This is a genomic window from Rhodococcus baikonurensis, from assembly GCF_040489275.1.
Classification (GTDB): domain Bacteria; phylum Actinomycetota; class Actinomycetes; order Mycobacteriales; family Mycobacteriaceae; genus Rhodococcus_F; species Rhodococcus_F baikonurensis.
This window is the reverse complement of sequence record NZ_JBEUOQ010000021.1, coordinates 1-57,671: the sequence shown is the minus strand read 5'-3', so window position 1 is coordinate 57,671 and position 57,671 is coordinate 1. Positions and strand designations below refer to the sequence as shown.

Here is a 57,671-nt window from a genome sequence, read left to right as displayed (position 1 = left end):
TCCTGCCGATCAAGACGACGACGGACGGCTCGCTCATTCCGCCCGAGGATGTCAGTGAGATCGGATGGTGGGCAGATTCGGCATTTCCCGGCTCCGGCGCGGGCACCGTGGTGATCACCGGACACATCAACGACATCTATCAGGGTGACGGTTTCGGAAAGAAGTTCTCGACACTGGAAATCGGCTCGGTCGTGACCGTGGCGGGCGCCGGGGGACAGACCTGGAACTACCGTATCGATGCGGTCGATCACTACGGCAAGGACGGAGAGCTGCCGGTCGAGCGATTGAACAGCCTCGACGGACCCGAAACCCTCGCGCTGATCACCTGCGGCGGCGAGTTCGTCGGTCCGCCGTTCGGATACGAGGACAACGACGTCGCGTGGGGAAGTCCGGTGCCCGCATAGCCGAAAACCAGACGTCGGAACGGTTGATAAACTGGGTCCCGCGTTCGTGGCCATCCACGCACGTTTCGAAAGTCCGAAGAAGGAGATTGTGCTGTGGTTGACCTCGCCTATGTCATCGCTGGGTCCGAAGCGACTGGCGGTGCCGGCCTGCAGGTCGACCTGAAGACGTTCCAGGCATTGGACGTCTACGGCGTAGCGACCACCACATGTATCGTCTCGTTCGATCCCAAGAACAACTGGGGTCATCGCTTCGTACCGATCGCTCCTGACGTGATCGCTGATCAGATCGAGGCTGCGACTGCGGCTCACGATCTGGACGTCGTCAAGATCGGCATGTTGGGCACGCCCGCCACCATCGAGGTTGTGGCAGAGGGCCTGCGTCGGCAGTCCTGGCGCCACGTCGTCCTCGACCCGGTCCTGATCTGCAAGGGCCAGGAGCCCGGCGCGGCTCTCGATACCGATACAGCACTTCGTGATTCGATCCTCCCGCTCGCCACAGTCGTCACACCCAACCTGTTCGAGGCACGCACCCTCGCCGGAATGGACAGCATCGAAAGCGTCGACGACCTCATCGAGGCCGCACGTCGTATCCACGACCTCGGACCCAAGTACGTGCTCGCAAAGGGCGGTGTCGAACTCGCCGGTGGCGACGCCGTCGACGTGTTGTTCGACGGGACCGACGTGACTGTTCTCTCCGCCCCCAAGGTCGGCGAAGAGCGCGTCTCGGGTGCCGGTTGCACGCTGGCCGCCGCAGTGACCGCGGAGCTGGCAAAAGGCGCCGACGTGGGAGAAGCCGTCGCTCTGGCAAAGAAGTTCGTCACGGCGGGCATCGAAGGCCGCGTCTCGGCACACACGCCGTTCGACACCGTCTGGCAGGGCGCGTTCAAGGGATAGGCGCACGGCGGCTCACATCGCCGCGCGCGGCCTGGCAGGATCGAGTGCGTGAGTACTGCGAACCTGAATCGAAGCGAAGTCGCCGAACGATCTCGAGCCATCTCCGTCGCCGGTTACCGGGTGGAGTTGGATCTGCGATCGGCGGTCGACTCCGCCGTGAAGACCTTTTCGACGGTCACGACAATTGATCTGACGTCCTCGGTGGAGTCCACGTGGCTCGATTTCATCGGTGCTGCAGTCGATTCCGTGGACGTCGACGGTGCGTCGATTCCGGTGGAGTACGACGGATCCCGGATCGGGCTGCGCGGACTCGGCGGATCGAACGTCGTTCGGGTGGCAGCTCACGGCAACTACAGCCGTTCCGGTGAAGGGCTGCACCGATTTGTCGACGACGCTGACGATCAGACGTATCTGTACACGCAATACGAGCCTGCCGATGCCAGGCGTGTTTTCGCCTGCTTCGAGCAGCCGGACCTCAAGGCGCCCTTCACATTCGAGGTGACAGCACCTGACGGCTGGGAAGTCCTGTCGAATCAGCCCGCGACCCAGACTCTCTCCGTGGACGGTGCACAACGCGTCACTTTCGCCCCGACGCTGCCGATCTCGACCTACATCACCGCGATCGCGGCCGGGCCGTATCACCGCGTGGCGTCGTCGTGGAGTCGCGGCGAACTCACTGTCGAGTTGGGTGCGCTGTGCCGGGCGTCGTTGGCTCCACACCTCGATGCGGACAACGTTTTCGACATCACCAGTCAGGGGTTGGACTTCTACGCCGAGTACTTCGACTACCCGTATCCGTTCGGCAAGTACGACCAGATCTTTGTCCCCGAGTACAACCTCGGCGCCATGGAGAACCCGGGACTGGTGACCTTCACCGAGGCATACGTGTTCCGCGGCTCCGCAACCGACGAGCAGCATCAGCGCCGCGCCAACACGATCCTGCACGAAATGGCGCACATGTGGTTCGGCGATCTCGTGACCATGGTCTGGTGGGACGACTTGTGGCTCAAGGAATCCTTCGCCGACTTCATGGGATCGCTGGTCAGCGCCGAAGCTACTCGCTTCACCGATGCCTGGGTAGCATTTGCCATCAAGCGAAAAGCGTGGGCGTACCTCCAAGATCAGCTGCCGACCACGCATCCTATCGTCGCCGACATCGTCGATCTCGAAGCTGCGAAGCTGAACTTCGACGGAATCACCTACGCCAAGGGCGCCAGTGTCCTCAAGCAACTCGTGGCGTTCGTCGGCCGTGACGCGTTCTTCGAAGCGGCACGACGGTACTTCAAGGCCCACGCCTTCGGGAACACCACGCTGGTTGATCTGCTCGACGTGCTCGCGGAGACTTCCGGACGTGATGTGCGCGAATGGGCCCGAATCTGGTTGCAGACCACCGGAGTGTCCACGCTGTCGCTCGACGGAACAGACCTGGTCCAGACGGACCCGAGGCCGCATCGGCTCGCAGTCGGAATCTACGACTACAACGAGTCCGGAGACCTTGTTCGCACCGAACGCGTCGAACTCGACATCACCGAATCACGCACGTCGGTCGACCTTCCGCCCGGAGCACTCACACTGCTCAACGACGAAGACCTCACCTACGCCAAGGTGCGATTGGACGCGGAATCTCTGTCCACTGTCGAGGCATCCCTGGACCGCGTGAGCGATCCGCTTGCGCGCGGGGTGATCTGGTCGTCGCTGTGGAACTCGGTGCGTGATGCGCAGCTCTCGGTGTTCCGGTACCTCGACATGGTGGAACGATTCGCTCCCGCGGAGACAGATCTTGCGATTCTCAGCTCGATCCTGACCGATGCCCAATACGCGGTTCTTCACTACGTTCCGAAAAGCTTGCGGCCCAATGTAAGTGCAGGCTGGTTGGAAACGACCTGGAAGGCGGTGTTCGAAGCCGAACCGGAGTCCGGAAGACAGCTGGCATGGGCACGGGCTCTGTCGGCCGCTGCAGCGGTCAACGATGCTCGCGCCGACGAGGTGCGGTCGATACTCGACGGCACCTGCCCGGGGCCGGTCGGACTGGCTCTCGATCCTGATCTGCGGTGGGCATTGTGGATCGCCCTGTCGGCGACCGGCCATGCGAGTGTGAGCGACTTCGACGGTGAGCTGAGCAAGGACAGCACGTCAGCGGGTCGAACGGCGTACGTCCGCGCCGCGGCGTCGATTCCCGATGCCGAGACCAAGGCGGCTGCCTGGGCGTCGGCGACCACTGACGGCTCACTCTCGAACGACCGCCTGGATGCGACGATCGCCGGATTCCGTTCGGGCACGGACCCGTCGTTGATCGAGGGATATGCGGCAGAGTACTTCTCGTCCCTGGGGAAGTGGTGGTCCGAACGCAGCATCGAGATCGCCCGACGGTTGGTGAACGGACTCTTCCCGGCAGCTGAAGACACCTCTGCTGTCGATTCCTGGATCCAGGCCAATGCGGAGGCGCCCGCGTCGCTGCGGAGGCTTGTTCTCGAGCGTCGGGATCACCTGGCCCGAGACCTACGTGCCCAGGCGTCGAACGCGGTGATCTGACGCCATCAGCTCCGAAATGTCCTGTTCTTGGATATTGTCTAAACAGGGCTGCGACGGGAGACGACGTGCACACGATCACGGATCTGTCGCTGGTCACGGGCCCGGTTCCGCCCGTGGTGACGGTGCTCGGAATTCTGGCACTTCTGTGGCTGATCTTCTCGAGATCGAGGCGTCACGTCCTGATCTCGATTCCGGTCTGCATCGTCGCGGCAATCGCGATCACTCTCGTGCTGTACTGGCTGATCGAGAAGGTGTGGCACCCGTTCCCCGATCCGATTGCCCGTCCGGTCTACGTGTGGATCGGGTTGGGCATTCTCGGCGTGCTGCTGGGTGTTTCGCGGGTATTTGCGGCGACGCGGATCGACGGTCGCGTGCTCACCGTGGTCTCCGTGCTCCTGGTGGTCGTGTCGAGCGCGGCTCACGTGAATCTGCAGTTCCAGTCGTATCCGACGTTGGGAACAGCGCTGGGACTCTCGGACGCGGAGAAGGTTTCACTCGCAGACCTGGACGACGGCAAGGACGGGGCGGTACCGGTTTCGCAATGGAAGGCTCCCACGGACATGCCGTCGGCGGGCAAGGTCAGCACGGTCACGATTGCGGGGACGGTCTCCGGATTCAGCGCCCGCGACGCCGAGATCTTACTACCGCCCGCGTATTTCACCAACCCACGACCGGAGTTGCCCGTGTTGGTCCTGCTAGCCGGCCAACCAGGCGCGCCCGAGGACTGGCTACAGGGCGGACGTCTCGTCCAGACCATGGACACCTACGCCGCTGCGCATTCGGGCTTGGCTCCCGTTGTCGTCGTTGCTGACGGGACCGGGTCGGAACTGGCGAATCCGCTCTGCGTCGATTCCCAACTCGGGAACGTCGCGACGTACCTTTCGCGCGATGTTCCCGACTGGGTGCGCGGGAACCTCCAGGTGGATCCCGACCCGAGGAAGTGGGCGATCGGGGGACTTTCCTACGGCGGCACCTGCGCGTTCCAGATGGCAACGAACTTCCCCGCGGTATATCCGACGTTCCTGGATCTGTCCGGTCAGATCGAACCCACACTCGGCGATCGCAAGCAGACGGTCGATGCAGCGTTCGGCGGCAATGACGCCGCGTTCGTGGCAGTGAATCCGCAGGATCTGCTCCGGGAGAAGAAGTTCCCCGACAGCGCCGGGGTGTTCGTGGTCGGCAAACAGGACAACGACTACCGCCCAGGTCTTCAAACGCTCTACGAAGCCGCAAAGGCCGCAGGGATGGACGTCCAGTACGCCGAGGTCGACGGAGGGCACAGCTTCCAGGTGTGGTCGGCTGGATTGGCGAGTCAATTAGGTTGGCTGGGAACGCGACTCGGTCTGCCCGGATGAACGATCGTCCGGAAGTTCCGAAGACCCGATGATCAGCGGGTGAATTCTTCCGGTCGCCCCGGCTTCGGAGCCCAATCCCTGCGGATCCGCCACACTCGCGAGCCGAAGGTCGAGTGCGCCGGTCCATTCTCGGGTCAATTGCGCATCGAGTGCGTCGACGCGCTCGAGTAGCGGAGGGTGCTGGTCCGGCGGGCAGGCTTCGAGCAAGGTCGCGAATACCGCGCGCAGACGACGCTGGACCTGCGCGGAATTGGTACTGAAGTGCCGGATCTCGTCGGTGGCGACGGACACGTAATCGGTCCAGGTGCGTTGCTGCCCTCGGATCAGCGTGAGATCCGAGGTTGACGTGTCGAAGCGGACCCGCGGGGCGAGAAGTACCAGAAGATCTTCGATGTGGTCGAGAGCCTGGACGGCTCGGCCCGGGTCGTTGATGGCGGGTGACAGTGCCTTGAGCGCGATGTCCACGATCGACTGAAGCGCTGCACCGGGGCTGACGACCGGGCTGTGCGTGTCACCGAAGATCAAGCACGACATCAAAGTGTCCGGGCGTACCTTCAGCGAGGGTCCGCGTACCTCGAAGAGGGGCGCGTTCTGGGCGACGAACTCGCCGATGCTGGGGACGACTTCGACCGAGACGTCCCAGCGGCCGGCCAACCGCTGCAGTCGTGCGAGGTCGATCGCCAGCAGAATCCGGCCGTCGGGTGAGAGGTGGCGCAGGCGAATCACCAGTGCGTCGGCGCTCTCGGAGTTCTCGGACTCGCGCGGTTGGGGTAGGGGGAGCGGCTGACTGGGTTTCGGTGCGCCAGAGGGCAGGTCCTCGTACAGCGGATAGGCACGAATCGTCGCGCTCCGGCCCTGGGCCGCTATCCAACGCAGCAACCGACTGGAATTGAGAATCGACCCGACCTTCGCCACCAACGCGATGAACAGGATCGCACTGGCCAATGCCAGAAGCAGTGCGATCGCCGTGGAGATGGTCGGTGAGGAATTCTCCGAATCGAGCGCCAGATCGAGCGCAATGATCAAGGAGAAGACGAACGTGGCCAGAAACATGCCGATCGACCACCGCATCACTCGCTGTTGCGCAAGCATCGGGACCACCCGCACCGAAATCTGCGAGGCGCCGAACTGCATTGCGAGGGTGATGGCGGTGAACACCAGACCGGTGAGAGTGATCATCCCGCCGGCGATGACGCTGAGCAGCGTCGCGGTGGCCCCGGCGTCGACGCCCTCGGAAATGGTACCGACGTCGCCGTCGCTGACCAGGTCTCCGTCGATCCCGACGAGGATGTTCGCGGTGACGACGGACAGGACGACGAGGATCACGGGGAGACGCCAGACCGGGACTGTTCGTAGTCGTCGGCGAGTTCGACGCCAGCGAATTCTGTCCGAGAGCCGCCGCGACAATCCGACCTTCGACGTGGGGGTTGCGGTGTCGACGACGGGGAGCGGTGGTGGGGGCGGGGGAGTGGAACCGAAACTTCCCGACACCGTTTCCTGAACGTAGATCTTCGCGTGGATCATCGGCTCGCGATAACGCTGTTCACGGGCCACTGCCCGGCTCATCTTCGCCGGCTTGTCGCGGTAACGCGAGCGCGCCCACGGCGCACCCGGGCGACTCAACCGAATTGCTCCGATCAACAGAAGTGGGGTGAAGAACAGCCCGATCAGGCCGGTCCAGAGTTTGCCCTTCATCAACGTGATCACGGCGAGTCCGAGTTGGATCACGATCGCGACGACAACGCCGATCAACGTCGCCAGGCTGCGGTCCTGCTCGTACGGGTCGAACTCTCCCGCGAACCCGATCGGGTGGACCCCGAGAAGGAAAAGGAACGAGATCGCGATGGCAACGAACACTGCGTCGATGGACGAGCGACCTTCCTCGGCCCAGTAGACATCGCGCAGATGCAACACGAGCGCGTACTCGTCGAGGACCAACGCGCTGCCGATGCCGAACACCGACGCGAGAACACAATTGGCGATCGGGGTGTGATAGTCGGCCAGAGCGATGAAGGCGAAGCCGGACACGAGCATCATCATCAAACCGAAAACCATGTGGTGGATGTGCATTCCACCGGGCGTGACATTGCCTGGCCACCACGAGACCTCGGCCCGGATCATCCGGACGCTGAAGCGGATGAACAGGAACGTCAGGACAAAGGCGAGTAGGAGGAAGAACAGCGGGAGCCTGCCGGTGTCGACGACCGTGTGCTCGAACCAGGACCGCACGGCGTCAACTCTTGCTGGTGGCGAGCTTGATCAGCTGAGGAGCCGTTGCGTCGGGCAGGTAGGCACGCGTCAGTGCGATTCCGATCCGAGGCAGGTCGGCCTCGTCGCGGAAACACAGGAAAACGGGTTCGTACCTCGGCTTGAACTTCTTCTTGAACGCGTGAAGAGACCGGAAGCCGTACAGCGGTTCCATCGCGGCTCCGAGCATGTCCAGCAGGCGGTCCATCGATGCGGCGTCGGCGCCGTCGTCGCTGCGGGCGAGTGGTGCTCCGGACAGTGAGACGAATTGGGCACCTTGTTCTTTGAATTCGAGAGCCGACGATGCGATGAGGAATTCGACCACGGGGCGGAACCCGTCCGGGCGTCGACGCATGACGTCGAGCGTCCAACCCCGGACGACGCCGCCCTCGCCGTACACCGGCAACCACGAGGTGACGCCGTGAATGCTTCCCGTCGGGTCGACGGCCAAGCCGACCCGGACGTCGCGATCGAGCGCCTCCTCGACGCTGCCGAGAGTGAACCCCATCTCGGGTAGTCCCTTGTCGCCCACCCATTCCTCCGAGATGGCGCGTACCTGAGCCAACACGGAGAACGGTTCGTCTGCCAGTGTTGTCATCCGGAAGGTGATGTCGTCCTTTTTCGCCTTGTTGAGCGCCGAGCGGATGTCCTGCCAGGACTTCCCGGTGAACTGCAATTCCGGCAGGTCGACGATCGTGTCCTCGGCGACCTGAACGGTGCGCCACCCGCGCCGTGTGGCGGCATCGGCCGTCTCCCTTCCTACGGAGAACAGGCAAGGAGTGAGGCCGTTGGCTTCGGACATCGTCGTGAATTCGTCGACCGCCGCGGCAAGCCTGTCGGGGCTCGCTATCGGATCGGCCAGAACGACGACGACACCGACATGTCGTTGGAATGCAACGACGCTCTCACCCGACTCACCGAAGTAGTAATTGTTGCCGTCCCACGTCGTCATCCACGACATGGTTCCGCCGCCGTGCTGTTTGAGCAGTTCCCGAGCAGCGGCGCGAGGATCGTTCCCGGACAGCGGCCCGCCTCGAATCTTGCGCCGCATCGGCACGTGAAAAGCGTGACGGCCCTTGATCAACAAGATGAGTTCGAGAAGCCAGAGCAGCGCGGTACCGACCGTGACGGCGCCGGCGCTTTCGTAGTCGAAGAAGATGACCGAACCGAGGACGAGGGCGGTGGCCAAAACCGTCAGAGAACCGAAGACCACAGCAACCCACCAGGCCCAGCGGCGACCTCGTCGCAACTGATCCGCGATCAGGGCAACGATGATCACGTCGACCAATGCGGTCCAGCCCGAACCGGTTTCGGCTTCCGTCGGCCCGAACGGTCCGCTTCCGGGGAACAACCAGACGGCGATCTCGACCACGCCGATCAGGAGCAGGCCGATGAATCCGAGCAGACGGATCTCACGTCGGGTTCGGGGGATGAACCCACGCTCTCCGTCGCCGAAGAACTTCTCGCCCACCGGGAGGAAGATCGCGACCGCGATGAGGTGCTGTACGTCGGCGAGGCGGCCTTCGAAGAGAAATGCGATGGCGATGTACGCACACAGGATGGCGCGCACTCGCATTCGCCAGGGTGAGCGCAGAGTTGCGGTGGTTGCGGCGAGTGCGGCGATGATGGCGGTGGTGACACCGACGTCGCGGTGGGTGGCGAGGTTGCGGGCCCAATCCCAGTCGGTGTGGCTGCCGGCCCAGAGGAGGAGCGATGCACCCAGTTCGCCCGCCAACTGACCGCTGATCGTGACGATGGCCGCGTTCTTGGTGCCCAGGCGCCACTCGCACCAGCCGACCGCGAAGGCGAAGACGACGATGATCGAAACATACTGACCTGGCGTCAATCCGAAGAACCACCCCGTGACGAGAGTCCACCACTTGCCTTCCTGCAAGGCAGGGACTCCGTAGGCGATGTCGTCGAACCACGAGTAGGTACGGACGTGATTCCACAACGCACCGGTGGCGATCCCGACGACGGTGATGGTGAGCACGACGATCGCGGTGAACGGCACGCGCCGCAGGACACTGAGCGCTTCGGAGGCGAAGTGGGAGGCCCGATTCGGCGCGCCCGGCGCGCTCTGGTCGGTCTGCGGGGTGGGGGTCTGGGACTGCTCAGCCATCGACGTTCTCTTCTCGCCATGCCGCTCGGTGGATTCTGCCTGTTCAGCATGACAGGAATACAGACCGATAATCAGGCGAAGCGGTCAAAATGGACCAGACTGGCTGGGGGTCTCAGTCTCGTGGCGCTAGTGTCGAGCCATGGTGAACGGAGATTTACTGAATCGGGACCACGTGGTCGCCTCACTAGCCGCCTTCGAACCTCGGTCGGTCGAACTGGACGGAAGGCGCTCGGCGTCGGTGGTCATCGTCGTCATGCGGACTGCGGACGGAACACCGGTGTTCCCGGTGACGAAGCGGCCGAGCAAGATGCGCGCCCACCCCGGTCAGTTCGCGTTGCCGGGCGGAAGCGTCGACCCGGGCGAGTCGTCCGAACAAGCAGCGGTTCGGGAACTGTCCGAAGAGTTGGGCGTCGACGTCCCTGAGTCGAACATCATCGGCCGGCTCGACGACTACGTCACCCGTTCGGGATTTGTGATCCGACCGTTCGTCGTCTGGTCCGGTGAGGACATCGGGGGACTGGTACCCAATCCCGACGAGGTGGCCCAGGTGTATGCCGTGACGTCGGAAGAGCTCGACGTGGACTCGCGATTCGTCACCATCGAGGAGTCACCGAACCCGGTGATTCAATGGCCGTTCCGAACGAGCTTGATCCATGCGCCGACCGGAGCCGTCATCTATCAGTTCCGCGAAGTTCTGAACGGACGGACCACGCGCATCGACAACCTCGAGCAACCGGTGTTCGCCTGGCGATAAGACCAGCTCGACACGCTCGGGACAGTTCGGGCTACGGCGCCTCGGCGAATAGTCCGTCGTGCTGTGGAAAGCTGGCCGCACGGCAATCGAACGACGCGAGGTGTGTGCAGTGAACTCTGGCGAACAAGAACTGGTCCCCACGGATCGGATTCTCACTGTTCCCAACGTGCTCAGTATCGTGCGTCTACTCGCTCTGCCGCTGTTCGCCTATCTTCTGCTCGTCACGCACTCGGACGGCTGGGCATTGGCACTGTTGATGCTCAGCGGGTTCACCGACTGGCTCGACGGCAAGTTGGCCAGAGTGCTCGGACAAACCTCCCGTCTGGGAGCGCTTCTCGACCCGCTCGTCGACCGTCTCTACGTCGTCACGACACTCGTCACCTTCGTCGCCCGCGATTTCATTCCATGGTGGGTCGCGGCGATATTGATCGGACGTGATCTTCTACTCGCGTTGACGTTGCCGATCTACCGGCGGCGTGGACTGCCGCCGCCCGAGGTCGTCTATCTCGGTAAGGCCGCGACCTTCCTGCTGATGTTCGCGCTGCCGTTGATTCTTGCCGGACACGGAGACTGGGCCATCGGACCGTTCACCCATGCCTTCGGTTTCGCTTTCCTGATCTGGGGAACCGTCCTGTACGTGTGGACTGCCGTGATCTACGTGCTCAAGGCCGTCGACGTGGCGCGAACACACGAGGTCGTGCCCCGATGAAGTCGACCGGGGAGGACGTCCGTCGTAACCCGGTACCGTCGCTGCTTCGGTCGCTCATGACCGAACATCTCGATCCGGGCTACGAAGCAACGGCATTCGAACGTCAACACGAGCACACCAAGAACAGATCCTCGAAAACCGGGCCGTGGCTGGCTCTCGGCGCACTGTTGATCGGGTTCATCGTCACGGTGTCCGCAGTGCAGGCCACCAAACAGGTGACCGGTACCGAGGAGGTTCGAAGCGAGTTGGTGGCCAAGGTCCGTGACGCCGAGGATCGTATCGATTCGCTGGCCGCGTCCCGCGATTCACTCGGCGGTGACGTGGATGCCGCGCGCGGCGTGGCGCTCGAAGGCGATGCACGCGGCAGCGCGGTCCTCGATCAACTGCGAGCGGTCGAATCCGGTGCAGGAGCCGAAGCTGTTCACGGGGAAGGTCTGGTCGTGACCCTGACGGACCCGGCCGGACGCCCGAACCTCACCGACGCGTCCCAGCGCAGCGTCGGCGGTAAGACCGTTGTCCTCGATCGCGATCTGCAGACCGTCGTCAACGCCCTGTGGGCGGGCGGAGCGGAGGCAATTGCCGTCGGCGGCGTGCGAATCGGGCCGACGGTGACCATCCGTCAGGCGGGCGGCGCGATGCTCGTCGACAACCAACCTGTCTTCTCGCCGTACCGCGTCGAGGCGATCGGCGACACGCGCGCGCTGCAGAGAGAGTTCGTCGTCAGCGACGCCTACGTGAGAATGTCGAGCGTCTCGCAATTGTACGGAGTCGGTTTCGCGGTGGCCGAGGACGATTCGTTGACACTGCCGCCTGCAACGCCTCGCGCGGTCCGGGTGGCAACAGAACCCACAGAGCCCAAGTGACAGAAGGAGTTCGATGAAGGCCGGTTCCGCCCTGTACGGACTCGCAGCACTGGTCGTCGGTATCGTCTTGGGCGTTGTTTTCAGCCCGCAGGTGCCCGACGTCATCCAGCCCTATCTTCCGATCGCTGTCGTTGCAGCGCTCGACGCCGTCTTCGGCGGACTTCGCGCGTATCTGGACGAGATCTTCGACGCGAAGGTGTTCGTGGTCTCCTTCGTCTTCAACGTGCTCGTCGCGTCGTTGATCGTCTGGCTCGGCGATCAGTTGGGTGTGGGTACTCAACTCTCGACGGCAATCGTCGTCGTACTGGGTATCCGGATCTTCGGGAACGCAGCGGCCTTGCGACGACGACTGTTCGGAGCGTGAGCCATGTCCGACCACGTCACGACTGACCCCGAAGAACCAACCGTCACGACCACGGGTGAAGGTCGTCACGAGTTGCGTTCACCGTCGAAACACCGCACCAACGTCGTCTTCGCCATCCTCGCGGCCGTGCTCCTGGGCGTGCTCGGCGTTGCGATTGCGACACAGGTACGCAGCACAGTGGCCGGAGATTCACTCGACGCCGCGCGCCCTGCAGACCTCTTGGTGGTTCTCGACAACCTGAATCGTCGCGAAGCCGCGCTGCGGCAGGAAGTCGCGAATCTTCAGGAATCGCTTGCCACTTTGGAAGCCGGCGGAAACACGGGAGCAGCGCTTGACGAGGCGCGGGCGCGGCTGACCTCGCTCTCCATTCAAGTGGGGACCGCTCCCGCTACCGGACCGGGTGTGACGATGACCCTGACAGATCCAGCAGGCGGCGTCGGATCGGAAGTGATTCTCGATCTCATCCAGGAACTGCGTGCTGCCGGTGCCGAGGCCATCTCGATTGCCGGTGCGAACGGCGAACCCATTCGTATCGGCGTGAACTCGTGGGTGAGTGGGCGCGGCGGCGAGATCGAATTGGACGGAACCCGGATCGAGCAGCCGTACACTGTGACCGCGATCGGGGATCCGCCGACATTGGCGGCAGCGTTGAACATTCCCGGAGGCGTCTTCGACAATGTCGCACGCAACGGCGGAACGTCGTCCGTCGAGCAATCGCAGCAGGTCACGATCTCCGTCTTGCGACAATTGAATCCGCGCCAATACGCTCAACCCGGAAATTGATCTTTTTGCGTCCGACTTTCGGACGGCCTGTGAAAGGAAGCCACTGTGAGTGAGCTCGATACACCTACCGATCTGCGCTACACCGCGGAGCACGAGTGGGTGAAGCGAACCGGCCCGACCTCAGTTCGAGTCGGTATCACCGACTTTGCTCAGTCGCAGCTCGGTGACGTCGTGTTCGTCCAGCTTCCCGCTGTCGACGAGGACGTGACCGCCGGTGAATCGCTCGGTGAGGTCGAGTCGACCAAGAGCGTCTCCGACATCTTTGCTCCGTTCACTGCGAAAGTTCTTGCAGCCAACGGTGAATTGGACGGACAGCCTGACCTCGTCAACACCGATCCGTACGACACGGGTTGGTTGGTCGAGCTCGAGGTTGCCGACGAGGCCACACTCGACGCCGCTCTGGCGGCAACTCTGGACGCGGAGGCATACAAGGGGCTCACGTCCGAGTAGAAAACCTGCGCGTGGACTGGCCAACTCGTGTTGTGTCGCGGCCTGTCTCGCTGCACACGGCGGTCTGCGCAGGGTACGGTCGTTAGGTACGCATGTGCCGAGTCGGGGCGCAGGGCCGTATCGAACGTGACTGTGAAAGATGCTCGTGAAGAAAGTGCACTGCGTAGTCCAGTGATTCATGATCTGGATGATTGACCCAGGAGGAGAAACAGTGAGCGAGAACGGTAACGACGCGGGCTATGGGGAGTCGCCGGCGGAGACCACTTCGGTTTTCCGTGCGGACTTCCTCAATGAGCTCGACAACACCTCCTCTGCAGCACCGGCCGCCGAGCAGCCGGTTTCGGGCGTGGAAGGCCTTCCCGCCGGAGCCGCACTTCTGGTGGTCAAGCGGGGACCGAATGCAGGATCCCGCTTCTTGCTCGATCAGCCGACGACGTCGGCAGGTCGACACCCGGACAGCGACATCTTCCTCGACGACGTGACCGTCAGCCGTCGTCACGCCGAGTTCCGTCAGGAAGATGCAGATTTCCACGTCGTCGACGTCGGAAGCCTCAACGGCACCTACGTCAACCGTGAGCCTGTCGATTCGGCAGTTCTCGCGAACGGTGACGAGGTTCAGATCGGCAAGTTCCGTCTGGTGTTCCTCACGGGCCCTCGTGCCGGTGGTTCGCAGGTCGGCGAGTCGTCAGCAGGTGCGGGTAGCTAATGACGGCAGTGCGGCAGCAGAGCCAGCCCGGAATGTCGATTGGTTCCGTGCTGGATCGGTTGCGTCCAGATTTTCCCGATGTGACGATTTCGAAGATCCGTTTCCTCGAGTCCGAGGGCTTGATCAGCCCACAACGGACACCGTCGGGATACCGCAGATTCTCTGTCGAGGACTGCGAGCGTCTTCGCTTCGTGCTGACCGCTCAACGCGATCAGTACCTGCCGCTCAAAGTGATCAAAGAACAACTCGAAGCGATCGACAGTGGCGCAGCGACGGTGAGTGCAGAAGTTCCTGCGCCTCGTCGTGCCCGCGTCCTGTCGATCGCTACGGGCGATGTCTCACCCGAGGCTTTTCGAGTCGATCGCGAAGTTCGGGTCGGTCGTCAGGATCTTCTCGCGCGCGCCGACATCGACGATCGGTTTCTGACCGATCTGATCCGCACCGGTTTGGTCGTTCCCGGCGCGGCAGGCTTCTTCGACGAGGACGCCGTGACATTGGCGCGCACCGCGAAGGCGATGTCCGAGTACGGCTTGGAGGTTCGCCATCTACGGGCGTTCAAGTTGGCTGCCGATCGCGAAGCGGGACTGGTGACCCAGATCGCCGGACCGGTTGCCAAGGGTCGTGACGCCGGAGCGCGTGATCGCGCCGAGGAAATGGTCCGGGAACTGGCCGCGCTGTCGTTGACTCTGCACACGTGTCTGGTCAAATCGGCGGTTCGGGGAAGTCTCGATCGCTGAGTTCCTCGATCAGCGGGGCACACTCGAATAGAATTTCAGTACGACCGCATCGGAGCCGGTCGGCTGGATCACGTCAGGTTGGAGGCAAGCTCGATGGGCGAAATGCGTGTGATCGGAGTTCGTGTCGAGCAGCCTCAGAATCAGCCGGTCCTGTTGCTGCGAGAGTCCGACGGCGATCGGTACCTGCCGATCTGGATCGGGCAAACCGAAGCTACCGCGATTGTTCTCGAACAACAGGGAGTCGAGCCGGCGCGGCCGCTGACTCACGACCTGATCAAGATCTTGATCGAGTCTTTCGGCCGGAGCCTCAAGGAAGTACGGATCGTGGACCTGCAAGAGGGCACGTTCTATGCGGATCTCGTCTTCGACGAGCAGACTACTGTCTCGGCACGTCCGTCGGACTCGATTGCATTGGCACTGCGCATCGGCGTTCCGATTTTCGCGTCGGAAGCCGTTCTCGCCGAAGCCGGCCTGGTCATTCCCGACGAGCGCGAAGACGAAGTCGAGAAGTTCAAGGAATTCCTCGACACCATCTCGCCGGACGACTTCAAGGCAACTGACGGTTAGTCCTGTTTGTCCGTAATCAGGCTTTAGTCTTCAACTCTCAAGTAGAGGTTGAGTCTCGGTCGGCGTGTTGCGTTGACCGAGCACCCTCGTGGTCTTACCGTTGCGTGCGGTGGAGATCTTCTCGCCTTGTCGATCGAGGCGTACTCTGGGTAAGTCCACTCATGGAATTACCTGCCTTGGATTCACATCTGAAAGTTCGGTCGGCACGGGATTCTCGTGACTGCTGATAGCACAGGTTGGTTACATGATGGCGAAGCGAGAGGGAGACGGCAGTGGAAGAACAGTCGAATGAGCGCGGAACGGGCATAGCCGATAGTGCCGAGCCGACTGCAGAAATGTCTTCCGAAGAGCTGCAGCCGGGCCTGTTCCCGGATGATTCCATCCCCGACGACCTCGTCGGATATCGAGTGCCCAGCGCGTGCCAGATCGCTGGGATCACGTACCGCCAACTCGACTACTGGGCACGAACGTCGTTGGTTGTTCCGTCCATCCGTGGCGCTGCCGGATCAGGTAGCCAGCGTCTGTACTCCTTCAAGGACATCCTCGTCCTGAAAATCGTCAAGCGTCTACTCGATACCGGCATCTCACTGCAGAACATCCGCGTTGCCGTCGACCACCTGCGCAAGCGCGGCGTGCGCGATCTCGCGAACATCACACTCTTCTCCGACGGCACCACCGTCTACGAATGCACGTCTCCCGAAGAGGTCGTCGACCTCCTCCAGGGTGGGCAGGGCGTATTCGGCATCGCAGTCAGTGGCGCGATGCGTGAACTCACCGGAACGATCGCCGACTTCCCCGCCGAGCGGGCTGACGGCGGCGAAAGTGATCCCAATCCGGAAGACGAGTTGGCTTCGCGACGCAAGAATCGCGCCAGCCGCAAAACCGGATAACGTACGTCACATCTCTTTGGAGGATGCCACGGTGCAGGTAGGCGTCTCGGTCAACTAGACTGGGCCTGCGTCGCCGGCGTACGGGAGAGCCTCGGATACCGATTCACCGAACTTGTCTTTGCTGCAGTCTTTGTTGCAGAGCCCAGTGGTGAGCGGGATCAGGGCGCCGAAGGAGCAATACCTCCCCGTCAATCTCTCAGGCACCAAGGACCGTACGGGCTCCGACGCCTCTGGAAAGCGGTGGGACAACCCACCCGCCGACGGGGAAAGGCTGTGGCTTCCGTCAATCGGCGGATCACTACCGAATCTCTCAGGCGCTCGGGAATCGAGCATGCGACAGAGGGGGAGGAACACACCGCAGTTCGGTGTGTGTCCTGATCCTCCGATCTGTCTGGGAGTTGTCGTGATCGACGCTGCAAGCCGTATATTTGCCGACCGCCATGTCGGTCCGAACGCCGCGGAACTCGCGCGCATCCTCGAACTTGTCGGGGTCGATTCTCTGGACGAACTGGCAACCAAGGCCGTTCCCTCCGTCATCCTCGACGCTGCCCCGAACGGCATCGCGGCCGGACTCGACGCTCTGCCGCTTCCGGTCGGAGAGCACGAGGCACTTGCCGAACTGACTGCACTCGCAGCCCAGAACACCGTCGCGACGTCGATGATCGGCCTCGGCTACTTCGACACGTTGACGCCGCCGGTCTTGTTGCGCAACATCATCGAAAACCCGGCCTGGTACACCGCGTACACCCCGTACCAGCCCGAGATCAGCCAGGGCCGCCTCGAAGCCCTCCTCAACTTCCAGACCATGGTTGCCGATCTCTCCGGCATGGAACTGGCCAACTCGTCGATGCTCGACGAGGCCACCGCCGCTGCCGAAGCCATGACGCTTCTGCGTCGCGCGAACCGCAGCAAGTCTCCGCGATTTGTCGTCGACGCGGATCTGTACCCGCAGACACTCGCCGTCATCGAGACACGCGCCGAGCCGCTCGGCATCGAGATCGTCTCCGCGGACCTCACTGCCGGTCTTCCGGAAGGCGACTTCTTCGGCGTCATCGCCCAGATCCCCGGAGCCTCGGGACGAGTCGTCGACTACACCGCGATCATCGCGGAAGCTCACGAGCGCGGCGCTTTGGTTGCCGTCGGCGCCGACCTTCTTGCGATGACGCTCATCACCTCGCCGGGTGAACTCGGTGCGGACGCGTGCTTCGGCACCACCCAGCGCTTCGGTGTTCCCATGGGTTACGGCGGACCGCACGCCGGTTACCTGGCGGTGCACTCGAAGCACGCGCGTCAGCTGCCCGGCCGCTTGGTCGGCGTCTCCATCGACGCCGACGGAGACAAGGCATACCGCCTGGCGCTGCAGACACGAGAGCAGCACATTCGCCGTGAAAAGGCGACGTCCAACATCTGTACCGCGCAGGTACTCCTCGCCATCCTCGCAGCGATGTACGCGAGCTACCACGGCGCCGAGGGACTCAAGGCGATTGCGTTGCGCGTCGCTGCCCGCGCACACGCATTGGCAAACGGCCTGCGCGAGGGTGGCGTGACCGTAGTCCACGATTCGTTCTTCGACACCGTGCTGGCTCAGGTTCCGGACAAGGCGGCCGACGTCGTCGCTGCGGCGAAGGAATCCGGGATCAACCTGCGCCTGGTCGACGCGGATCATGTCGGCATCTCGTGCGACGAGGCCACCACAGCCGATCACGTCCTCGCCGTGCTCGACGCGTTCGGTATCGAAGACGCAGTCGTCGCTATCGAAGCAGAGGGCAACGCGGTTCCCGCTGCTCAGGAGCGCACCTCCGACTACCTGCAGCACGAAGCCTTCACCCGTTACCGTACGGAAACAGCAATGCTCCGCTACCTGCGCGCGCTCTCCGACAAGGACATCGCGCTCGATCGCAGCATGATTCCGCTGGGTTCGTGCACCATGAAGCTCAACGCCACCGCCGAGATGGAATCCATCACCTGGCCTGCGTTCAACGCGATCCATCCGTTCGCGCCGACGTCGGATGCGCCCGGTCTGCTGAAGATCATCGAGGATCTCGAAGACTGGTTGGTTGCGGTCACCGGCTACGACAACGTCAGCCTCCAGCCCAACGCCGGCAGCCAGGGGGAGTACGCGGGCCTGCTCGCGATTCGTAATTACCACCTCAGTCGGGGCGACGACCACCGCGACACCTGCCTCATCCCGTCGAGTGCTCACGGCACCAACGCGGCGTCCGCCGTCATGGCCGGGATGCGCGTCGAGGTTGTCGCCTGCCGTCCCAACGGTGACGTCGACGTCGACGATCTGCGTGCGAAGATCGCCGATCACGCCGAGCGTCTCGCCGCGATCATGATCACCTACCCGTCCACCCACGGTGTCTACGAGCACGAGATCTCCGACATCTGCGCAGCGGTACACGACGCCGGCGGCCAGGTGTACGTTGACGGCGCCAACCTCAACGCGCTTGTCGGCCTTGCCCGTCCGGGACGATTCGGCGGCGACGTCAGCCACCTGAACCTGCACAAGACGTTCTGCATCCCGCACGGCGGCGGCGGACCCGGCGTCGGACCGATCGGTGTGCGCTCACACCTCGCGCCGTTCCTTCCCGGTCACCCGATGGCCCCCGAACTCGGTGGCAGAGGCACGATCTCGGCAGCGCCGTACGGCAGTGCATCCATCCTGCCCATCACCTGGACCTACATTCGGATGATGGGTGCGCAGGGTCTTCGCCGTGCCAGCCTGACCGCCATCGCGTCGGCAAACTACATCGCGCGTCGACTCGACGAGTACTTCCCGGTTCTCTACACCGGTGAGAACGGCATGGTCGCGCACGAGTGCATCCTCGACCTCCGTGGGTTGACCAAGGACACCGGAGTTACCGTCGACGACGTCGCAAAGCGTTTGGCGGACTACGGGTTCCACGCTCCGACCATGAGCTTCCCCGTGGTCGGGACACTGATGGTCGAGCCCACCGAGAGCGAGAACCTCGAAGAGATCGACGAGTTCTGCGAGGCGATGATTGCCATTCGCGGCGAAATCGATCGCGTCGGCGCCGGCGAGTGGACGGTGGAGGACAACCCGCTTCGGGGTGCTCCCCACACCGCCGGAAGCATTGCAGCGCAGTGGGATCACCCGTACTCGCGTGAGATCGCCGTCTTCCCGCGCGGCAAGGCTCGCCCGAAGGTGTGGCCGTCCGTGCGTCGTATCGACGGTGCACACGGCGACCGCAACCTGGTCTGCTCCTGCCCGCCGATCGAAGCGTTCGCAGGCAACTAGAGCGTGTGCCCGCCGGAGATCATCACCTCTCGCGCACGAGTTCGAGAACGGTGATCTCCGGTGGTGCGCCGACACGTACCGGCGGGCCCCACGCCCCGGCGCCACGCGTCGTGTACAGCACGGTGTTTCCGATCTTGTCCAAGCCCTGCACCGAAGGCTGCTGCAGCGGAACGAGGTAGCGCAGCGGCCACATCTGTCCGCCGTGAGTGTGCCCGGACAGTTGCAGATCGATACCCATCTCGGATGCCTCGATCGCTTGGCGCGGTTCGTGTGCGAGAAGCAAGGCGAAAGTATTCGGATCGCGGCCTGCGAGCGCGGCCGTCAGGTTCGGCTCGTACGGGGCCGGTGACGTGTAGTCGTGGATGCCCACGACGTCGATGGTGTCGCCGTCATGCTGGATCGAGGCGCGACTGTTGCGAAGCGTCGTGATCCCCAGTGATTCCCAGACATCGAGCCATTTGCCGCCGTCGTCGGCATAGAACTCGTGGTTTCCGCTGACTCCGAAGATTCCGTCCCGCGCCTTAAGATCGGCGAGCGGAGCAAGGTCGGGAGCAACTTTCGCGACGGTGCCGTCCACGAGGTCGCCGCCGATCGCGATCAGATCGACGTTCTGTGCGTTGACGATCTCGACCACCTTGCGGGTGAAGTCGACCCCTCGGGCCGGTCCCACGTGCAGGTCGGTGATCAAGGCGATCCGGTATCCGTTGAAGCCCTCAGGTATGCGAGCGAGCGGCACGCGGACGCGGGAAATCTTGGGGCCCGACGCCTCGTAGACGCCGTAGCCGGCGGTGCCGATCGCCGCGAGAGTGACTGCTGCTGTAGCCAACTGCAACGTACGACGCTTGGCTGGGTCGACTTCGGTCGTGGTATCCGTGTGGCGTGCACGTAGTCGACCGATCCCGGCGAACAGGCCGATCACGAGCAGTCCGGGAATCAGATACAGCCACGAAGCCAGCCAGACCCATCCGACGAATCCGATCGGTCGCGCCCACGACGTCGGAAAGACTTCGCCACTGCCGACCCCGATGAGCGTCGAGACCGCCAAGACGACAAGCACAGTATCGGCAAGACGAGCCCATCGCCTCGGGATGCCGGTGGCGCGAACGAGTCGGCGGTGCAGGAACCAGGTCAGAAGGGCGAGAAGGACTGCAAAAACCGCGACGCGCCCCATCAGGACAGCATCTTGGTCACTGCGGCCGCGAGAGCGGGGTCGGATGTCGAATCGACGCGAACCAAAGTTCCCCCCGTCCGATCCGAGACGTCTTGGAGAGTGGAGACGTCGTCACCCGTACCGACGACGATCACGTCGACCTGCACCGGACGCGACGGATTGCCCGCTGCCGCGATCGCGCTGAGCAGTTCGGCTCGCGTCGTGGTGGATTCGTCAGGTGTGCTCGAAGTGATCAGCAGCACCGAGTTGACTCGTCCCGCGTCGAAACCGTCCACCGCAGCTTTGTACGAGCTGGCAAGCGCCGGGTACTTGGACGTCTTTCCGCCGGCTCGGAGTCCGTTGAGGAAATCGGTGATGGTGGCACGCCGATTCGGTTCGGACAGTGAACCGCCCGGAACCAGGATGCGCTCGGACGGTTTTCCGTCGGTGCCCGTGCTGAACTCGCGGAGGCCGATGTCGGAAGCGTCAGGGCTGCGACCCAATTGAGTGTTCACTGCCGCAGCAACGTTCGCCAAGCGGGTAGTGCCACCGTCGTCGGTACCCATCGACGCCGACGTGTCCATCAGGATGGTGGCACTGCGCGGAGAGACCGGATTGGCGACGATGTCACCGAGCGCAGCTGCGGTTTCGGCCGACGCGGGAATCAACGTGGACGAGACCTTGGCCGGGGACACCGCACCGAGATCGGGAAGGTCTTGGCCCTCGACCCGGAAACCGGCGCCGACGAACAACTGTGACTGATTCGGCTCACGCATGAAATCGGCAAACTGAGCCGCTGCGCGCGAAGCGGTTTCGTCGATCCCGCTGCCCGAGATGATGACCGCCGGATAATCAGCAACTGGCGTTGCGCCGGCGGGGGAGTACGTCGTCATCGCAGCGTTCGCGCTCTGCGCTATCGACTGTTCCGTGGCCGGAACGGCTTTCACCGAATCCGGTGTTCCGGCGCTCAGTGCCCCGAGGGCTTCGGCAGTGGACGTGGGGGGAGTCGGCAAGGATTGGAACTGCAACGCCCGCGCACTGAGCGCAGCGTTGACCTGCGCGGACTTCGCCTGATCTGTCGTGACCGGACCGGCACCCGCATCGGCGACGTCGGCAGCGATTGCCTGTGCCGCCATGGAAGTTTCGGTACTTCCGACTGGCAGGGCAACCGTCAGATCCGAAGGCAACGACTTCCAACTCGATGCTGCGCCGGCTAATGCTGCCGCGGTCTCGGGGCCGACTGCCAGAACGATCGGAGAACTCGCGAGCGAGCGAGGATCACCGTTGATCACGGCCTTGCCCGCCAGCGGCGCGAGTTCGAAAGAACTCGTCGGGATCCACAGGGAGGGGCGCGGTCCCAATGCTGCGTCGTCCCAGGGCGCCGCCGGACCGGCTTCGAGTGCCGTCGACACTGCCGCGGACGGTGCACCGTGCACCGCGACGGCGATGCAGTGATCACGAACCACCGGCGAGGTCTGGGTGTACCGCTTGGCCAGTTCCTCCACCTGTGGGGCGATGGACGGATCAGCGGTGACGTCGAGTGTCTTGTTGCCTTCGACGCACGTGCCTGCCGCTTGTTGCCCCTGATCGTCGATGCGACTGCTGAGGGCTTTCCACCCGAAGAAGCCTGCCACGATCAAGGCGATCAGCACGACGACGAGAATCGGCCCCTTGCTGATACCTCTGGCGCCTGACCCGCCGCGATGTTCGCCCACGTACCTTGCCCTACCTCGGTCACTCGAAGAATGTCTGTCGAACGGACTGTGTCCTCGGCCAGTCTAGTGACGAATCTTCGGGGCCTACGCGAACAGCCTCGGCACCGGGAGCGGCGCCGAGGCTGTTCGGGTTCAGCTTCGAGTTCGAAGAAGGTGAAATCAGGCGTTGGCAGCCTTGTACTCGCGGCGGCGGCGATGCAGGATCGGCTCCGTGTACCCGCTGGGCTGCTTCGCGCCTTCGAGGATGAGTTCCTTGGCAGCCTGGAACGCGATGTTGGAATCGAAATCAGGTGCCATGTTGCGGTACTCGGCGTCGCCCTCGTTCTGACGGTCGACAACCGGGGCCATCCGCTCGAGCGCGCTCACGACGTCACTCTCGCTGACGATGCCGTGACGCAGCCAGTTGGCGAGCAACTGGCTCGAGATGCGGAGCGTGGCGCGGTCCTCCATGAGCGCGACATCGTGGATGTCGGGAACCTTGGAGCAGCCGACGCCTGCGTCGATCCAGCGGACGACGTATCCGAGGATGGACTGGCAGTTGTTGTCGAGCTCTTCCTTCTTCTCCGCGTCCGTCCAGTCTGTGCTGGGCGCGAGCGGGATGGTCAGGATGTCGTCGACGCTCGCGCGAGGCTTGCCCTTCAGACCATCCTGAACTGCGAACACGTCGACGCGATGGTAGTGCGTCGCGTGCAGCGTTGCGCCGGTCGGCGACGGAACCCACGCGGTGTTGGCACCGGCCTTGGGGTGGCCGATCTTCTGCTCGAGCATGTCCGCCATCAGCTCGGTCATGGCCCACATGCCCTTGCCGATCTGCGCCTTACCCTGCAGACCGCAGGCCAGTCCGGTGTCGACGTTCCAGTCTTCGTAGGCACCGATCCACTTCTGCTTCTTCATCTCGGCCTTGCGCACCATCGCGCCGGCCTCCATGGAGGTGTGGATTTCGTCGCCGGTGCGGTCGAGGAAGCCGGTGTTGATGAACACGACGCGGTCGCTGGCTTCCTTGATGCACGCAGCGAGGTTGACCGTCGTACGACGCTCCTCGTCCATGATGCCGACCTTGAGCGTGTTCTCCGGAAGGCCGAGGACCTGCTCGACACGGCCGAACAGTTCGGTCGTGAAGGCAACTTCCTCGGGGCCGTGCTGCTTGGGCTTGACGATGTAGATCGAGCCGGTGCGGCTGTTGTCGAGCGGGCCGTTCGCGTCACTGATCGAGAGGCCGTGCACAGCGCAGGCGCTGGTGATCAAGGCGTCGAGGATGCCCTCGGGGACCTCGTTGCCGTCGGCGTCGAGGATCGCGGGGTTGGTCATGAGGTGACCGACGTTGCGGACGAACAGGAGCGAACGACCGTGCAGGCTGAGTTCGCTGCCGTCGACGGCGGTGTACTTACGGTCGCCGTTGAGCGTGCGGGTGAAGGACTTGGCGCCCTTCTTGATCTCCTCGGACAGATCACCGCGGTTGAGACCCAACCAGTTTCGGTAACCGACAACCTTGTCGTCGGCGTCGACTGCGGCGACCGAGTCCTCGAAGTCCATGATCGTGGTGACGGCGGATTCGAGAACGACGTCCTTGACGCCGGCGGCGTCGGTGCTCCCGATCGGGGACGAGGCGTCGATCTGGATCTCGGCATGCAGGCCGTTGTTGAGCAGCAGGATGCTCGTCGGTGCGTCCTTCTCACCGAGGTAGCCGACGAACTTCTCCGGCTGGGCGAGCGTGGTGACCGTACCGTCTGCCAACGTGATCTTCAGTTCACTGCCGTCGACAACGTACTTGGTTGAATCGGCATGCGATCCCGACGCGAGAGGTGCTGCCGCATCGAGGAATTCACGCGCCCAGGCGATGACTTTGTCGCCGCGGACCTTGTTGTAGCCGGAACCCTTCTCGGCCCCGTTCTCCTCCGAGATGGCGTTCGTGCCGTACAGCGCGTCGTACAACGAACCCCAGCGGGCGTTGGACGCGTTGAGTGCGAAGCGCGCGTTGAGGATCGGCACGACCAACTGCGGGCCGGCCGTCGAGGTGATCTCCGTGTCGACGTTCGCGGTGGTGACCGAGAATTCGGCAGGCGTCGGCAGGAGGTAGCCGATTTCCTGCAGGAATGCCTTGTACGCTGCGGCGTCGATGGGAGCGCCGGCGTGATCGCGATGCCACTGATCGATCTGAGCCTGCAGATCGTCACGCTTGGCAAGCAAGTCACGGTTCTTCGGTGCGAGCTCGGTGATGACCTTGTCGGCGCCGGCCCAGAACGTCTCGCCATCTACACCGGTGCCGGGAAGAGCCTCCTCGACCACGAAGTCGTAGAGAACCTTGGCAACCTGAAGACTGCCGACCTGAACGCGCTCAGTCATGAATAGCCTCACTTTTCCGAAAGCGGAGCACCACATATGGATGCCATGAACCAACATCAATGTTACCTGGGAGTATTCCCACCGCTGTCCGCGCCCTGAGCTGCGATAATCGGGCGCGAAGAGCTGAAACGATCAAGTGAAATTCGTTCTGTCTAGAGTTTTCGCGCGGAAATCTCGAAACCAGCCGCGCGTAGGCGCTCGACCAGGACGCCGCCGAGCGCTGTCGCCGGGGTCAAAACGCCGGTGGCCGGGGGGAGATCCTTGTGGTCCTTCGCCAACGACAACGCAGATTCGCCGAGCATTACCGCCGTTGCGCTGTATCCCGGGTCGCCCTTCGCCTTCACTCGTGATGTGTATCGAGCGCCGGTCGTGGTCGTGGTGAACACGTCGAGCGTGAAATGACCCTTCTTCTGGGTGCTCTCGCTCGGACCTTCGCCGGGAGCCGGCAATACCTTGTCGAGAAGAAAGCGCGTCGGGGGAAGGGCGAGTCCGGCGACCAGCGCACCGAGGCCGACCGCCACGCCGCCCGCGATGAGCGGTGACACCACCGAAGAACCGACACTCATCACCTCGCTGTACTTGAACTTCTTGCCGTACGCCCACTCTCGGAGCGCATTGCTGCGACGAACGACTCGTGTGTTGTACGACGCCATCACGAACGGTGCCTTCCACCCCTTCAACGAAGGATCGATCTTCTTGCCGTCGACCACGCTCACGTCGCTCTGACGTCCGAGGTCGGGCTCCCTGTCACGATCGGGGCTCAGCGAATACGGCGAGGCAGCGAGTTTCCGCAGGCGCACATCGTCTTTCGACACGTCGATCTGGTTGCGAAGCGAATCGATGGTGCCACCGCTCACGCCGCCGCGCAGCGCCGTGACCACCAGGGTTGTGTCGGTGAGCTCACCGGCGCCGTCGGCAGTGACCTTCTCGTGGAGGACGTGAACTCCGAGATCGGAAGGGATGGAATCGAATCCGCAGGAATGGACGATCTTTGCGCCGGTCGAGACCGCGAGCTCGTGATTGGCGTCGATGCTCTCGCGATGGAAGAGCACCTCACCGGTGAGGTCGACGTAATGAGTTCCCGCGGAAGCGCATTCGTGAACAAGGGTGTGGCCGTACTTGGCGTACGGGCCGACCGTGGTGGCGACGACCCGGGTTCGTTGCGCGAGCGCCTTCAACGCCGTGGCGTCGTCGGCGTCGGCGATGATCAGGGGGAGATCGGCGGCGGCGGTACCCAGATCGGCGCGAGTGGCTGCCAACTTCTCGAGGGAACGGCCACCGAGGCCGATCTTCGTACCTTCGGGAGCGTGTTTGACGAGGTAGTCGGCGAGTAGCTTTCCGACGAAGCCGCTCGCTCCGTAGACGATGATGTCGAGTTCTCGGGCGGGCGAGGTTCCAGTCATGGAGCCAGCCTACAAACGAGTACCCGAAAGTGATGTGACCGAGGTCACTCGGCAGGGAGGGCCTCCTTGACGACGAGGATCGGAGCCTCCACTTCGAGCAGAAGTCGCTGCAGCGGGCGTTCGAGCAGGAACTTGCCGATGGGGGACATCCGGCGTGTTCCGACGACCAGGAGATCGACACCCGCGCCGTGGACCAGGTTGACGAGCGCGGTCACCGGATCGCCGTCGTGCTCGGTGGTGCGCAGATCCCACTTCGTCTCCGAGAATCCACCGGCATCGAGAGCTGACTGAATCTCGCCGCGAAGAGCGGCCCGATCGTCCTCGGTGTCTCCGGTGTTGACCGTGTCCCCGATGTTGACGTCGTCCAGGACGTGCAGAACCAGCAGTTCATCGCTTCGACCCACGGATTCCCGTGCGGCGGCCACGATTGCGGCGCGGCCTTCCGGGCTGTCCTTGTGTACGACGGCGATCGTCATGGTTCCTCCGAGTCGGTGAGCAGGTTCGCAGTCCATTATCGCCTGCAATGCTGTGCCCTACCTGAAATGAGCTACTCGACACGGGGGTTTGGCGGTGACGAAATCGCCACATTGGGGCGCCTAGGTGCTGCCTGTCACCACTGCGGGGTGCCGCCCATCACCACGGTGACGGTTTGTAGTCCTTGAGGAAGCAGCCGTGCAGGTCGACGCCCAGCTCGCCCTGAACGATGGGGTCGTAGACGCGGGCGGCGCCGTCGACGAGGTCGAGTGGTGCGTGGAAACCTTCGTCGGCCAGACGCATCTTCGTGAAGTGCGGGCGTTCGTCGGTGATCCAGCCGGTGTCGACGGCGGTCATGAGGATGCCGTCGTCGAGCATTTCCTTGGAGCTGGTGCGGGTCAGCATGTTCAGTGCCGCCTTGGCCATGTTGGTGTGCGGGTGGCCGGGGCCCTTGTACGCGCGGCTGAACTGACCTTCCATGGCCGAGACGTTCACGACGTACTTGCGTCGCGCAGCTGCTGCGGCCATGGACGGGCGCAAGCGCGAAACGAGGATGAAGGGCGCGACCGAGTTACAGAGCTGGACTTCGAGAAGCTCGATCGGATCGACCTCTTCGACGGTCTGGACCCAGCTGTTGGTGTGTGCGAGGTCGGGGAGCAGTCCGCCGGCGTCGATGGCGATGCCTTGCTCGATGCGATCGGGTGAAGCGGACTTGGCGACGAGTGCGAGTGAACTGACCGCGTCGGCGGAGAGATTTCCGGAGGTGATGCTTGCGACGTCCGACAGCGATCCGGCCAGAGCCGCGGGGTGAGCGTCACTCGTCTTGCCGAAGGTCAGCACATCGGGCAGCTCGCCTGCGGGCAGTGCTCCGGACTCGGCGTCCACCAGAGCGCCGTAGGCACCGGGGGAGCGTCGGACGGTTTGCGCGGCGTTGTTGATGAGGATGTCGAGTGGACCCTGTGCGGCAACGGAATCCGCGAGTGCAACAACCTGGGCGGGGTCGCGGAGGTCGATGCCGACGATGCGCAGACGGTGTATCCAGTCGTTGCTGTCTTCCATCGCCTTGAATCGGCGGATCGCGTCGTTGGGGAATCGTGTCGTGATGGTCAGGTGCGCGCCGTCACGCAGCAGGCGCAGCGCGATGTACATGCCGATCTTCGCGCGGCCGCCGGTCAGGAGTGCGCGTCGGCCGGTGAGATCGGTGCTCGCATCACGTTTGCTGCGGCTGGTGGCAGCGCAATCGGGGCACAGTTGGTGGTAGAAGGCGTCGACTGCGGTGTAGCGCTGCTTGCAGATGTAGCACGGCCGCGCCTTGATGAGCGTGCCGGCGGAGGCGCCGGCGGTGTTCGACTTGATCGGAATGCCTGCGGTCTCGTCGTCGATGCGATCGGGTGAACCGGTGGCAGTCGCGGCGACAACTTGGCGGTCGGCTTCGTTGACCGCTGCGCGCGAGGCGAGGCGACGCTTCTTTTTGAGCCGCTTGAACAGATGTCCGACAGCGCGCTGCATGGTGATCGAGTCGGGATGCTCGTCGTCGAGTTCAGCGGCTTCGGAAAGGACCTTCAGGCAGATTTCGAGTTCTGCGGGGTCGAGTCCGGTGAGTTCGGCTCGAGCAGATTCTGAATCGGCTGTTTCCAGCGAATCTGCCTGCAGTGCATCCGACTTCTTGGTGTCTGTATCCACTTCGAACTTCTGTTCCATCTCGATCGCCGCTCGCGCGGACTGTTCCCTGGTGCGGGAACTTCGCCAATTACGAGAAAAGCTCCGGTTCGATGAACCGGAGCTTTTCCTGTCTGTCTCAACACAGAGTGTCCGAGGGGGGACTTGAACCCCCACGTCCGTTAATAGGACACTAGCACCTCAAGCTAGCGCGTCTGCCATTCCGCCACTCGGACTCGGCTCCGATTTCTCGGTGCTGGGAAAGAGTATCCGATGGCATCGTCAGGTCCCAAATCGCCCCACTACTGTGCGCCTTTATTAACCGCCGGGGGTTAATAAAGGCGCACAGCAAAAAGACCCCAACCTGATCAGGTTGGGGTCTTTCTGCTGTATTCGAGTGTCCGAGGGGGGACTTGAACCCCCACGTCCGTTAATAGGACACTAGCACCTCAAGCTAGCGCGTCTGCCATTCCGCCACTCGGACTCGGCCCCGATTTCTCGGTGCTGGGAAAGAGTATCCGATTCGGTGAGCTGCCCCAAATCGCCAGGTTGCGGGGCATTCCGGTCGCCCGCGTCGTTTGATTCGATGGTAGGAAAGTGGAATGACCACAACCCCGAATAATCCGAATCCGAGCAGAGCCGAAGCAGAAGTAGTCGAACTGGTCAGTTCTCTCATCCGCTTCGACACCTCGAACACGGGAGAACTCGAAACCACAAAAGGTGAGCGTGCGTGCGCGGAGTGGGTTGCCGCGCAGCTTCAAGAAGTCGGCTACGAGACGGAATACGTCGAGTCCGGTGCACCCGGCCGCGGGAATGTCTTTGCCCGATTGAAGGGAGCTGAGTCGGGTCGAGGTGCGTTGATGCTTCACGGTCACCTCGACGTCGTCCCGGCCGAGCCCGCCGACTGGAGCGTCCATCCCTTTGCCGGCACCGTCCAGGACGGCTACGTGTGGGGGCGCGGCGCCGTGGACATGAAGGACATGGTCGGGATGATCCTGGCTCTTGCCAGGCAGTTCAAGGCGGAAGGCGTCGTGCCGCCGCGCGATCTGGTGTTCGCCTTCGTGGCAGACGAGGAAGCGGGCGGAAAGTACGGATGCCAATGGTTGGTCGAGCATCGCCCGGATTTGTTCGAGGGAGTGACCGAGGCCGTCGGTGAGGTAGGCGGTTTCTCGCTGACGGTTCCGCGGCCCGACGGAACCGACCGCAGGCTCTACCTCGTGGAGACTGCGGAAAAGGGTCTCGGCTGGATGCGTCTGACTGCCAAGGGACGCGCCGGGCACGGCTCCTTCCTCCACGACGACAATGCGGTCGCGACACTCGCCGGCGCGGTCTCGCGGCTAGCTGCGCATCAGTTCCCGATCGTGATCTCGGATTCGGTCGCCGAGTTCCTCACCGCCGTCGGCGAAGAGACCGGATTGGATTTCGATCCGGGATCACCGGACATCGACGACACCCTCGCAAAGCTGGGGACGATCGCCAACATCATCGGGGCGACGTTCCGTGACACCGCGAACCCGACGATGCTCAAGGCCGGATACAAGGCGAACGTCATTCCGCAGACGGCCGAGGCGGTCTTCGACTGCCGTGTGCTGCCGGGACGGCAGGCCGAATTCGAGCGCACGGTGGACCAACTGATCGGTCCCGACGTGACCCGCGAGTGGATCACCAAGCTGGACTCGTACGAGACGACGTTCGACGGCCATCTCGTCGATGCCATGAACGAGGCGATCCTTGCGCACGATCCGGAAGCTCGCACCGTGCCGTACATGCTCTCCGGCGGAACCGACGCGAAGGCATTCGCGAAACTGGGCATTCGCTGCTTCGGCTTCGCGCCGTTGCAGTTGCCGCCCGAGCTCGATTTCAGTGCGCTGTTCCACGGTGTCGACGAGCGAGTTCCGGTGGACGCACTACTGTTCGGGACACGTGTTCTGGAACATTTCCTGCTCAATTCCTGACGAGCACGTGGATAGATCCGTGAGCTCGACGCACATCGAGCTCTCTTGTCACAGAAAGGATTCGCATGGCGCACGATCCGTACGAACCATTGCCGAAGTTGCCGAGTTTCGAGCTGACCAGTGACGACATCACTGCCGGCCAGCCGCTGAAGCTCGCTCAGGCCAGTGGAGCCTTCGGTGTCCCCGGTGGCGAAGACATCTCACCGCAGCTCTCGTGGTCTGGCTTTCCGGCCGAGACGAAGAGCTTCGTCGTGACGGTGTTCGATCCGGACGCACCGACGGCGTCGGGATTCTGGCACTGGGCCGTGGCGAACATCCCCGCTTCCGTCACCGAACTCCCCGCCGGTGCCGGCGCGGCGGACAGCGATGTCCTGCCCGCCGGAACCGTCACCCTCCGCCACGACGGTGGCGGGTTCGGTTTCATCGGTGCGGGCCCGCCTCCCGGGCACGGTCCGCATCGCTACATCGTCGCGGTGCATGCCCTCGACGTGGAGACGCTCGACGGAGTCACCCCTGACTCGTCGCCGGCGTTCCTCGGTTTCAACGTGTTCCATCACGCGATTGCGCGTGCAACCCTGACCGGGACGTTCGAGGTCGAATAATCACTGTGCTGTGCGCCTTTATTAACCGCCCGCGGTTAATAAAGGCGCACAGCAGTTTTAGCGAGGGTTCTCAGCTCCAACTGCCTGGGCGATCGACGAGAAGCCGGCTGCGCGCACGCGCTTGGCTATGCCTTTGTGGATGCTGCGGGCCCAGAACGGTCCGCCGTAGATGAAGCCCGTGTATCCCTGCACCAGCGTCGCACCGGCGAGGATGCGCTCCCACGCCTGATCGGCTGTCTCGATACCGCCGACCGAGATGATGGTCATCTTGTCGCCGACTCGGGCGTACAGACGCCGAAGCACTTCGAGGGAGCGCTCGGCAACCGGTGCACCGGACAGCCCACCCGCGCCGAGTGCAGCTACCTCGGCGTCCGGGGTCTTCAAACCGTCGCGGCGGATCGTGGTGTTTGTCGCGACGATTCCGGCAAGCCCGAGTTCGACTGCCAGATCGGCGACAGCGTCGACGTCCTCGTCCGAGAGGTCGGGCGCGATCTTCACCAGTACCGGCACGCTGACGGTGTCGAGCACGGCCTGCAGGATCGGGCGCAGTGATTCGACGGCCTGCAGATCACGGAGTCCGGGCGTGTTCGGCGAGCTGACATTCACGACCATGAAGTCGGCCAGCGGACCCAGAAGCTGCGCGCTGGCGGTGTAGTCGGCAGCGGCGTCGGCGGCTTCGACGATCTTGGTCTTGCCGATGTTGGCGCCGATGGGGACCGTGACGCGGCGCTGTCGCAGGAAGTTCGCCGCGTGACCAGCGCCGTGGTTGTTGAAGCCCATCCGGTTGATCAGAGCGCGGTCGGCCGGAAGACGGAACAAACGCGGCGCGGGGTTACCGGGCTGAGCCTGGGCCGTCACTGTTCCGACCTCGGCGAAACCGAATCCCAACGGGCCCCAGGCGTCGACTCCGGTGGCGTCCTTGTCGAATCCTGCGGCGAGGCCGAGAGGTGCCGGGAACGTCAGACCGAAAGCCTGACTCCGCAGTACCGGGTCGTCGACGACTAGGACTTTTGCGACCAGCCAGCGAAGGGGAGCGAACCGTGTCACCAGTTTCATCGCGGTGAAGGCAATGTGGTGGATGCGTTCCGGCGGGATCCGGAACATCAGGCTCAGCAGCAGTTGGTACACGATTCTCCAGCTCTTCGATGGTGTGATTTCGTCAGCGGTTTCGATAGCGGCGGGCTCTGGTTCGTCTGTTGACCGATCAGTGCTGAATGCCGTCCGGATCGGTCACGTGCAGCGGCGTCTTCTTCCGCTTGAGAAGCACACGACGACTGCCGTCGGGGTACAGACGGACCCGGGAGAGTTCCCATCCGCCGAACTCGGCGGAGATCGCCAGACGCATCGACGCGGTGACCCGCGAAACGTTCGGTGGTAGCCGCAGCGGCACATAGTCGAACTTGTCGTCCGACGTTTCCCACTGCGCGGGGATCCCGCGCGTACGCTTTTCCATCAGTTCTCCCGTGACGGGATGACCTGCAGCCCGTCACCGGTTGCCGATCCGACGATCAGATTGCCGTTGGAAGAGTCTACGGCCAACGAATTCGGCTGTCGCACCGTCTTGAACCGTCCGGTCTCCACGGGGATGCCGGACGACAGATCGAAGCCGACCACTTCGTTGGTCGCGGTCAGCGTGACCCACACCCGATCAGCGGTCTCGTCGTAGGCAACGGCGTACGGCGACTCGCCGACAGGGTAGCGCTGGTGCATCAGGAGCGGATCGGCAGTGAAGACGAGCAGTTCGTTGCCGGTGGTGTCGGTGACCAGAATGCGTCCGAAGCGATCGGTGGCCAGATGTGTTGCGCCCTCACCGGCGCGGAGAGCGACGCCGAGTTTGCCGTCTTCGAGATTGATCGCGGTCAGCGAGGTCTGACGGTGATCGAGGGCGCTCAGGTTGTCGCCGGTGACCGCGAGTTCGTCGACGGATGCGAATCCCGAAACCGTCTGTGACTGATCGGTCTTCGGGTCGACGATGTGAACTGAACCATTGTCCGTGCCGATCGCGATACGGCCGTCGTCGAGCTCGACCGCGGAATTCGCCTGGCCGTCGACAGGGGTGGATGTCTGTTCGCCCGAAGTCAGATTCAGCTTCACTACCTGGCGATCCATCGACAGAAGAGCGCTACCGTCAGAGCCGATCGACACGTCGCGTACGTCGGAATCCAGGGCTGTCGGACGACCTGCCGAGGCGGGGTCGGCGCCGGCCAAACCGTCCGAAGGAACGACCAACACCGACCGGGGGTCGTTGGCAACCACGACAGCGCTGCGCGTGACCGGGTCGAATGTGATGGAATCGATCAGACCTGAATACGGGTGAACCACGCCGTCCGGGGTGCTGGTGGTGGCCGGTGAGACCGCTGCCGTAGCGGGATCGATCGTGATGAGGTCGTCTCCGCCATCTCCGGAAGAACATCCTGTGACCAGCAGAACCGCCGCCCCCATTGCTGCTGCAGTGGTGCGGATCCCTAGGCGAGCCATGTGTAGTTCCTCTTTTTCTTGTCATCTGTTCTTCACGCAGTGCGACTGTCATCGATCATCCCTGATCGCAGTCGGGCGCCGTTCATCGCGTCGAGGAACTACCGATCATTCCGCTCACACCTTTGACGCGATACCGTACGAACAGCGATTGCGGTTGACGCTGCAATCACCGAGGAGATCATTGTGATTCCCACAGAACCCACCGATTCCGGCGCACAGCCGCCCGAACCGGCGCGGCCGGGCTTCGAGATCGAGGACCTCACCGTCGGCGCTCATGCACACGGTTTCGGCAGGTCCGACGGTCGAACTTTCGCGTTCCGCGTACGCAAGAGCATGCTGTTCGTCGAGGTATACGGCGAATACTGCGAGCACAGTGTGCCGACCCCGTCGGACGTTGTCGCCACGGCGGAGCGATCGGTGACCGACATCGATCTGACCGACGAGCGAAGCATCGCCGGTGTGGTCCGTGACGCAGTTCTCTCGACCGAGACTGATTGGTCACATCCCGATATCGGTGACGGCGATCGGGAGGGCGACGGACGCAGCCTGCCGACGGTGAGAGCCGTCCTCAACAGACTGGGATCGATCATCGATTCTGTTCGGTGAACTCTCGGCGCGGGATGACCAGCGTCGCTCCGGTTGTCGGATGCGGGAACACCTCGACCGGATAACCGTAGACGCGGGTCAGAAGCTCTTCGTGCAACACCGATTCCGGGGGACCGTCGGCGGCGATGCGACCGTTCTCGAGTACGACGATTCGGTCGGCATACGCCGCTGCCAACGCGAGATCGTGCAACACCACGACGACGGCATCGCCGTCGGCAGCGCGGGCGCGTGCCACGGACATCACCGCTTCCTGGTGTCCGAGATCGAGTGCTGCAGTCGGCTCGTCCAGCAGGATGGTGGACGTTTCCTGTGCCAGTACCCGGGCAAGAGCGACCCGCGCCTGCTCGCCGCCGGACAGGACGGCGAACGGCCGATTGGCGAATCCCTCGACATCGCAGGTCTTCATCGCCGCAGCGATAGCAGCGCCGTCGCGGTCTTCTCGGCCAGTTCCGGCCCAGGGCGAACGTCCCATGCGAACGACCTGGCGAGCGCTGAACGAAAATCCGATGGTGTGTTTCTGGGGGAGCACCGCGCGTCGGCGCGCCATGTCGATCGGCGACCACTGAGTGAGGTCAGTACCTTCGACGTCCACCCGCCCGGCGATGACGGGCTGATCACCGGCCAACGCCGCAAGAAGAGTCGACTTGCCGGCGCCGTTCGGTCCGACGAGGACGACCACTTCTCCCGCCCGGACTTCGATGGACACGCCTTCGAGAATGTGTCGACCACCGCGTTCGACGGTGATGTCGCGCGCCTCGAGCGTGACGTCACCGACGGCTGGGCTCTCCGGTTCGGGAGTGACGCGGCCGAACAGTTCGCGCCAGTTTCGTACGAGGCTGCTCATGCCCACCCGCCCTGTTGCGCGCGGGTGCGTCGGAGAAGCCAGAAGAAGAAGGGTCCGCCGACCAGCGCGGTCAGCATTCCGAGGGGCAGGTCTGCGTTGTCGATCAGCGACCGCGAGCCGAGATCTGCGACCAGCAGAACCAGTGCTCCGGCCAAGGCGCTGGCGGGAATCAACGCGCGATGGCCAGGCCCGACGAGAATGCGCATCAGGTGCGGAACGACCAGCCCGACGAAAAGAATGATGCCGGTGAAGGCAACGCTCGCGGAGACGAGAAGGGCGACGATCAGTACCGCGAACTGGCGCAGTCGTTCGACGTTGACGCCCAGATGACGAGCCGCGTGTTCGCCGAGAGCCAGCAGGTCCAGACGTGGGGCGATCATCATCGTCGCGGCAATCCCGACGACGGCCATCGGAGCCACGATCAGGACGGCGTTCCAGGAAGCGCCGTTGAGTGAGCCGAGTTGCCAGAACACGATCTGATCGCGAGCAGACGGGCTGGCCACGAACGTGAAGAACGCAATGAGGCCGCCCGCGAACGCATTGATCGCAACGCCGGTCAGAACGAGCGTCACCACTTCGGTTCGGCCTTCGTGCCGAGCGAGCAGGTAGACCGCCGCGGTGGTGACGAGCCCGGCGACGAACGCAGCCGCAGCTACGGCCCAGCCGGCCACGAACGTGCCGCCGACAACGATGACAGCACTCGCGCCGACCGCCGCACCCGCGGACACTCCGATCACTCCGGGCTCGGCGAGCGGATTGGAGAACACACCTTGCAGTAGCGCTCCGGAACATCCCAGCGCCGCGCCGACACAGATGGCGAGCACGACGCGGGGGAAGCGAACCTCCCACAAGGTCACTTCACCACTGGGATGGGCGGGCATCGGACCGAGATCGAGGCCGATGCGGTGCAGGATGCTGCCCAAAACCTCGAGCGGCGACGTCGGAACCTGACCGATGCACGCCGACAGCACTGCCACGATCACCAGAGCGAGGGTCAAACTGATCAGAACCGCACTCACCCGCGACCTCGATGCGGGGCCGGATGCCGACTTGTCGGCACCCTTGACGTCGTGTGAATCCTCGGCTCCGGGCCCAGACTTACCTGTCTCTGTCTTGCCTGTTTTTGTACTCACGAATCAGCACTCACGAATCTCTGCTCACGATCCACCAGGCGCGTAGATCGCTTCGGCGAGGGCCGCCATGACACGTCCGGTGTTCGGCCCGAAGCTGAGTAGCACCCCGTCCTCCATGTCGACTACGTTCTTGTTCTTTCCAGCCGGTGTCTGAGCGATGCCGGGGACCTTTTCGAGGCCGTCGATACCGCCGATCGACGCCAACCCATCCGTCATCATGAGGAGAGCGTCCGGCGCGGCGGCGATCAGCGCCTCGCTGGTGATGGGCACGAACTGTTGGGCGATGCCCGAGGCCGTGCCTGCATCGGTGGCACCGAGCGCCTCGATCAAGGAATCGGCTCCGGAACCCTCACCGCCGATCATGGTGATGGCCGATCCTCGCATGTAGAGGAACGCGATCTTCAGTGGATCACCCTCGTCGGGAACCAGGTCGCGAGCTGCAGCGATCTCCGATTCGGTTCGGTCGACAAGCGCGGCGCCCTGAGCGGGAACGCCGAGGGCGTCGGCGACGGCCTGGAGCTGACTCGGCACACCTTCGAGTGTTCGGGTGGGATCGAAGAAGACGACGGGAACACCCGCAGCGCGCAACTGATCCTGGACGCTCTTGGGCCCGATACTCGTGTCGGTGAGTACCACGGTGGGATTCAAATCGAGGATCGCTTCGGTATTGAGCGATTGGCCGCCGACCGTGACAACCGGCACGTCCGCGACTGAAGGGAACTTGGCTGCGGTGTCGCGGCCCACAAGATTGTCACCGAGTCCGAGAGCTACCGTCGTCGTTGCGAGCGTCCCGTAGCGGTCGGCCGCCACGATCCGGCTGTTGTCGGTGATGGTCACGTCGACGCCGTCGAAGCTCTTGACCGTCACGGGCAGAGTCGCGGTCGGGTTGTCGGCCACGGGAACCGGGCTGGAATCTTCGAGTACCGCGGTCCGGGCACCCGGCGAGGTCGTGGAATTGTCGCTGGAGCCGCAAGCGACCAGACCGAACCCCGCTGCTGCGACCAGTGCCGCCGCGGCCAAGCGCTTCATCATTTGACGAGGTAGCTCTCGATGTCGCCTTCGAGATCGGCGAACAGGTCACCGTTGAGGCGGTACGCCAGATTCACCTCGTCGATGAAACGCTGCTGCTCTTCGGCAGGAATCTGCAGTGCATCCAGATTCGAGCGGTAGTCGTCCTTGAAAGGCTTCGGCTTGGGGATGCCTTCGAAGATGTAGAAGCGAAGTCCGTCGGTCTCGAATCCGTAGGCGCGCTCGAGCATCCGGCGGATGATCTGTCCGCCCGAGAGGTCACCCATGTATCGCAGGTAGTGATGTGCGACGAAGCCGGCAGGCCAGTCGAACGCCACCTCCTTCAGGCGGGCGATGTAACGCTCGGTTGCCGGCAAGGCCACGAGTTCGTCGCGCCAGTTCGGTCCGCCGAGGAACTCGAGATCGGCTTCGAGCGAAGCCACCCGCAACAGATCCTCGGACAGGAACGGAGCGACCAACTCGTTGTCGGCGTGTGTGCGGCCGGCCTCTTCGAGGCTCGTGTAGACGAGGTACGTCTGTCCCAGAAGAGCGGCGTAGCCAGCCGTGGTCAGCTCACCGCCGAGAAGCGCGCCTACGAATCGCGACTGCTCCGTCTCGCGGTGTGCTGCGTCCGTCTCGGTCTTGATTCGTTCGGAGAAGGCGGGGCCTGCGTCTGCGGAAAGGCTGTCTACGTCGAGCGTGGTCATTGATTCTCCTGAGGCTGTAGTCAAGCGTTGCCTACTAGGTTAGCCTGCCCTCGCCAAGACGATACCTCCGGTATTTCGATCAGCGGGACGAACTAAGCGCTCACGTCGTCGAGAGCCGCGGCAATCGCTTTCGGCAGTTCCAATTCTTCGGTTGCCAGTACTCCTGTCAACTGGGCGAGATCACGCGTACCGACGACGGCGCTGGCCACCCCGGCACGATCGCGTGCCCAGGCCAGTGCCACCGCCAGTGGAGAAGTACCCAGACCGTCGGCGGCGGTAACGACTGCGTCGACCACCCGGATCGAGGAATCGCTCAGATAGCTCTGCACGTCCTGTGAATGTGCCTCGTCGGCGCCGCGGGAATCGACGGGAATGCCGTCGCGGTACTTGCCGGTCAGAACGCCGCCCGCGAGGGGTACTGCGGCGAACACTCCGACGCCGTGATGGGCCGCCGCTGCGAACAATTCTTCCTCGACGCCGCGCGCCAGCAACGAGTACTCGGCCTGCGTCGCGGCGAGTGTTGTTGCGCCACCGGCTCCGACGGCCGTTGCGAGCTGCCAGCCGAGGTAGCCGCGCACTCCGACATACCGCACCTTGCCGCTCGAGACCGCGTAGTCGAGGGTTGCTGCAACCTCGTCGACAGGCGTGAGCGGATCCCAGGTTGCGACCTGCCACATGTCGAGGAAGTCGGTTCCGAGTTCACGAAGAGTCGCGTCGAGCTGGCGGAGCAATCCGCGCCGCGAGCAGTCGACGCGGTCGGTGCCGATCGGAGTGGGATCGATGCCGGCGCTCGAGCTGATGATGAGTTCGTCACGTGGAACGACGTCGTCGAGCAACTCGGCGAGGATCCGTTGCGCCGCACCGGCGCCGTACGCGGGCGAGGTGTCGACCAGGGTTCCGCCGGCCTCGGCGAACGCGAGTAGCTGCGCAGCGGCCTCGTCGCCGTCCGTGTCGCGTCCCCATGTCAGTGTGCCGAGCCCAAGTCGCGAGACCCGAAGTCCGCTCGTTCCGACAGATCTGTGCTTCATAACCGCCTGCATCTCGCGCCCGACTCGTGTGCGCAAGTGCGGCACCCGAGAGATCTCACCACGTGCAGACTAGTAGGCGCTCGCCTCGAGTCGGGGTATTCGGACACGGACGTGCCGGGCGCGGCGCGGCACGGTGGGCCCCGGTAGCGTGGCGCCGGTGAAACGTGAACCCGACACACGAAACCTGTGTGCAGTAACCCCATTCGAATCAGCCGGGATCGGTGAGTGATGGGCGAAGCGATGACCTGGCTCCAGGCCGTGATCCTGGGCCTCGTGCAGGGATTGACCGAGTTCCTGCCCATCTCGTCTTCCGGACATTTGCGAATCGTGTCGGAGATATTCTTCGGCAGTGACGCCGGTGCGTCGTTCACCGCGGTGACGCAGCTCGGCACCGAGTTGGCGGTCCTGATCTACTTCGCGCGCGACATCGTGAGGATCATCACTGCCTGGTTCCGGGGTGTGTTCAACGCCGAGCACCGGGGAGATCTCGATTACCGGATGGGCTGGTACGTCATCATCGGCACCATCCCGGTCGGCATCCTCGGGTTCTTCTTCAAAGACCAGATCCGTACCGGCGCACGCAATCTGTGGCTGATTGCCACGATGCTGATCGTGTTCGCACTCGTCATCGCCGCTGCCGAGTACTACGGACGCAAGACGCGTCCGATCGAATCGCTCACGGCGCGCGACGGCATCATCATGGGTTCAGCTCAGGCGCTCGCGCTCATCCCGGGTGTCTCACGTTCGGGTGGCACGATCAGTGCCGGTCTCTTCCTCGGGCTCACCCGCGAGGCTGCGGCACGCTACTCGTTCCTGCTGGCAATTCCGGCGGTTCTCGCCTCCGGCCTCTTCAGCCTCCCGGATGCCTTCGAACCTGCCGGTGAGGGTCTGAACGCGAGCGGTCCGCAGTTGCTGGTGGCAACCGTCATCGCCTTCGCGGTCGGTTATGCAGCGATCGCGTGGCTGCTTCGATTTGTTGTCGATCACTCCATGTACTGGTTCGTCGGATACAGAATCGCTCTCGGCGTAGTCGTCCTTGCGTTGCTGGCCACAGGGGTCGTGTCCGCGACATAGTGCCCGTTTCGACGTCGACCACCCGTCCGTGCGGCCACCGCCCCATTAGGGTTGTGGAATGACAGTTGTCCTACTGCGGCACGGGCGGTCGACGTCCAACACTGCCCATACCCTGGCCGGTCGAACGCCGGGTGTGGAACTCGACGACCACGGCCGGAAACAGGCCGAAGGCGTCGTCGATCGGCTGGTCGGTCTGGACATCGCGGAGATCGTCCGCTCGCCGCTGTTGCGGTGCGAGCAGACGGTCGGCCCCATTGCCGTCGACCGTGGTCTGACACCGGTCGTCGAGGATCGCCTCATCGAGGTCGATTACGGCGACTGGACGGGTCGCCCGCTCAAGGAGTTGTTGGAAGAACCGCTCTGGAAAGTGGTGCAGCGCCACGCTTCCGGTGCAGTGTTTCCCGGCGGTGAAGGGCTCGCTCAGGTACAGGCGCGAGCCGTCGCTGCGATCCGAGAGCACGACGCACGGCTGGCCGAAGAACACGGCAAGGACGTCGTCTGGATCGCGTGCACGCACGGTGACGTCATCAAATCGGTTCTCGCCGACGCGTTTGCGATGCACCTCGATTCGTTCCAGCGCATCGTCGCCGAGCCCGCCTCGGTCAGCGTGATTCGCTACACGGCCACACTGCCGTTCGTTCTGCGAGTCAACGACACCGGAGACGTGCTCGCCGCGATCGGTGCAGCGAAGGCCGCGACCAACGGTTCGGCTCCCGCACAGGAGTCAGTCCCCGGCGGAGAGGTCGGTGCGTGAGCTGTGACGGATAATGGGTATTCAGTGATGTTCTGCTCGAACTCGAGGAGGTGCAATGTCGCGCGCGATTCACGTATTTCGCACTCCTGACCGATTTGTCGCAGGAACGGTGGGCGAACCCGGTGACAGGTCTTTCTATCTCCAGGCCGTGCACGAATCACGGGTGGTGAGCGTGCTGCTCGAGAAGCAGCAGGTTCAGGTCCTCGCCGATCGCATGGGCCTTCTCCTCGAAGAGGTGCATCGACGCTTCGGTACCGAGGTTCCGCCGCAGGCCGACGACGTCTCCGATCTCAGCCCACTGGTCACTCCGCTGGACGCGGAGTTCCGGGTCGGCACGATGGGGCTCGGTTGGGACGCCGATGCCGGTGCGGTCGTCGTGGAGCTGCTTGCCGTCAGTGAGACGGAGTTCGACGAATCGGTTGTCCTCGACGACGCCGACGACGGTCCGGACGCTGTCCGTGTGTTCCTGACCCCGGAGCAAGCGCGTGAATTCTCGCTGCGGTCCGAGCGCGTCATCGCGGCGGGACGCGCTCCGTGCCCGCTGTGTGGTGAACCGTTGGCGCCCGAGGGACACGTGTGCATCCGCACCAACGGATACCGTCGCGGCGAGTCCTTCGGTTTTGCGATCGACGACGCAGACGACGAGGTTTGACATCGTGTCCGAACCTGGTGTGCCGGACGTTCTGCTCGAGGGTGATCTGACGCTCATCGGTCAGATCACGACAGCGAGCAACGCCACGCTGGTGTGCGAGTCGACTCTGGGGGAGCAGTCCACCCGTGTGGTCTACAAGCCGGTGCGTGGGGAGCGTCCGCTGTGGGACTTCCCGGACGGCACTCTGGCGGGGCGTGAGGTCGCGTCGTACCGGGTGTCCGAGGCGCTGGGCTGGGGTGTGATTCCGCGAACAGTGTTGCGGGACGGGCCTTTCGGGCCGGGAATGGTGCAGCGTTGGATCGACACCGTCGATCGCCGTGCGGACGGATCTGGCGGACTCGAGATGGTCGACCTGTGCAGTCCCGGCAACGTTCCGCCCGGGTGGTTCGAGGTCCTGCAGGCCTTCGACTCGGAGGGCGAACCCGTCTCGCTGATCCATGCGGACGATCCACGGCTGCAGCGAATGGCCGTTCTGGACGTCCTCATCAACAATGCCGACCGCAAAGGTGGTCACGCGCTCGAAGGCGTCGACGGCTCGGTGTACGGAGTTGATCACGGAATTTGTCTTCACTCGGAGAACAAGTTGCGGACCGTGTTGTGGGGCTGGGCCGGCCAGCCCGTACCCGGTGCCTTGATCGCCGACGTCGCCGAATTCGCGACAACCCTCGACGGGGATCTCGGGGACGAGTTGTCCGAACTGATCACCGAAGAAGAAGTCGTGGCCTTGGCCGTGCGGGCGATGCAGTTCGCCGAGTCCGCGGTGATGCCCGAACCGAACGGCCATCGAACGATTCCCTGGCCGGCTTTCTAGCCGCGCTTTCTACTCGCGCGCAGGTTCTTGCTGTTCGCGAGTTGCCGTCTTCAATCCGGGCGAGCGAACCAACCGCAGTAGTTGTTCGCGCAGCGCGGCGACGTCCCCGACACCGACAGTCAATGCGGCGTCTTCCTTCTCGAGCGTGAGCAGTCGCTCGTAGGTGAGTCGTCCGGCGTCGGTTATCGCGATCACGCGCCGACGTTCGTCGCGCGGATCGGTGTCTCGGGTGACGTAACCCGCTCGTTCGAGGCGATCGATGGTGCGGCTCATCGTTTGATCGGTTACTCGGGCATTCTTTGCGATGTCGCGTTGCGACGCGGGTCCACCGGCGATGGAGTGGAGCACGATCAGTCCGGCGTGCGTCATGTCCTGAGACCGCAGAACCTTCTCCCACGAGTGCTCTACCAGGCGCGCAGCGGTGGACAACAGTCGGCCGGTTGGCCAGTCGTCCAGGCCGTCGCTACTCATGTTCGTGCCTTCCGTTTGCAATTACTCAGCATGCTGAACAAAATAGTCGGCAAGCCCTCTCTGCTGCCGATCCCTGGAGACCCAGTGAGCACACCAGTACAAAATCGTCCTGTTCGTCGCCTTCGATGGATTGTGCCAGCTCTCCTCGTGATCGGCTGGCTGGCCATCGGAGGATTCGGCGGGCCGTTCGCCGGAAAGCTCAGCACGGTGCAGCAGAACGACAACACGTCGTTCCTGCCGGCCTCGGCCGAAGCCACCGAGGTGGCGAAGCTTCAAGAGAGCTTCACGGACACACGTTTCGTGCCGGCCATCGTCGTGGCGGAACGATCCGGAGGACTCGAGCCCACCGACTCCACCTTCCTGTCCCAGGCCGTCGATTCGTTTGTCGGTACCGAGGGATTCGGAGACGCCGCATCGCCGCCGATCCCGTCGGCCGACGGGCAGGCGCTCCAGATGTTCCTGCCCGTCGACAGCACCCTCGAGGTCAAGGACAGCGTGAAAGCGCTGCGCGCGGCGCTGGAGTCGAGCCCCGACGGACTGACAGTCAAGGTCACCGGTCCCGCCGGGCAGGTTGCGGATCTGTCGGCGGCATTCGCCGGTATCGACGGACTGCTGTTGTTAGTTGCCGGATCCGTCGTGATCCTGATCCTGATCGTCGTCTACCGGAGCCCGATCCTGCCGTTCGTGGTGATCTTCTCGGCGATCTTCGCGCTCGGATTGTCGAGCTTGCTCGTGTATCTGCTCGCCGACGCGGACGTCATCGCACTGAACGGTCAGAGCCAGGGCATCCTGTTCATCCTCGTGTTCGGTGCCGCCACCGACTACGCGCTACTTCTGGTCTCTCGCTACCGGGAGGAACTGCGGATCGAGAAGGACAAGTACGCAGCAATGCGCACTGCGTGGCGCGCGACGCTCGAACCAGTTGCAGCATCTGCCGGAACGGTCATCGCGGGCGTTCTGTGCCTGTTGCTCTCCGACCTGAACTCGAACCGCGGGCTCGGTCCGGTGGCCGCCATCGGCATCGCCGCGTCCTTCCTCGCATCGATGACGTTCCTACCTGCTGTCCTCGTTCTGTTCGGAAGGACGGCGTACTGGCCGACCACACCGAAGTTCGACGCCGACCGCGAGCACCACGACGAGGCGAACGATCACCGGTTCTGGGCCGGGCTCGCTGCTCGAATCGGTCGGCATCCGCGCCGCTTCTGGGTGGCGTCGACGCTGGTGCTTGTGATCTTCGCGCTGATGATGCCGCAGTTCAAAGCCAGCGGTGTCTCTTCGTCCGACATCTTCTTGCTCGACGTCGATTCGGTTGCAGGCCAGGAGATTCTCGGTGAGCACTTCGACGCGGGTTCCGGGTCGCCGGCGGTGGTGATCGCCAATGCCGACCAAGCCGATGCCGTCGTCGAAGCGAGTCGCGTCGAAGGTGTCAGCGATGTGAGTGTTGTCCAGAACGGGAGAGCACCTCTGGTGGTCGACGGACGAGTCTCCCTGCAGGCGACGCTGACTGACGCTGCCGATTCGCTCGCGGCCGAAGACACGATTGTTCGGCTACGTGATGCAGTTCACGCCGTCGACGGTGCCGATGCGTTGGTGGGCGGTGTGACCGCGACCGACCTCGACACCAAGACCACCTCGACGCGGGACCGGACACTGATCATTCCCGTGGTGATCATCGTGGTCTTCGTGATTCTCTCGCTGCTGCTGCGCTCGCTGCTCGCACCGCTGCTCCTGATGGGCACCGTTGTGCTCTCGTTTGCTGCGACACTGGGCATTTCGTCGCTGGTGTTCGACCACATCTTCGGCTTCCCGGGCGCGGATCCGGTGGTCCCGCTGTTTGCGTTCGTGTTCCTCGTGGCGCTGGGAATCGACTACAACATCTTCCTCATGACGAGGGTGCGTGAGGAAGCGCTGAAGATCGGCACTCGGGCGGGTGCGCTGCGAGGACTCACCGTGACCGGTGGAGTGATCACCTCTGCCGGAGTTGTTCTGGCAGCAACCTTCTCGGCGTTGGCGGTGATCCCGCTGTTGTTCCTCGCACAGATCGCGTTCATCGTGGCGTTCGGTGTCCTACTCGACGCCCTGATCGTCCGATCCTTGCTGGTCCCGGCCTTGACCTACGATATCGGTCAGAAGATCTGGTGGCCGAGCAAGCTCGCGTCGACGCCCGAACCGGAGCAGGATCAGCCAGCACCTTCCCAGCCCCAGAGCAGTCTCCACTAGGCTCGGCAGCATGCAGTCTTGGTCCGATACCGCACTCCCGTCCGTTCCCGGTCAGGGGCCGCCGTTGCGGCTGTACGACACAGCCGACCGTCAGGTTCGCCCCGTCACTCCGGGCAAGAAGGCGACGATGTACGTCTGCGGCATCACCCCGTACGACGCCACCCACCTCGGCCACGCGGCCACGTACCTCACGTTCGACCTCGTGAACCGCATCTGGCGCGACGCCGGACACGACGTCCACTACGTCCAGAACGTGACTGACGTGGACGATCCGCTGTTCGAGCGCGCCAACCGCGACGGCGAGGACTGGATCGTCCTCGGCATGCGTGAGACGGCCCTCTTCCGCGAGGACATGGAAGCGCTGCGCGTGCTTCCGCCTAAGGACTACATCGGCGCCGTCGAATCGGTGAACGAAGTAGTCGAGTTGGTGGAGAAGTTCGTGGCCTCCGGCGCCGCGTACATCGTCGACGACGCCGAGTTCCCCGACGTCTACTTCCGTGCAGACGCGACCGAGCAGTTCGGTTACGAGTCGGGGTACGACCGCGCGACGATGGAGAAGTTCTTCGCCGAACGCGGCGGAGATCCCGATCGCGTCGGAAAGCGCAATCCGCTCGATGCACTCGTCTGGCGTGCCGAGCGTCCGGGCGAGCCCTCGTGGCCCTCCCCCTTCGGGCCGGGACGCCCCGGTTGGCACATCGAATGCGCTGCCATTGCGCTCAATCGCATCGGCTCCGGATTCGACGTCCAGGGCGGCGGCAGCGACCTGATCTTCCCGCATCACGAGTTCTCGGCAGCACATGCGGAATCGGCAACGGGTGATCGCCGTTTCGCGCGGCACTACGTACATACCGGCATGATCGGCCTCGACGGCGAGAAGATGTCGAAGAGCCGCGGGAACCTGGTCTTCGTCTCCAAGCTGCGCGGCGAAGGGGTGGACCCCGCAGCGATCCGCCTCGGACTGCTCTCCGGTCACTACCGCCAGGATCGCGCCTGGACCGAACAGGTCCTCGAGGATGCGCAGTCACGTCTGAAGCTGTGGCGGGAGGCGGCCGCCCTCGGTTCCGCGCCGTCCGCCACCGACACCGTCGCACGGTTGCGTCAGCACCTGGCCGACGACCTCGACACCCCGAAGGCGCTCGACGCGCTCGACGGCTGGGCACGCCGAGCAATCGAGGGCGGCGGATCCGACGCGCAGGCACCCGGCGAGTTCGCCGATGCAGTCGACGCTTTGCTGGGTATTTCGCTTCGCTGAACCCCTGCTGTGCGCCTTTATTAACCGCCCGCGGTTAATAAAGGCGCACAGCAGTTTCTAGGCGTAGTCCAGCGCACCTTCGGCTGGTGTCGGCACCCGGCGCCGTAGCGGCGAGCCCAACGCCCTCGCCAGATCGGTTCCGTCGTGCTCGGCGAGCAGCTCACCGTTCGACCACACCAGCAGCGCGGCGCTGACTGCCTGCTCGGCCGTGGAGTGCGCGAGATCGTAGTGAGCACACCCCGGGACGTCCGCGTACGTGATCCACAGGTCGTAGCCGGTCATGAAGAGATCCAGGTCGAACTGAACGCTCAAGCCGAGCAGTTCGCTGCGACCGTTGTCGTCGACACCGGCGAACGCCTCGTCCAGTGCCAGCAGACGTGGGGCGTGCGGGTCGGCCGAGTCCAGCATGACGTGCGCCGCGGCGAAGAGCGGAAGGTGCAGTGAAACCGACTGCTCGCCACCGGACAGTGCGCTGTGTCGCGCAACGGTCAGCCGGTCCTCCTTGCCCTCACCGCTGATGAGGGTGAACGAGAACACGCGCCACTGGCGGTAGTCGAGCGCCGACGACAGGATCTCCGGGTACGAACGCTCGGGATGCGCGGCGCGGGCGGTGCGGATCTGGGTCGCGAAATGTGCTCGCAGAGTGGCCAGTTCGTCGACGCCGAGGGCCGACGCATCGCGATCCAGCAGCTTGGAGATCGCCCGCGAGCTGTCGTCGAGATTGTCGGCGAGCACCCAGTGAACTCCGATGGTGTTGCCCGAGGACATACGACGCTCACGCATCTCGGTGCCCATTTGAGCGATCAACTCGCGTGCGTCGACGGTGCGCTCGTGAATCTGCTGAGCCAATCCGGTCAGCAGGGCGTCTTCGAGAATGCGACGCTCGGATTCGGTGAGCAACTGCTCCTGATCGCCGCGAGCATCGTGGATCCGCGTTGCGAATTCACCGATCGACGAATAGCCCTGATCATCCTGCACTCGTACGACGGTCAGTCCGTCCGGTGCATCCCACTGCAGACGGTAGTCCTGTCCGGCCGCTGCGAGTTGGGCGTCGAAGTCCTGCAACGCCGAGGTCAGCGCCGTGCGGGTTGCCTTGCGGGCGCCGTCGGTGACGCGTACCGCCGAGGTCGCAGCCTCGAGCGCTCGGTACAACTTGTCGACGTCTTCGGGCAGGACCGGCGGGTGGGCCGCGTCCTCACTGCGATCTTCGTTCTGGATGCGGTAGACCAACTGATCGGGGCTCATCCACGCCGCCGAACTTGCCGGCCAGCTCAGATGTTCCTTGACGCCCAACAACTCGAGTAGATCCGGACGAGCATAGGGTGCGAGTCGCTCTGCATCACTGCGGGTTTCGGTCAGGGTGTGCCGAAGCGTCTCGACAGCGGTGTTGTACGCACCCTCGGCTGTGCCGATCTGGAGCACCGCGGCGTCGTACGCCTTTCGCGCTGCACGCTGCTCGACCTTGCATTCCTCGATCTTCGCGCGGGCTTTTGCCAGGTCCAGATCGATCTGCTCGGCGCTCGCACCGAGGGTGTCGCGCAGTGTCTCGAGACGCTGCACCTGCTGGAGCAGACTCTCCTCGGCGATCGCGGCTTCCTCGGCGAATTCCTCGGCATTGGCACGTGATTCGTCGAGTCGGTCGCGGGACTCGCGTTCGAGTTCGACTTCCTTGGCATGCTCGCGTCGGCAGCGCAGTGCCAGTTCGCCCTGCTTCTCGAAATGACGGATGGCTGCGGCGAGGGAGTCGAGTTCACGGCCGACGTGCGGGGTCCGGTGCTGCGACGCCGTCGCTCGGAGTTGCTTTTCCTTCGCCGCGAGATCGGCGATCGCCGCATCGAGTTCGCGTTGTGCCGTTTCCGTGGCCTCCGAGCGAGTGCGGAGTGCTCCGGCGGATTCGGTGACGGTCTTGAGTGCGCGCAGGATCGACCCTGTCTTCGGCAATTCCTTTGCCGCAGAGTTGATCCGACTCAGCTGCTCGGTGGTCTGCGCTACCAGTGCCTTGGCCGTATCGACTGCCGCGGCAAGTACTTCCAGAGCCGCATCGATCTCGGTGATCCGAGCTTCGCGTCGACGCGCCCGCGCTGTCGTGCCGATGTACTCGGCGTCGGCCTTGACGTGCCGGCCGCGCGAGACGCCTTGCCAGAAGCGGCCGTCGACGCCGATCGCGACGCTTGCGTCCGTGTCGCCCGGTGCCTCGACGAGACTGATCGACGCGAGAATGTCCTGTACCCGAGCGTCGGGTACGTCGGCATTGCCTTCGACCTCGAGGACGTCGGCCAGCGTGCGTCCCTTCGGGCGCTGCTTGACCGGAAGAGCCGTCAGGAACTGCTCACTGACGTGCTCGGGAATCGTCTCATCCGGGCAGACCCAGCCGTCCAGCAGATTTGCCGCCTGGAGTGCGGATTCGATTCCCGTCGCCACGTCCGGTTCGACGGAGTCGGCGAAGCGCACCAGCTGCCACAGCGGTGCACCACCCAGGTCACTGCGGTTGTCGGTACGTGCGTGGAAGGCAGGCGGAGCGTCGTCGTGTTCCGCCGAGACGGCCTTGCGCTCGGATTTCAGAGCCGCGATCGAGGCGTGTGATGCCGAGATTTCCGCCTCTGCTTCGCGTCGACGCTCGCGTAGCGTCTCGGTGCCTGCCTCGGTGTGCTCGGCGAGCACTGCGGACAACGCCGGAGCGTCCTCGTCGCCGACCTGGGCGAGCGCTGAGTCGAGTGCCTCGAACAGCGATGTGTCGGCGCCGACAGCCGAGAACAAGGAGGAATGATCGGTCCACCAGGCGCGCAGCCCGCTGGCGCACTGACTGCGCGCGAGTTCCACGGCAGCTTCGCCCTCGAGCACAGCGGCCTTGGACGCTTCGAGCAGCTCTTGTCCACGGCGCGAGCTGTTTTCGGCCCGAGAGCGTTCGGTCGCGGCCTTCTCGACGGTCGCCAGAGCGGCGCGGACGACGCGCACGTCACCGTCACGCTCTTCGGCATGTCCACGGACGGCTGCCGTGATCTGGTCGCTGCGTGAGCCGTCGGGTAGGGGAGTCCAGACGATGCCGGCGTCCTCGGCGGCTGCCTGCAGTTCGTCCTCGGCGCGTGAGAGTGCTTCGGCCGCACGCTTGACCGACGATGCGGCCTTGTCGGCTTCGTCGCCGCGCTGCGCCAGTGCGGCCTGCGCTTTCCGCGACTTGTCTGCCTGCTGCTCGGTCGAGAGCTTGAGCGTCGCGACCGCCTGGGCGAGATCGTCGAGTTGCTGTTTGCCTTCGTAGGCGCTCGAGCGTTGCAACGCTTCGACATTGGCGCGCGCATTCTCGAGTGCCTGTTCGGCCTGGTTGAAGCGCTCCTCGGCTGCTGCGCGTGCCTCACGGCTGCGGGTCTGGGCGAGTGACGACTCGTCCATGGCGGCAACACCTCTGGTGACCGCTGCGAGGCGGGTGCTGACCTGTTCGATCTCTCCGCGCGACTGCTGACGCAGGTACTTGGTGTAGACCCCGATGAAACTCTGTGCTGCCTGATCGGCGGCGGCGAGTCCCTCGAGCGCGCGGCCGACCTCCTCCATGTCGCTGAACGAACGCGCAGCTTCGAGGACGAGTTGATCGTCGAGCGGACGGAGGCCGTCGGTGAGCGCCTGCGAAAGGCCCTTCGGATCAAGGTTCTTCGCGAGCTGGGGTCGGCGAAGCGTGAGAATGAGGTTGATCAGCTGGTCGTAACGCTGCACACCGAGACCGAACATCCGCGCGTCGATCGCGGTGCGGTAGTCGAGGGGGCGGTCGGTGATGGAGTCGCTGCCGAGCTGTTCGGCCAGCTGCTTCTTGGTGAGTGGACGATCGTCGTTGCCGATCAGCGAGAAGTCGACCCCGACGCGGCCGTCGGCGACGAAGTACCAGCGGGTGACCTTGTCGTTGGTGCGGGTGGCACGCATGCCGATCCCGACGGTCACCGACTCGGGATCTTCGAGGGAGCCGCGGCAGAACTCCATCCACACGTACGAGTGCGCGCTGTCCTGACCGCGGTAAAGCAGATTGGACTTCATGGTGCGCTCTTCACCGGCGAACGGGTTGAGGCGCCGCGGTTCGATGCGACCGTCGAAGACGAACGGGAACAAGACCTCGAGGGCCTTGGTCTTACCGGATCCGTTGGGCCCTCGTAGAACCAGTCGACCGTCGGCGAACGAGAACTCTTGGTCGCGGTAGTCCCAGAGGTTGATGATTCCAGCCCGAGTAGGTCGGAAGCGGGCGTTGCTCATACGTTCTCTACCTCTGATAGTTCGCCGTTGGGGGAAGATCCGGGGCCGAACTCGTCGACCGGATCCGGTGCGGAGTTGTCCACCGCGAAATCGATGTGAGGGTCTCTTTCACGCACGGAGACCACGACGTCTCGGTACCGGGCCAGCACGGGCAACACCAGTACTCCGCCGTCGACCGCGTGCGTCAGGCGTAGTCGCTGCAACAATCCGAGGGCCTGCTTGCGCAGTCCGTTGTGATCGGCCTGCCACTGCGCCGCGAAGGTTCGTCCGAACTGATCCACCAACTCGGTGACCTTGTCAGCGAGCCAGTCGTCGTCGATTTTCGGGTACGTGACGGGTTCCGGTGGCTCGGCCGGTTCGCCGGCAGGCAGCGCGAATTCGTCGTCCTCGTCTGCGAGGTCTTCGAAGATCCCGGCCTCGGGGATGGCGGCATCGAGTTGTTCGATGAGGTGATCGTCCGACACGTGCGGTATCGGGAGTTTCGGCAGTTCGGGAGCGTCGACGTCGAGTACACGGTCGGCAATCTCGCCGGCGAGGAGTAGCGCCACCTGAGCGATCGTTCCGGTACTCGGGAAGCGGACGTCGGAGAGGCGACCGGTGGGATCGATCATCGCGATCCCCTCGGCACGGCGCTCGGCCACCAACCCCGTCAGGAGTTCGACCTCCGACGCGGTCTTGGGCTGCGCCAACGCGATCAACTCGTGCTGATCGAGTTCGCCGGCCAGTACGACCGGCCGCTCGACGAGAGCCCGGCGGACCCGGCGGCCGATCTCCTTCGCGTCCACGGGAATTCCGTCGTCCTCAGAGGCGCTCGAGGTCTCGGCGGCCAACAGTCCTCGAATGGAGTGCAGGTGCTGCAGGGCACGCGGCGGACGGAAGAGGGCGACGACGACGGAACGATCGATGTCGTAAAGCGCTTCGCCCGCTTCGGGATTGGACGCCCAGCCGTTAGCGTCACCGTCGGCCAGGGCGATGGCGCCCCTGACGCCGAGCCAACCGACGGCGTCGACGAACGCGTCGCGGTCCGACGCACGATCGGTGGACAGTTCGACGCCGTCCACCTGCGCGGCGTCGGCCGCGACGTGATCGGCCAACTCCGACAACGTGATCTGGTTTCCGGCGCGGCCCAACGCGGCCAGGCACAACGCCAGGTACGCGTAGCGCGTGCGATCGAAGGTTCGCTCGGAGGCAGTCCGGGCCGGTGCCGACGGGTTGAGTCGATCCGACACCGTGAACAGGCGCGCGGTGGTCTCTGTCACCTCGAGGCGGTAGCCGAACAGTTCCAGTAGGTCGTCACGCAGCTCGGTGGCCCAACGGCGCAAGAGCGGCAACGCAATTCGATCCGGATACGTCGAGGTGATCAGGTGGTTGGACAGAATGACGCGCGCCGCGCGTTGGTACGAATCGAGGGCAAGGGGCGTGATCTCGCGAGCTCTCATCGAACACTGACCTCGATACCGTCGAGATGCATACGCCCGCGGGCGGTCTTGATGGTGGTCGAACCGTCCGAGGGACTCAGTGTCAGCTTCACCCCGTTCTCGCTACCGGTGGAGCTCTTGACGCGTCCCACCACCGGAACACGCGCGGTCAATGCTGCATTGAGCAGACTCAGCAAAACTTCGGTCTCCTGCTCGTTGAGTTCACGCTGATAGACACCGTTCGACGCGAGAGATTGCGCGGCGGCGCTGCGGGTACGTTGCGCCGCCAACTGTTCTTCGCGCAGTCGGCGGATGCTGCCGTCGTTGCGGGCGACCTTGCTCGGCAATCCGGGTGAGGGCGGACGGCCGGTTTCGGCGAGGGTTCGTGCGATCTCCACCGGCGGCGCCTCCCACCACGATCGCGAGTGAGAAATGATGTCGGCGTCCGGATGCACCATCGAGAGATGGCGTGGACGGCCGAGGTCGAATACTGCCTGGAACAGAGCATGAGCTGCGTCTTCGGACGGCGTGGCGGCAAACCAGCCGGCGAGGTGCCGGAGCTGGCTCTCGCGGCTGACGCCGCCGCGACGGGTCTCCGTGACGCGGCGAAGGAGGGCCAGAACCGCGGCGATCGCACTCATCGTGCCCTCACGGAGGCGTTCGGACTCGCTGATCCCCGATTCCGCGGAGACGAACCAGGCGGTCAATCCTCGCCACCGCGCCGCCCAATCGTCTTCACGTTCGGTGATCGGGACGAACACCCGCTCGTCACTGGCCGCGGCGAGGCGGATCATGCGATCGACACCGGTGGATTCGACGTGCTCGATCGCTTCCTTGAGCTTGGGGGCGTAGCGCGCCAGGTCGGAACTGAACTCGCGCATGTGAGTCAGCAGAGCGTCCTTGTGCGTGAGGAAAGCCTGCGGAGTGATCTCCGTGGTACGTACCAGGTCGCCCAGTGTCAGATAGAAGTGCGCGGCTCGATCAGCCATGTCGGAGAGCGTCGAGTCCAGGCGCTTGAGCTTGCGGAAGATCAGGTCGCCGTCGGAACTGCGGTTGGCTTCGGCAAGTTCGGACATGTCTGCGAGCAGATCCGCCAAGGCGAGACGCGAAAGCGACGCCGAGTCCAGGCGGGCGGCAAGAACGTCCTCGACCGATCGATAGACCTGATATCCGGCCTGACCGAACTGGTAGACGAAGTGGCGATTACGGTACTCGGCCAGCGTGGCCGCGCGAGTGCCGTCGTAGCTGCGCTCGAGGATCTCCCAGACGTGAAGCTGATCCAACAGGGGAGTGACCTCCGCCGCCGACAGATCGGCCGCCGGATCCGAGCCACCGATCTTCTCGAGGATTTGCGCGACGGTTCCGGCATGCAGCAGCACTGTGTAGTTGGCGCGAGCATGGTCGAAGGCGCGGAGCACCCAGAGGTACTCGGCCCGTTTTTCCGCGATCGTGAACGAAAACAGCTTCAGTCGATTGGTGTCGGCGTACGCGGCGTAATCGGGCGCACTCGTTTCTTCCACCATGACAGGGTAGGCGAGAGACGGCCCCTCTTTTTCCTACGGGCGATCCGTAGCAGGGGATGCGGCGCGTCGCCACTGCGATTCGTTCTCGATCATCCATGTGAGCAGGTGCTCGGCTGCCGCCTCGTCGGAGTCCGGACCGACCAGCAGATCGGCGAACGCCTGGCTGGGTGCGACGATGCGAATGCCGTCGCGAGTGAGCAATCGGTCGAACGCGGACGGTGAGAGGGGAGCGGTGATCCACACGTCACCGCCGGATTCCACTCGCCGCAGGCCGAGAGCGTCGGCGAACTGATCGACGTTGTCGGCATGGAAGTGAGCACGTCGGGTGGGCGCATACCGAGCAAAGGGCGCAGCGGCCACCGAGGCGGTACCGGCATAGATGTGACCGCTGAGTTGACGCAGTTGATCGAAGAGAGCCTCCAGACCGTCCGGTGCGTGAAAGCCGTGAGGCGTCGGCGCTTTGGCGCCGGCTTCAGCTGCCCATTCCCGAAGCATCTTCGGCCAGCGGACGTCGCCGATCCCACCGCGGGGGAGCCTGGTCACCAGTTCACGATCCGACAGTGTCTGAACCACCCGATAGGTTGCTCCCGTCGACGCACCGGCCAGGCGCACCAAGGCGGTGATCGCCAGCGGCGCCGCGAAATCGGCAAGCGCTCGCACGACGCGAGCTGACGGATCGCCCGTCAGCTGTCCGGAAGGACGTCCGGGCCCCCGCCACGGGTCGGCGTCGGCTCCGCGTCCACGCACCCAGACTGCGGGTCGATCAGCGGTCAACGACACGTTGCCCGTGGCATCTGCGTACGAGATCGCGTGGGAATCGAGCTGCCGGCGCACGGGCTCGGACAGATATTTTGCGCACACGAAGCCCGATTGACCGGTGGGGAAGCGATCGGCGATACCGGGAACGTCGCTGCTCAGGACACCGTGCGCGGCGTAGACGCCGAATTTTGCCACCGCGCCGTCAGGGGAGCGGAGGTCGAGTCGGAGCGGGGCCTCGGACAGGTCGGGGGAGCGCTGCGTCGACAAAGACCAGGTAGGAGGCAAATTTTCTTCGATGACGGCAACCGATCGTCGAAAAATGTCGATCGGCCGTTCCGGTTCCGATTCAGATTCGCTCATGTTCCAATGGTATCAATATCTGTCGTTGACGGAAACACATGATTTTCCGAATATTGATCGGTCGCGCCATCACGCACAACGGTGGTCACTTTCACCGGCGAACTTCACCGTCCGCACAACTCGAATTCCGAAAATGGCAAAGACCGATCAGCGTTGCTTCGGCATGACCAGGGGAGCGACGACGGCGAGCAGTAGTGCAGGGATCAGGAAGCTCGCGACAGGCGAGGAGTCGTAGATCGGGGTCAACGCCAGGGGAGCGAGGGCAGCGCCGCCGAAGCGCATTGCTTGCACGACCGACACGGCGCCGCCGCGGTTGGGCCCCTCGGAGCCGAGTACCGCCGCGTTGACGCCGACCAGCACGAACTGGCTCGCGACACCTGCGACGAACCATGCGATCGCGATCACAGGCACCAGGCCGGCGAGGCCGACGATGGAGACCAGGACAGCACCGCCCAGGGCGCCGATCATCACCGATGAACGTGCGCCGATGCGATCGATGAGGATTCCGATGCGCCGGGCCGAGAGGATGCCGGCCACACCGAAGACGGTGAGCAGTAGGCCGCGGACAGTGGGGGACAGCCCGAACTCGTCTTCGAAGCGGAAGGCGAGCAGGAAGCTCAGCCCACCGAGAGCGCCCCAGCCGAGCAGTGCAGCGATGCCGATGCGGAGCACTTCCGGGCGAAGTGCATCACGCAGGCGTGCGGGAGCAGTCGCTGTCGGGGTTTCGGACTTCGGGAGTCCGACGGCACCCAGGATGCCTGCGACCACTGCAATGACGAGAAAGGCAAGACGCCAGTCGAATTCAGCCGCCAGACCGCCGATCAGTGGAGCCGACGACTGCCCTGCGGCCTGGAAGGCACCGAAGGCGCCGAGGGCCCGACCCAGTCGGGCCTGCGGTGTTGCGGCCGCCAGAGAGGCAAGCAGTAGCGGTGTGGTGAATGCGTTCGCGGAGCCCTGCAGTACCCGGGCGGCCAGAAAGATTTCGAGAGTCGGGGCCAGGAAGCATGCCAACGACGCGAAAACGTAGACCCCGTATGCGATCCGTACCGTCCGGACTTTGCCCCAGCGTGTTCCGAGCGTCCCCGACACCAACATCAGAGCGGCGAAGGGGAGCAGGTACGCGGTGAGCGAAGAGGCTGCCGCCGATGGTCCGACCCCGAGATCGTCACCGATCTCGGGGAGGATGGAAGCAACCACACCGCCGCCGAACGGGCCGAGGAACCCGCCGGCGTACAGGGCGATCAGTTGCAGCCGGAGGCGCAGTGGACGCTGTGGACTCCCGCCGTCGCCTCCTGGGGTGTTCTTGCTCACAGTCCGAAGCTGCCGGGGCCTCGCCGTCTGAGGTAGCGCTCGAATTCCGCGGCGATGGCGTCGCCGTCGATCTTGGAGATCGCTTCACTGATGTCGGTCTCGGCGTCCCCCCGTTCCTCGAGAGTGCGCACGTACTCGCCGATTTCCTCGTCGTCCGCGGTCATTTCGTTGACCGCTTCCTCCCAATCCTCCGATTGAGCCGGGAGTTCCCCGAGGGGGACCTCGATGTCGAGCACATCCTCGACCCGTTGAAGGAGGGCCACGGTGGCCTTCGGGTTGGGTGGCTGCGACACGTAGTGCGGAACCGCCGCCCAGAACGAAATAGCGGGTACACCAGCACGAACACACTCGTCCTGAAGGACTCCGGTGATGCCCGTCGGCCCTTCGTAGCGGGTCTGTTCGAGGTTGAATCGTGCAGCGGATTCGCTGCTGTACGCCGTGCCCGTGACCGGTACCGGGCGGGTGTGCGGAGTGTCGGCGAGCAGGGCGCCGAGGATGACCACGGTCTTGACGTTCAGTTGGTCGATCAGCTCGAGCAGATCCTCGCAGAAACTGCGCCACCGCATGTTGGGTTCGATCCCGCGAAGCAGGACGATGTCGCTCTCACTACCCGGAGGTGAACAGACCGACAAACGTGTTGCCGGCCAGACGATTTCGCGGGTCACTCCGTCGACCTGACGGACCGTGGGACGGTTGACCTGATAGTCGTAGTAGTCCTCGGAATCGAGTTCGGCGAGCGGCTGGGCGTCCCAGATCAGCTCGAGATGTTCGACCGCACCACTGGCCGCGTCACCGGCGTCGTTCCAGCCCTCGAAAGCTGCAACGAGGATGGGATCACGAAGGACAGGGATGTCGCCTTCAAGGCGGTCGCTGCTGTCGACGGCAAAGCCGTCAGGACTCTCGAAGGCCGCGGAATCGTCGAAATCGACCGGGCCGTCGGGAGTGACGGGGAACTCACTTGGACTCACCCACCCAGCCTACGGCCAGAGCTTGTCGGTGCGCCCACTACTCTGGACGGCATGTCTGCCCCATTTAACTCTGCCCTGCTTGATGCGCTGAAACAGCGCGTTGTCATCGGCGACGGAGCGATGGGCACCATGTTGCAGGCCGCGGACCTCACCCTGGACGACTTCCTCGGCCTCGAGGGGTGCAATGAGATCCTCAACGACACCCGTCCCGACGTGCTCAAAGACATCCACCGTGCGTACTTCGCCGCTGGTGCCGATGCCGTCGAGACCAACACCTTCGGTTGCAACCTGCCCAACCTCGCCGACTACGACATCTCTCACCGGATCCGCGAGCTCGCGGAAAAAGGCACTGCTCTCGCCCGCGAAGTAGCGGACGAGATGGGACCCGGCCGCGACGGCATGGCCCGTTTCGTACTCGGCTCGATGGGACCGGGAACCAAGCTCCCCAGTCTCGGACACGCACCGTATGCAGTCCTTCGTGATGCGTACACCGAAGCTGCGCTCGGCATGATCGACGGTGGCGCCGACGCCATCCTCGTCGAAACCTGCCAGGACCTGCTTCAGGTGAAGGCCGCGATCCTCGGCAGTCAGCGTGCGATGGAGCAACTCGGACTGCGGCTGCCGATCATCACGCACGTGACGGTCGAGACAACCGGAACGATGCTCCTGGGCAGTGAGATCGGTGCAGCATTGACGGCACTCGAGCCTCTCGGGATCGACATGATCGGCCTGAATTGCGCCACGGGGCCGGCCGAGATGAGCGAACATCTCCGACATCTCTCCAAGTACTCGACGCTGCCGGTGTCGGTCATGCCCAACGCCGGTCTGCCGCAGCTCGGCCCCAAGGGCGCCGAGTACCCGCTGACCGCCGACGAATTGGCCGAAGCGCTCAGTGGTTTCGTCTCCGAGTTCGGACTCGGTCTCGTCGGTGGATGCTGTGGTACGACACCCGAGCACATCAGCGCCGTCGCCGACGCGGTTCGTCAGGTCGAGAAGGCCCAGCGCACTCCGATCCACGAGCCGAGCACCTCTTCGCTGTACTCGGCGGTGCCGTTCGAGCAGGACGCCAGCATCCTGATGATCGGTGAACGCACGAACTCCAACGGCTCCAAGGCTTTCCG

Annotated in this window: 48 protein-coding genes, 2 tRNA genes and 1 riboswitch (1 of these 51 running past the window's edge); of the genes, 25 read left to right on the top strand and 25 right to left on the bottom strand. The window is 63.9% G+C overall.

The window, feature by feature from the left end; all coding sequences use genetic code 11:
• The 4 genes from ABWI03_RS30155 to ABWI03_RS30140 form a co-directional block, all read left to right on the top strand.
• Positions 1-404: the 3' portion of a class F sortase gene (locus ABWI03_RS30155; RefSeq protein WP_235808411.1), read on the top strand. 211 nt of this gene lie to the left of the window's left edge; only the last 404 of its 615 coding nucleotides appear in the window; the start codon falls outside the window, past its left edge; its stop codon occupies positions 402-404.
• Positions 405-497: 93 nt separating this feature from the next.
• The gene (gene thiD / locus ABWI03_RS30150) at positions 498-1,298 is read left to right on the top strand and encodes a bifunctional hydroxymethylpyrimidine kinase/phosphomethylpyrimidine kinase (protein WP_003946192.1); all 801 of its coding nucleotides are present in this window, start codon (positions 498-500) and stop codon (positions 1,296-1,298) included.
• Between the two features lie 48 nt (positions 1,299-1,346).
• Positions 1,347-3,830, top strand: a complete 2,484-nt coding sequence (gene pepN, locus ABWI03_RS30145) for an aminopeptidase N (protein ID WP_298784791.1) — start codon at positions 1,347-1,349, stop codon at positions 3,828-3,830.
• Positions 3,831-3,895: 65 nt separating this feature from the next.
• Positions 3,896-5,185, top strand: a complete 1,290-nt coding sequence (locus ABWI03_RS30140; protein WP_298784824.1) for an alpha/beta hydrolase — start codon at positions 3,896-3,898, stop codon at positions 5,183-5,185.
• Here the strand turns inward: ABWI03_RS30140 and ABWI03_RS30135 are convergent.
• Both ABWI03_RS30135 and ABWI03_RS30130 read right to left on the bottom strand, forming a co-directional pair.
• Positions 5,147-7,414 (bottom strand): DUF2254 family protein, encoded by a 2,268-nt coding sequence (locus ABWI03_RS30135; RefSeq protein ID WP_118603852.1) that lies wholly within the window; start codon positions 7,412-7,414, stop codon positions 5,147-5,149. The genes ABWI03_RS30140 and ABWI03_RS30135 overlap by 39 nt on opposite strands.
• A 4-nt stretch (positions 7,415-7,418) precedes the next feature.
• The gene (locus tag ABWI03_RS30130) at positions 7,419-9,554 is read right to left on the bottom strand and encodes a bifunctional lysylphosphatidylglycerol flippase/synthetase MprF (protein WP_298784860.1); all 2,136 of its coding nucleotides are present in this window, start codon (positions 9,552-9,554) and stop codon (positions 7,419-7,421) included.
• A 139-nt stretch (positions 9,555-9,693) separates the two neighbouring features.
• Here ABWI03_RS30130 and ABWI03_RS30125 point away from each other — a divergent pair, with 139 nt between their 5' ends.
• The 11 genes from ABWI03_RS30125 (at position 9,694) to gcvP (ending at position 19,639) form a co-directional block, all read left to right on the top strand.
• Entirely contained in the window at positions 9,694-10,308 is a 615-nt protein-coding gene (locus ABWI03_RS30125; RefSeq protein WP_166810129.1) for an NUDIX hydrolase, read from the top strand.
• Positions 10,309-10,417: 109 nt separating this feature from the next.
• Positions 10,418-11,017, top strand: a complete 600-nt coding sequence (locus ABWI03_RS30120) for a CDP-alcohol phosphatidyltransferase family protein (protein ID WP_166810130.1) — start codon at positions 10,418-10,420, stop codon at positions 11,015-11,017.
• On the top strand, positions 11,014-11,880 hold the full coding sequence (locus tag ABWI03_RS30115) for a DUF881 domain-containing protein (RefSeq protein WP_095970050.1): 867 nt from the start codon (positions 11,014-11,016) through the stop codon (positions 11,878-11,880). The genes ABWI03_RS30120 and ABWI03_RS30115 overlap by 4 nt, the downstream gene beginning before the upstream one ends.
• A 13-nt stretch (positions 11,881-11,893) precedes the next feature.
• Positions 11,894-12,244, top strand: a complete 351-nt coding sequence (locus ABWI03_RS30110; RefSeq protein ID WP_003946178.1) for a small basic family protein — start codon at positions 11,894-11,896, stop codon at positions 12,242-12,244.
• A gap of 3 nt (positions 12,245-12,247) precedes the next feature.
• A complete protein-coding gene (locus ABWI03_RS30105; protein ID WP_298784977.1) occupies positions 12,248-13,027 on the top strand; it encodes a DUF881 domain-containing protein in 780 nt (259 codons plus the stop codon).
• Positions 13,028-13,072: 45 nt separating this feature from the next.
• Positions 13,073-13,477, top strand: coding sequence for a glycine cleavage system protein GcvH (gene gcvH, locus ABWI03_RS30100; RefSeq protein ID WP_003946160.1), 405 nt, complete (start codon positions 13,073-13,075; stop codon positions 13,475-13,477).
• A 211-nt stretch (positions 13,478-13,688) separates the two neighbouring features.
• Positions 13,689-14,183 (top strand): glycogen accumulation regulator GarA, encoded by a 495-nt coding sequence (garA, locus tag ABWI03_RS30095; RefSeq protein ID WP_003946166.1) that lies wholly within the window; start codon positions 13,689-13,691, stop codon positions 14,181-14,183.
• A complete protein-coding gene (gene ftsR / locus ABWI03_RS30090; RefSeq protein WP_003946161.1) occupies positions 14,183-14,920 on the top strand; it encodes a transcriptional regulator FtsR in 738 nt (245 codons plus the stop codon). The genes garA and ftsR overlap by 1 nt, the downstream gene beginning before the upstream one ends.
• A gap of 93 nt (positions 14,921-15,013) precedes the next feature.
• On the top strand, positions 15,014-15,487 hold the full coding sequence (locus tag ABWI03_RS30085; protein WP_003946194.1) for a bifunctional nuclease family protein: 474 nt from the start codon (positions 15,014-15,016) through the stop codon (positions 15,485-15,487).
• Positions 15,488-15,822: 335 nt separating this feature from the next.
• Complete coding sequence (locus ABWI03_RS30080; protein WP_021344354.1) at positions 15,823-16,377, top strand: MerR family transcriptional regulator; 555 nt, start codon at positions 15,823-15,825, stop codon at positions 16,375-16,377.
• 220 nt (positions 16,378-16,597) lie between these two features.
• Positions 16,598-16,727: riboswitch (glycine riboswitch) on the top strand.
• Positions 16,728-16,780: 53 nt separating this feature from the next.
• Positions 16,781-19,639, top strand: coding sequence for an aminomethyl-transferring glycine dehydrogenase (gene gcvP, locus ABWI03_RS30075; protein WP_298785123.1), 2,859 nt, complete (start codon positions 16,781-16,783; stop codon positions 19,637-19,639).
• Between the two features lie 22 nt (positions 19,640-19,661).
• Here the strand turns inward: gcvP and ABWI03_RS30070 are convergent, their stop codons facing one another.
• The 8 genes from ABWI03_RS30070 to ABWI03_RS30035 form a co-directional block, all read right to left on the bottom strand.
• Entirely contained in the window at positions 19,662-20,810 is a 1,149-nt protein-coding gene (locus tag ABWI03_RS30070) for a metallophosphoesterase (protein WP_298785141.1), read from the bottom strand.
• Complete coding sequence (locus tag ABWI03_RS30065) at positions 20,810-22,504, bottom strand: VWA domain-containing protein (RefSeq protein ID WP_298785158.1); 1,695 nt, start codon at positions 22,502-22,504, stop codon at positions 20,810-20,812. The genes ABWI03_RS30070 and ABWI03_RS30065 overlap by 1 nt, the downstream gene beginning before the upstream one ends.
• Positions 22,505-22,663: 159 nt before the next feature.
• Positions 22,664-24,847, bottom strand: a complete 2,184-nt coding sequence (locus tag ABWI03_RS30060; protein WP_298785168.1) for a malate synthase G — start codon at positions 24,845-24,847, stop codon at positions 22,664-22,666.
• Positions 24,848-24,999: 152 nt separating this feature from the next.
• On the bottom strand, positions 25,000-26,250 hold the full coding sequence (locus tag ABWI03_RS30055) for a saccharopine dehydrogenase family protein (protein ID WP_235169450.1): 1,251 nt from the start codon (positions 26,248-26,250) through the stop codon (positions 25,000-25,002).
• Positions 26,251-26,294: 44 nt separating this feature from the next.
• Positions 26,295-26,726, bottom strand: coding sequence for a universal stress protein (locus ABWI03_RS30050; protein ID WP_298785189.1), 432 nt, complete (start codon positions 26,724-26,726; stop codon positions 26,295-26,297).
• A 157-nt stretch (positions 26,727-26,883) separates the two neighbouring features.
• Positions 26,884-28,425 (bottom strand): SDR family NAD(P)-dependent oxidoreductase, encoded by a 1,542-nt coding sequence (locus ABWI03_RS30045; RefSeq protein WP_074447104.1) that lies wholly within the window; start codon positions 28,423-28,425, stop codon positions 26,884-26,886.
• 108 nt (positions 28,426-28,533) lie between these two features.
• Positions 28,534-28,619: transfer RNA gene (locus ABWI03_RS30040), tRNA-Leu, on the bottom strand.
• A gap of 162 nt (positions 28,620-28,781) precedes the next feature.
• Positions 28,782-28,867 (bottom strand) — tRNA-Leu (locus ABWI03_RS30035).
• A 118-nt stretch (positions 28,868-28,985) separates the two neighbouring features.
• On the opposite strand from ABWI03_RS30035, the gene ABWI03_RS30030 reads away from it, so the two are divergent.
• A complete protein-coding gene (locus ABWI03_RS30030) occupies positions 28,986-30,338 on the top strand; it encodes a M20/M25/M40 family metallo-hydrolase (RefSeq protein WP_298785206.1) in 1,353 nt (450 codons plus the stop codon).
• Between the two features lie 65 nt (positions 30,339-30,403).
• Complete coding sequence (locus ABWI03_RS30025) at positions 30,404-30,940, top strand: YbhB/YbcL family Raf kinase inhibitor-like protein (RefSeq protein WP_007733394.1); 537 nt, start codon at positions 30,404-30,406, stop codon at positions 30,938-30,940.
• A 57-nt stretch (positions 30,941-30,997) separates the two neighbouring features.
• On the opposite strand, the gene ABWI03_RS30020 is transcribed toward ABWI03_RS30025, so the two are convergent.
• The 3 genes from ABWI03_RS30020 to ABWI03_RS30010 all read right to left on the bottom strand — a co-directional run bounded on the left by ABWI03_RS30020 (position 30,998) and on the right by ABWI03_RS30010 (position 33,418).
• Complete coding sequence (locus ABWI03_RS30020) at positions 30,998-32,068, bottom strand: quinone-dependent dihydroorotate dehydrogenase (protein WP_296556133.1); 1,071 nt, start codon at positions 32,066-32,068, stop codon at positions 30,998-31,000.
• Between the two features lie 76 nt (positions 32,069-32,144).
• Positions 32,145-32,393, bottom strand: coding sequence for a DUF5703 family protein (locus ABWI03_RS30015; protein WP_003946171.1), 249 nt, complete (start codon positions 32,391-32,393; stop codon positions 32,145-32,147).
• Positions 32,393-33,418 (bottom strand): hypothetical protein, encoded by a 1,026-nt coding sequence (locus tag ABWI03_RS30010; protein ID WP_095970062.1) that lies wholly within the window; start codon positions 33,416-33,418, stop codon positions 32,393-32,395. The genes ABWI03_RS30015 and ABWI03_RS30010 overlap by 1 nt, the downstream gene beginning before the upstream one ends.
• A 183-nt stretch (positions 33,419-33,601) precedes the next feature.
• Between ABWI03_RS30010 and ABWI03_RS30005 the strand changes: the two genes are divergently transcribed.
• The gene (locus ABWI03_RS30005; RefSeq protein WP_166810142.1) at positions 33,602-34,024 is read left to right on the top strand and encodes a hypothetical protein; all 423 of its coding nucleotides are present in this window, start codon (positions 33,602-33,604) and stop codon (positions 34,022-34,024) included.
• On the opposite strand, the gene ABWI03_RS30000 is transcribed toward ABWI03_RS30005, so the two are convergent.
• The 5 genes from ABWI03_RS30000 to ABWI03_RS29980 all read right to left on the bottom strand — a co-directional run bounded on the left by ABWI03_RS30000 (position 34,005) and on the right by ABWI03_RS29980 (position 38,744).
• Positions 34,005-34,868, bottom strand: a complete 864-nt coding sequence (locus tag ABWI03_RS30000) for a heme ABC transporter ATP-binding protein (RefSeq protein ID WP_166810143.1) — start codon at positions 34,866-34,868, stop codon at positions 34,005-34,007. The genes ABWI03_RS30005 and ABWI03_RS30000 overlap by 20 nt on opposite strands.
• Positions 34,865-35,887, bottom strand: coding sequence for a FecCD family ABC transporter permease (locus ABWI03_RS29995; RefSeq protein WP_166810247.1), 1,023 nt, complete (start codon positions 35,885-35,887; stop codon positions 34,865-34,867). Before ABWI03_RS29995 ends, ABWI03_RS30000 begins: the two co-directional genes overlap by 4 nt.
• Positions 35,888-36,025: 138 nt before the next feature.
• Complete coding sequence (locus tag ABWI03_RS29990; RefSeq protein ID WP_298785254.1) at positions 36,026-37,033, bottom strand: heme/hemin ABC transporter substrate-binding protein; 1,008 nt, start codon at positions 37,031-37,033, stop codon at positions 36,026-36,028.
• Entirely contained in the window at positions 37,030-37,716 is a 687-nt protein-coding gene (locus ABWI03_RS29985; RefSeq protein ID WP_003946162.1) for a biliverdin-producing heme oxygenase, read from the bottom strand. Before ABWI03_RS29985 ends, ABWI03_RS29990 begins: the two co-directional genes overlap by 4 nt.
• A 92-nt stretch (positions 37,717-37,808) precedes the next feature.
• Positions 37,809-38,744, bottom strand: a complete 936-nt coding sequence (locus ABWI03_RS29980; protein ID WP_298785268.1) for an aldo/keto reductase — start codon at positions 38,742-38,744, stop codon at positions 37,809-37,811.
• A 228-nt stretch (positions 38,745-38,972) separates the two neighbouring features.
• On the opposite strand from ABWI03_RS29980, the gene ABWI03_RS29975 reads away from it, so the two are divergent.
• Genes ABWI03_RS29975 through ABWI03_RS29960 form a run of 4 tightly spaced genes read left to right on the top strand, consistent with a single transcriptional unit; the run spans position 38,973 to position 42,035 of the window.
• Entirely contained in the window at positions 38,973-39,818 is an 846-nt protein-coding gene (locus ABWI03_RS29975) for an undecaprenyl-diphosphate phosphatase (protein ID WP_030537531.1), read from the top strand.
• Between the two features lie 58 nt (positions 39,819-39,876).
• The gene (locus ABWI03_RS29970; protein ID WP_003946173.1) at positions 39,877-40,572 is read left to right on the top strand and encodes a histidine phosphatase family protein; all 696 of its coding nucleotides are present in this window, start codon (positions 39,877-39,879) and stop codon (positions 40,570-40,572) included.
• A 55-nt stretch (positions 40,573-40,627) separates the two neighbouring features.
• Positions 40,628-41,224, top strand: coding sequence for a DUF3090 domain-containing protein (locus ABWI03_RS29965; RefSeq protein WP_298785287.1), 597 nt, complete (start codon positions 40,628-40,630; stop codon positions 41,222-41,224).
• A 4-nt stretch (positions 41,225-41,228) separates the two neighbouring features.
• Positions 41,229-42,035 (top strand): SCO1664 family protein, encoded by an 807-nt coding sequence (locus ABWI03_RS29960; RefSeq protein ID WP_095970069.1) that lies wholly within the window; start codon positions 41,229-41,231, stop codon positions 42,033-42,035.
• A 9-nt stretch (positions 42,036-42,044) separates the two neighbouring features.
• On the opposite strand, the gene ABWI03_RS29955 is transcribed toward ABWI03_RS29960, so the two are convergent.
• Positions 42,045-42,506 carry a MarR family winged helix-turn-helix transcriptional regulator gene (locus ABWI03_RS29955; RefSeq protein WP_095970070.1) on the bottom strand — a complete coding sequence of 154 codons (462 nt, stop codon included), beginning with the start codon at positions 42,504-42,506 and terminating at the stop codon, positions 42,045-42,047.
• 30 nt (positions 42,507-42,536) lie between these two features.
• Between ABWI03_RS29955 and ABWI03_RS29950 the strand changes: the two genes are divergently transcribed.
• Together ABWI03_RS29950 and mshC are read left to right on the top strand one after the other, a co-directional pair.
• Entirely contained in the window at positions 42,537-44,726 is a 2,190-nt protein-coding gene (locus ABWI03_RS29950; protein ID WP_298785312.1) for an MMPL family transporter, read from the top strand.
• Between the two features lie 10 nt (positions 44,727-44,736).
• Positions 44,737-45,978 (top strand): cysteine--1-D-myo-inosityl 2-amino-2-deoxy-alpha-D-glucopyranoside ligase, encoded by a 1,242-nt coding sequence (mshC, locus tag ABWI03_RS29945; RefSeq protein ID WP_124568539.1) that lies wholly within the window; start codon positions 44,737-44,739, stop codon positions 45,976-45,978.
• 57 nt (positions 45,979-46,035) lie between these two features.
• Here mshC and ABWI03_RS29940 read toward each other — a convergent pair whose 3' ends face one another.
• From ABWI03_RS29940 to ABWI03_RS29915, 6 genes are all read right to left on the bottom strand, one after another.
• On the bottom strand, positions 46,036-50,211 hold the full coding sequence (locus ABWI03_RS29940) for a TIGR02680 family protein (protein WP_298785320.1): 4,176 nt from the start codon (positions 50,209-50,211) through the stop codon (positions 46,036-46,038).
• Positions 50,208-51,650 (bottom strand): TIGR02678 family protein, encoded by a 1,443-nt coding sequence (locus tag ABWI03_RS29935; protein ID WP_095970074.1) that lies wholly within the window; start codon positions 51,648-51,650, stop codon positions 50,208-50,210. The genes ABWI03_RS29940 and ABWI03_RS29935 overlap by 4 nt, the downstream gene beginning before the upstream one ends.
• Positions 51,647-53,152 carry a TIGR02677 family protein gene (locus ABWI03_RS29930; RefSeq protein WP_214886675.1) on the bottom strand — a complete coding sequence of 502 codons (1,506 nt, stop codon included), beginning with the start codon at positions 53,150-53,152 and terminating at the stop codon, positions 51,647-51,649. The genes ABWI03_RS29935 and ABWI03_RS29930 overlap by 4 nt, the downstream gene beginning before the upstream one ends.
• 33 nt (positions 53,153-53,185) lie before the next feature.
• Positions 53,186-54,271 (bottom strand): helix-turn-helix domain-containing protein, encoded by a 1,086-nt coding sequence (locus ABWI03_RS29925; protein WP_095970076.1) that lies wholly within the window; start codon positions 54,269-54,271, stop codon positions 53,186-53,188.
• A 147-nt stretch (positions 54,272-54,418) separates the two neighbouring features.
• The gene (locus ABWI03_RS29920) at positions 54,419-55,582 is read right to left on the bottom strand and encodes an MFS transporter (RefSeq protein WP_124568543.1); all 1,164 of its coding nucleotides are present in this window, start codon (positions 55,580-55,582) and stop codon (positions 54,419-54,421) included.
• Positions 55,579-56,433, bottom strand: coding sequence for a PAC2 family protein (locus tag ABWI03_RS29915; RefSeq protein ID WP_223257810.1), 855 nt, complete (start codon positions 56,431-56,433; stop codon positions 55,579-55,581). The genes ABWI03_RS29920 and ABWI03_RS29915 overlap by 4 nt, the downstream gene beginning before the upstream one ends.
• A gap of 168 nt (positions 56,434-56,601) precedes the next feature.
• Here ABWI03_RS29915 and ABWI03_RS29910 point away from each other — a divergent pair.
• A partial coding sequence (locus tag ABWI03_RS29910; protein ID WP_353802436.1) for a homocysteine S-methyltransferase family protein occupies positions 56,602-57,671 on the top strand: 1,070 nt, incomplete at its 3' end.

Bases quoted from the DNA above. Each gene is read 5' to 3' on its own strand.
- ABWI03_RS30130 (WP_298784860.1), bottom strand. From the start codon at position 9,554: ATGGCTGAGCAGTCCCAGACCCCCACCCCGCAGACCGACCAGAGCGCG.
- ABWI03_RS30125 (WP_166810129.1), top strand. From the start codon at position 9,694: ATGGTGAACGGAGATTTACTGAATCGGGACCACGTGGTCGCCTCACTA.
- ABWI03_RS30115 (WP_095970050.1), top strand. From the start codon at position 11,014: ATGAAGTCGACCGGGGAGGACGTCCGTCGTAACCCGGTACCGTCGCTG.
- ABWI03_RS30110 (WP_003946178.1), top strand. From the start codon at position 11,894: ATGAAGGCCGGTTCCGCCCTGTACGGACTCGCAGCACTGGTCGTCGGT.
- ABWI03_RS30105 (WP_298784977.1), top strand. From the start codon at position 12,248: ATGTCCGACCACGTCACGACTGACCCCGAAGAACCAACCGTCACGACC.
- ftsR (WP_003946161.1), top strand. From the start codon at position 14,183: ATGACGGCAGTGCGGCAGCAGAGCCAGCCCGGAATGTCGATTGGTTCC.
- ABWI03_RS30085 (WP_003946194.1), top strand. From the start codon at position 15,014: ATGGGCGAAATGCGTGTGATCGGAGTTCGTGTCGAGCAGCCTCAGAAT.
- ABWI03_RS30080 (WP_021344354.1), top strand. From the start codon at position 15,823: ATGTCTTCCGAAGAGCTGCAGCCGGGCCTGTTCCCGGATGATTCCATC.
- ABWI03_RS30070 (WP_298785141.1), bottom strand. From the start codon at position 20,810: ATGGGGCGCGTCGCGGTTTTTGCAGTCCTTCTCGCCCTTCTGACCTGG.
- ABWI03_RS30060 (WP_298785168.1), bottom strand. From the start codon at position 24,847: ATGACTGAGCGCGTTCAGGTCGGCAGTCTTCAGGTTGCCAAGGTTCTC.
- ABWI03_RS30055 (WP_235169450.1), bottom strand. From the start codon at position 26,250: ATGACTGGAACCTCGCCCGCCCGAGAACTCGACATCATCGTCTACGGA.
- ABWI03_RS30050 (WP_298785189.1), bottom strand. From the start codon at position 26,726: ATGACGATCGCCGTCGTACACAAGGACAGCCCGGAAGGCCGCGCCGCA.
- ABWI03_RS30045 (WP_074447104.1), bottom strand. From the start codon at position 28,425: ATGGAACAGAAGTTCGAAGTGGATACAGACACCAAGAAGTCGGATGCA.
- ABWI03_RS30030 (WP_298785206.1), top strand. From the start codon at position 28,986: ATGACCACAACCCCGAATAATCCGAATCCGAGCAGAGCCGAAGCAGAA.
- ABWI03_RS30025 (WP_007733394.1), top strand. From the start codon at position 30,404: ATGGCGCACGATCCGTACGAACCATTGCCGAAGTTGCCGAGTTTCGAG.
- ABWI03_RS30015 (WP_003946171.1), bottom strand. From the start codon at position 32,393: ATGGAAAAGCGTACGCGCGGGATCCCCGCGCAGTGGGAAACGTCGGAC.
- ABWI03_RS30010 (WP_095970062.1), bottom strand. From the start codon at position 33,418: ATGGCTCGCCTAGGGATCCGCACCACTGCAGCAGCAATGGGGGCGGCG.
- ABWI03_RS30000 (WP_166810143.1), bottom strand. From the start codon at position 34,868: ATGAGCAGCCTCGTACGAAACTGGCGCGAACTGTTCGGCCGCGTCACT.
- ABWI03_RS29990 (WP_298785254.1), bottom strand. From the start codon at position 37,033: ATGATGAAGCGCTTGGCCGCGGCGGCACTGGTCGCAGCAGCGGGGTTC.
- ABWI03_RS29985 (WP_003946162.1), bottom strand. From the start codon at position 37,716: ATGACCACGCTCGACGTAGACAGCCTTTCCGCAGACGCAGGCCCCGCC.
- ABWI03_RS29980 (WP_298785268.1), bottom strand. From the start codon at position 38,744: ATGAAGCACAGATCTGTCGGAACGAGCGGACTTCGGGTCTCGCGACTT.
- ABWI03_RS29975 (WP_030537531.1), top strand. From the start codon at position 38,973: ATGGGCGAAGCGATGACCTGGCTCCAGGCCGTGATCCTGGGCCTCGTG.
- ABWI03_RS29970 (WP_003946173.1), top strand. From the start codon at position 39,877: ATGACAGTTGTCCTACTGCGGCACGGGCGGTCGACGTCCAACACTGCC.
- ABWI03_RS29965 (WP_298785287.1), top strand. From the start codon at position 40,628: ATGTCGCGCGCGATTCACGTATTTCGCACTCCTGACCGATTTGTCGCA.
- ABWI03_RS29955 (WP_095970070.1), bottom strand. From the start codon at position 42,506: ATGAGTAGCGACGGCCTGGACGACTGGCCAACCGGCCGACTGTTGTCC.
- ABWI03_RS29950 (WP_298785312.1), top strand. From the start codon at position 42,537: ATGCTGAACAAAATAGTCGGCAAGCCCTCTCTGCTGCCGATCCCTGGA.
- mshC (WP_124568539.1), top strand. From the start codon at position 44,737: ATGCAGTCTTGGTCCGATACCGCACTCCCGTCCGTTCCCGGTCAGGGG.
- ABWI03_RS29940 (WP_298785320.1), bottom strand. From the start codon at position 50,211: ATGAGCAACGCCCGCTTCCGACCTACTCGGGCTGGAATCATCAACCTC.
- ABWI03_RS29935 (WP_095970074.1), bottom strand. From the start codon at position 51,650: ATGAGAGCTCGCGAGATCACGCCCCTTGCCCTCGATTCGTACCAACGC.
- ABWI03_RS29930 (WP_214886675.1), bottom strand. From the start codon at position 53,152: ATGGTGGAAGAAACGAGTGCGCCCGATTACGCCGCGTACGCCGACACC.
- ABWI03_RS29925 (WP_095970076.1), bottom strand. From the start codon at position 54,271: ATGAGCGAATCTGAATCGGAACCGGAACGGCCGATCGACATTTTTCGA.